Raw genomic sequence first — 57,671 nt, forward strand, 5'->3', positions numbered from 1 at the left:
ATCCACTGAAACTCCTCTAATAATTAAATGTGGCATACAAATCTCTCCTGTAAGGGTTTGATAAATTTTTACTATATAAATTATGACACTAATTTATCTAATGGCCAAATCAAACCTGCTGATGGAATAGCGATCAATTGGGATTGAAGTTTCCCCATCCAGAATTAACTCAGTCATAAGAGTCCCTATTAGCGGCGATAGAGTTACGCCGCTATGCGTAGCTGCTACATAAAGGTTTTCAATACCCGGGATATTCCCCAGAATGGGAAAACCATCTTCCGGCATCGCTCGAATTCCTGAAAAAGCGCGAACAACCTTTGCTTTTTTTAATTGCGGAACATAGTGAACAGCCATATTAGCCGTTTCTTGAATGACATCCAATGTGGTTGCTCTGTTAAATCCTTCTTCTTCCATTGAATAACCGATTAATACCTCACCATTAAAGGCCTGTCTTAACCCGCTGATTGTATAATGTAAAAATGGTTTTAGGGGTTCAGTAACAAGAATCTGCCCTCTTAACTGGTTGACCGGAATGTTGATATCTACTAATTTTCCTAATTCTCTTGACCAGGTGCCGCCAGCAAGAATAATATTATTACAAACAAACGTTCCCTTTCGTGAGACAACAATGAACTTCCCTTGAAGCTTTTGAATTTCCGTTACTTTATTATAAGTAGAGTATTGAACTCCATTTTTCTTGGCTGCCCTCATATACATATCGACTAACCGAAAAGGATTTACGTTGCCATCAATGGAACTATACGTAGCGCCTGCAACCTCAGGATTGAGCGATGGTTCCTTTTCTAAGGCCTCCTCACGGGATAAAACCTTAATTTTGATACCAACTTTTTTGTAGGCCTCCGCAAGCAGTAACGCTTTTTCGCGATCGGCGTCATCAAAAAATGGGGAAAGTCCGCCAGTCCGTTTATATTCTACATCCCCAATTTTTTTTGATAAATAAGGATAAAGTTCGGCACTGTACATATTAAACTCTGCATACCAAGAAGGTGTTTTATTATGAACCCATACCCACGCTTGTGTGGAACCTGAAGTTCCCGACAGAGGGAATTTTTGATCCAGTACCAGAATTCCTTCCTTTTTTCGTTCCGAAAGGTGATAAGCGATGCTGCTTCCGACGACCCCTCCACCGATAATGATTGTTTCATAACTAGTTTCCATTTATCTCACCTTCCCATCCTCTAGCTCCACCTCATCTAAAACAGATTTCACCGAGGAAAATGAGGTACTATTCGTTGCTAGTGTTTCAAGCTTAATTGGACTTATCGGCATCCTCATACGCGGCAGTGAAATCTCATGAAAAGGTATGCCCGTTTTCTCATGAATTATAGTGGCCACCAGGCTATTGCATATTTTTGACTGGCATGGTCCCATGCCGCAGCGTGTCATTCTTTTAATATCATCAAATCTCTTGGCGCCATTCGAAATGACTTCCTCGATTTCTTCGTAACTGATTTCTTCACATCGACAAATAATCGTGGTTTTATCCAATTTATTCACCTACTAGTCTCTTAATCTTTTCGAACTAAGAGATAAATTGGTCCTTAAGGACGGGATGTTCAAAGTTTTCAACATGCTGGATTCTTGCTTTCCATGCATCTGGATAAAGCTTCGTTTCTAGAATTTCGAGTTCTCTCCATAGAGACATGGTCTCGATATCGGCCTCTTGCTTACTGATAGCTCCCAAGGATTCAGAAACATTAACCCCGGCTATCATACCTGTTGTTAGTAGAACTCCCTGAGAACTGACCCCGGCCAGCGTTCCCTGCTAAAAAAACATCTTCCCGGTCTGTTTGTAAAGATTTGTTGTATTGCGGGATCCAGCCTCCTAGTTCTTTTTGAAAACTGAATGAACAGCCAAGCTGGTAAAAAACATCTAGAATAGGCGACCGGCCTCCATCTACACATACGACATCAACACTTATGGTAAGAATCTGTTCTCCATGCTCGATATCAATTTCCTCTACCTTACCAATTCCCCTGGTTTCCTTGATGGAGGAATTAACATAAATTGGAATACCTTTATTTCGAACCTCTACCCCTTTTTCTACATCTCGTGCCGTTATATTTGGAGTTTTTTCTATTATCCCCTTTATCTGTACACCTAACTCAGAAAGCTGGAGCGCAACATCCATTGCAAAGTCACTGGATCCTAAAACAACGGCATGTTTACCAGGGAGGACAAAATCCCGATTTATTAAGGTTTGGACTGCACCTATGGTCATGACTCCCGGTAGCGTCCATTTCGGAAAGGCAAGGGCATTTTCAGCCGCACCCGTAGCCACGATTATTTTTTTCGCTTTAAGAGGAAATACATTGACCTCATCGGAAATACCAACACTACCATCCTTGTAAAAGCCAATCACACGATGACCTAGCAAACAACGAATTGAGTAGTCCTCTACTTGTTTCGTTAAAAGACCAGCCAGCTCAAACCCGCGCATAGGCTGATAGGACGAAGGAAGTGATTGAATGAGCTGAGTCTGTTGAATTAATTGTCCGCCCATAGAAAAAGATTCTTCTACTATGGTTACATCTAACCCTCTTGATGCTGTTTCCAATGCAGCTGTAAAACCTGAGGGACCAGCACCAATAATAAGAACATCAGTCTCCACGGCATTCACTCCTTACTTCTGGATCTTCATCATTCGGATAAATCTTCATGCCTTCTTCGACCTTCGTCATGCACGTTCGTACATGATCCTCCCCATTTACCGTCATATAGCAGCTGCAGCATCTGCCCCGCGAGCAAAACAAGCCTCTTGGCTGAATTAAATTCCTGCTCAAACCTAATTTTTTTATATCATTGGCCATCAAGGCTGCAGCCACGGATTGGTGTTCATAGGCCGCAAGCGGTTCATCTTTAAAGAAGATTTTTACTTGTTTTTGAAGCTGTTCCCCTAATACGGGATGATGTTTAATGTGCATAAAAACACCCTCTTATGAATTTTTCGACTCAAATACTTTTCCTACGCCTAATACTCTTTCGATAACGACCATTAATACGACTGTTAAAAGAATCATGATACTAGAAACAGAGGTGATGATCGGATCATACTGATATTGCATATAGGTATAAATCCGCACTGGCAGCGTCACCACATCGGTACTGACAATAAATAGGGCAACGGTTAAGTCGTCGAAAGAGGTAATGAAGGAAAAAATAGCTCCTGCAATCACACCCGATTTAATGATTGGAAGTGTAATTTGAAAAAATACCCTGAGGCTTCCCGCCCCTAGATTCATAGCCGCTTGCTCGATCGTACGGTCGAAGCCTACTAAACTGGCAACAACCAGGCGCATGACAAAGGGGATGGTTAAGATTATATGTCCAATAATTAAAGCTGACGGGCTCGCGGCCAAACCAATCCAGGAATAAAACTGCAAAAGAGCCACCCCAAATACAACGGAGGGGATTAAGAGAGGTGAACCAACTAACTGCATGATGGCTGTTTTCCCTCTAAATTGATATCTGACAACAGCAATAGAAGCCATCGTTCCGATAATCGTTGAAATGATTGCCGTACCAAATGCAACGCTAATACTGAGCATAAAGGACTGCATAAATTCAGGATGATTGATTAATTCGACATACCACCTGAACGTGATCCCTTTGGGAGGAAACACGATAAACTCAGTGGTTGTCAGGGAAGACAATAAAACAACGACAATCGGGGCAGCCAAAAAGATGTAGACAATCAGACAAAAGAAATTTAAGCCGAATTTTGGTAATGCCTTCCTCATTGAATGGCCACCCCTTTTTTGGAACTAGTTAGCAATTTGCTATAAATAATGATGGTAATAGTGGCAATAAAGATTAATAGGAACCCAATAGCAGACCCATAAGGCCAATTCAGCATGATACCAACCTGTTCATATGTAAGGAATGACATCACTTTTACCTGAGGCCCCCCTAGAATCGCAGGTGTGACAAAGGAACTCACGCCTAAACTAAAAACCATAACAGAACCGGCAAATATTCCAGGCAGCGTTAAGGGCAAGATGACGGAAAAGAAGGTTCGAATCGAGCTGGCACCTAAATTTTGTGAAGCTCGGATCACAGAAGGGTCGATTCTTTCAAGCGAACCCATAATACTTAACACCATATAAGGAAATAACACGTGCACCATTCCTATGACGACGCTAAACTCCGTATAGAGCAAGGTTAATGGTTTATCAATCAACCCAAAATTCATTAACGTATTATTGACCACTCCATTATTGGATAACAAAATGACCCAGCCATAACAACGGATTACCATGCTGATTAACAGGGGTGACAGAACTAAAAGGGTTAAATAATTCTTAATCCTTCCCTTTGCTTTTGTAATTTGATTGGCTACTGGGAACGAAATAACAATCGCAGCCAGAGTAGTAATCAGCGCAATTTTGACCGTCCGCCACACAACCCCAAGATAGAATTTATCTGTAATAAATTTAATATAATTCTGTAGTGTCCAATCATTGCCAATCCCGCTTGCTGCGTCAAAAGTCTTAAAGCTTGTGATAAAAAGGAAGAACAACGGAAGCAAAAAGAAGAAAATAAAAATACCGAGCGTCGGAAGTAATAAAAGCATATAATCAAGCTTTTTTTTCGTTAAATTCTTTTTTTTCTCCCTGAATAGCAGTTCCTGTTCCTGATACGCTGTTTCAGCCTGCATCGGATAGAGTCACCTCACTTTTTGGTAGCTAATAAATCCTCTGGATTCCATTTAATACATACATGTTTCCCCTCTTTAACCAGATCAGGATTTAACGCAACATTGGAAATATCAGCAATGAAATGTTTTTCCTTGTTTACTAAAATGTAACGGGTTTTCGCACCCAAAAACATTTTCCTTTCCACCCTAACCTGAAGACCACCACTATTTTCTATCGAAATTTGTATTTTTTCAGGCCTAATATAAAAGTCAATCACAGAATCCTTCGGCTGATGGACCGATAGAACCTGCTCATAGCCGTCCAATGACACTAAACATTGATTATCATTTAGTGCCTCGACCACCTGACCTTGAATCTGGTTTACTTCGCCAATAAACCTAGAGACGAAATCAGTCTGAGGGTGGTTGTAAATGGCCACTGGTGTATCGACCTGTTCAATTCTGCCTTCATACATAACCGCTATTCTGTCTGAAATCGCAAGTGCCTCTTCCTGATCGTGGGTTACAAAAATGGTGGTAATCCCAACCTTTTTTTGAATTTCCACGATTTCTTCACGCATTTCTTGACGGAGCTTGGCATCCAGATTGCTTAATGGTTCATCAAGAAGCAAAACTTTCGGCTTGATCACGAGTGCTCTTGCTAGCGAAACACGCTGCTGCTGACCACCGGACAGCTCCTTTGGATAGCGTTTTTCATAGCCTGCCAGCCGGACCATCTCAAGCGCTTCTGTAACACGGGTATGAATCTCGCTTTTACTAACCTTGCGAAGCTTTAAACCATAGGCAACATTATCAAATACGGTCATGTGGGGAAAGAGAGCATAGTTTTGAAAAACCATGCCCATTTCTCTTTTATTAGGAGGAAGCAGGTGAACAGGCTTCCCATCCACCACGATTCTTCCGCCGTCTACATCTAGAAACCCTGCAATCATATTTAAGGTAGTTGTTTTTCCGCAGCCTGATGGCCCAAGGAAGGAAACAAGCTCTCCCTGCTTGATTTCAAGGTTCATCTTTTTCACAACTTCTGTTTTATTAAAGGTTTTTACTACGTTTTCAAGGCATAAATAGCTCATCATTTCACCCCTTCATTAGTGGGTCACTTCAATTTCTTTATTTGCTCTCTCTGTCCATTCAGCTCTCTTTGTATTGATATACTCCCAATCTACTTTAACAAGCTTTGCAATTTCATCTTCACCGTAAACGATCTTCTTGGTAATATCCCCATCTAGTTTCACGTTTTTATTGACAGGACCATCAAATAAGGCGTTTGCAAATTCCACTTGGGTATCTTCACTTAATATAAAATTAACAAACTTTTGGGCCAGCTCTTCATTTGGAGCGCCTTTTACCACACTAACCGTTGCCATAAGTGCAGGGGCACCTTCCTCTGGTATAACATACTCAATTGGGAATCCTGTATCTTGCAGGGTGTATACGCGGCTGCTTCCCCACGCACTTGCAACTGTTTGACCTTGTAAGAAGTAGTTAGAAACATCAGCGGTTTTATCAAATGTCACTGCGTTTTTAGCAATTTCCTTCATTTTTTCAAATCCAGGTTCAATATCCTGCGCGCTTCCGCCGTTTGCTATAGCTGACATGAGAAGCATATGCACTCCGTACGTATTGGCAATTGATGGCAGAACTAATTTATCCTTAAACTTAGGATCTGCTAAGTCATTCCAGGATTTAACCGGCTCCCAGCCATTTTGTTTAAAGGTATCTTTGTTATAAGCTAATCCCGTCGTAATAATCCCAAAACCAACTCCAATATTGTCCTTATCTTTGGCAATATCATAGACATCTTTCAGGTTTGTCACAATACTCTCATCTAATGGTGCAAGTAAACTAAAAGCTTTTGCCTGAGCCTGCGGTCCATCATCCATGAAAGCGACATCGATTTGCGGCTTATCCTTTTGTGCCTGAAGTTTTGACAGTGTATCAACAGAACTTCCGGTAATATACTTCACTTTCACACCGTATTCCTTTTCAAACTTTGGAATAAGTGTCTCTTTCATCTTTTTTTCATAGCTTCCACCGTAGGCAGCAAATACTAATGTTTTTCCGCCTTCACCAGCTGATTTTTCAGACGAATTGCCCGTTTGGCTGCTGCATGCAGAAAAAATACCCAGAATAAGAATAATTAATAGAGCTAACGACACTTTTCTTTTTTTCATCATTACTCCTCCTCAAATTTAGATATCTCTTATATGTGGCAATACTTTAGCTACTTGACTTTCCTCCCTTTCCTTTTAAATTATTTTAGTAAACAATGTTGTAATTTTTAAAATTTTCAGATAAGTGCTTTCAAAAAAATATAATATTATAATCTAATAAGTTATAATATTATATTTTATGCTTATCTAAAAATGAATCTCAGTATAATAGGTAACTTGATCATGGCGTATATAAAATTTCGAGTATTCAATTACCTCTCCCTGCTTGGTATACGTAATCCTCTCCCATTCAAACACAGGCGTACCTGGTTCAACCTGAAGCCATTCTGCCATTTCACCTAAAGCAATATACGGCTTAATTAATAGCCTAGCCCTTCCTAACAAAATATGAAACTTATTTCTCAGAATATTGTAGATAAGTTCATTATTTATATCATTTGGCGTCAGGCCAGGACATTGATCATAGGGAAGATACGAGTACTCAAGTGCAACTGGAACATCATTCTCAATTTTTAAACGCTTGATCTTAATGATTTTTGCTTCAGGCTGCAATTCTAGTTTTTCTGCCACCCCATTTTCCGCATTTTCAATCGAAAAACCGAGTAATTCATGCGGATGTTCCTCTTCTTCTGTTGTTAAGGAGAAGATCGCATTAATATCTTGTTCATTAGTGGAACCCGCTACAAAAGTACCTTTCCCTCTTTGCCGGTAAAGATACCCTTTGTTTACCAATTCAATGACCGCCCGTTTGACCGTAATGGTACTCACATCAAACAGATCAGCTAATTCCTGTTCAGTTGGCAGCTGATAACCTATATCCCACTGCTTGGATTTAATTTTTTCTTCTAATACCAGTTCCACTTGACGATAGAGAGGAACATGATTATGTTTATCTATTTTCATAAAATCACACCTAATTTATAATATTATAACTTTATAACCTTATACTATATTTACTATTAATACATAATTTACCGTGATTTACCTGCGTTGTCAATATTTTTTGAATTTTTTGTACATTAATTATAAATGGTTTCCCCGTTATTATTTTACGAACTTCTAACATCGCGGTGTTTACTATTTCATTACACTTATCCCTTTAAACCCCCGCATACTATTTGTGATTATTTTGTAGTGCGGTGAAAACACAAAAAAAGCTTTACACATTAGCATGCAAAGCTTGATTTGATAGCGTTTATTGATACCGGTGGTCGGGGTCGAAATAGGATTAGCTAGAGGAATCGGACATCAAATCAAAAGAGGATTAGGTAGGGACTATGTTGAACAAACAGAGTTCCTCAGGTCCCCAATTGGTAAAATCAATATATCACTCTCTGTAAAACAACAAACTCTGCTTAAAAAGCAATTGGTGTGTACTTTTGATGAATATACGGAAAACTCCTAATAGAGGATGGCTTCTTAATAAGTGAAACACCTCAATCCCATGATATGTAAGGGTTGGCGGGACTGCGTGGGAATCGAACCCACCAGACCTGGCACGCAGGTCTCAAGCAGTTTTGAAGTTTGCTTGCACCTGTTTTTCTAGTATCTTGATGTACTCTGATGTATTGATAAATCTAGGTTTCTAGCTTCCTTATGTTTTCTTGTGATTTCTAATTTTTAAAATTTGGGCACCAAGCATGGCACCAACACCTGTCCGAAAACTATTTTAAACAGCAAAATTAATTAAACAAAAGTAAACCAATTTATACCGTTTTGCACCAACCTTTTATCACTCTAACCTCATTACTCTCGACATGCGCAGAGTGTATGTGGCAGCACATGGGGGCTGGTGAAAAAACTCTTTTATGATTTAAACACAATAAAAAGAATGGCAACCATTCTCCGGTTAACATTGTTGGTTTTGATAATCGACAGATGGGGGACTATTTGACGTTTACATTGTTACTATTTTTTATTTTCTTTCGGAAGCTGGTACTCCTGCAATTCCCCAATGAGACTTTGGCATTTCATTAACCAAAACTCTGACGCTTTGTTTAGGAGCATCTAATGTTTCAACAACTGTATCAGTAATATTTTCAATTAACGCTTTTATTTTTTCAGGCGGTCTGCCTTCCAAAATATTTACTTGAATAATCGGCATAATCTCTCCCTCTCAATCATTAATAAATTTCACTCTTAATATATTTAACTATTATTATCTTATTCACCAACAGTAAAAGTAACTTCTCCAAGTCCTTCGAACTTCCCTGAAACAAAATCCCCTACTTTTAAAAGGACCGCACTTGTTAAGGCGCCAGACAGGATGATTTCACCTTTTTTAATTTTGTCGCCTTTTCTGGCAAGCATATTGGCTAACACAGCAATTGCATTGGCTGGATGCCCTAAAACGGCTGCACCGGCTCCAAGTTCTTTTATTTGGCCATTAATAGAAAGTGTAGAACCTACTAATTCCAAGTCAAAATCACTTGGTTTTCTAAGTGTATTTCCGAAAACAACCCTTGAAGTAGACGCATTATCAGCAATTACATCCGTATGGGTAAAGTTAAAGTTTTCATAACGGCTGTCTATGATCTCTAGAGCCGGCAAAACATATTCTGTTTTTGCTAATACTTGTGCACCAGTAATTCCAGGTCCTTCAATATCTTCACCAATAAGGAAAGCGATTTCAGCCTCTACTTTTGGATGAATTTGAAAAGGAACGACTCCGCCATTATCAACAAGCATATAATCAAATATATAGCCATAAATAGGCTCAGAAACACCCATTTGATCCCATTTTGCCTTACTTGTTAAGCCCATTTTAGGACCAATGATTTTGTGTCCTTGATCTAATTTCTTTTGAACAAGCAATTCTTGTGCTTGGTATGCTTCCGCCACAGTTAAATCAGGTTTAATAGTCTTTGTGATTTTTACAACTTCACGTTTTTCTAATTCTGCTGCTTCAAGATAATCTGCAATTTGTTTAAAGATTTCACCAGCCATTTCTTTTCCTCCTCAGATACAAGTCCATGATCTATTCAAGCCAAATTATTTAAAGTTAACGCTTACTTGTCCAAGATGTGCAAATCTTGCAGTAAAGTTGTCACCAGGTTTTGCAACCACCATGCTGGAAAGTGCACCAGAAAGAATTACTTCCCCCGCTTTTAGGGTGATATCATAATCAGCCAATCGGTTTGCCAACCATGCAACGCAAGAAGCCGGATTTCCAAGAGCAGCAGCCCCCACCCCGGTATTGGCAACCTCACCATTTTGCATTAATACCATGCCAATTAATTCAAGGTCAATATCTTCAATTTTTGTCGGCTTGCCGCCTAATACGACTAATCCTGATGAAGCATTATCTGCAACTGTGTCTTGTAATTTGATTTTCCAATCTTGAACCCGGCTGTCAACAATTTCTAAAGCGGGGACAACATAATCTGTTGCTTGTAAAACATCAAGGACAGTCACATTAGGGCCTTTTAAATCTTTTTTCAAAATAAAAGCAATTTCGCCTTCAATTTTTGGTTGAAGCATTGTTTTAATGTCAATAGTTCCGCCATTTTCTACTACCATGCTGTCTAAAAGATGTCCGTAATCCGGTTCATCCACACCTAACATTTTTTGTACTACTACAGAAGTTAAGCCGATTTTTTTACCGACTATTTTTTGTCCTTCGATTAGCTTCTTTTTAATATTTTGCAGTTGAATATAATATGCGTCATCAATCGTAATTTCTGGATCTAACGTAGTTAACGGATCAATTCCAACGCGGGTTTGTTCAGCTTCAATTAATTGAGCTGCAAACTTTTCAATTTTACTTGTCAATTAAATACATCCTTTCAATTAGATATGTATTTTCGTCATTGTTAGTATTAACAGAAAACATTTAAAAACCTGTTGCACGGCCTAACCTATCTAAACCGTACAACATAGTCGTTTTTAGAAAAGAGAATTATAGTTTAACACAAATATTCGTTAATTCTGTGTAGAATTCCCAGCTATGTGCCCCGCCAACACGACCTATTCCACTATCTTTCGTACCCCCAAATGGAGTTCTTAAATCACGTACGAACCAGCAATTGATGTAAGATAAACCTGATACAATTTTATGAGCTACACGATGTGCACGACGGATATCGTTAGTCCAGATTGTGTTACTTAAGCCCACGCGAGTATCGTTTGCTGCCGCAATTACTTCTTCTTCTGTGTCGAATGGAATAACAGTAACAACTGGCCCAAAGATCTCTTCACGAACACAACGAGAGCTGTCATCTAAACCAGTAATAATAGTAGGTTCTATGAAATATCCTTTATCCAATCCTTCAGGACGTTTACCTCCTGTAACGAAGGTTCCGCCTTCTTCTTCAGCAATTTTTAGATAGCTCATTACTTTATCGTAGTGCACTTTAGCAACTAATGCGCCTTGGTCGTTGGCCATATCAAATGGGTCGCCAACTTTTAATTCTCTTGTTTTTGCTGCAAACTTTTCAAGGAATTCTTCATAAATTGGACGCTCAACGTAAATTCTTGAACCGCATACACAAACTTCCCCTTGGTTTGTAAAACTTGATCGAATAGTTGTTGCAACTACTTCATCAATATCTACATCCGCAAAGATAATGTTAGGGTTTTTACCGCCTAACTCGAAAGAAAGCTTTTTCAATGTAGGAGCAGCTTCTTCCATGATCTTAGTACCTGTTGATACTTGACCGATAAAGCCGATGCCTGAAATGTCAGGATGTTTGTTGATAGCACTTCCAGCGCCAGGTCCAAACCCGTGAACCAAGTTTACAACTCCATCTGGAACACCGGCTTCTTTAAGAATTTCCATTAATTTTGTTGCTGTCATTGGAGTTAATTCAGATGGCTTAATAACTACTGTACACCCTGCAGCTAAAGCTGGAGCTAATTTCCAAGTTAATAAGAATAATGGAAGGTTCCATGGTTGGATTAATCCCACTACTCCGATTGGGCGGCGATATCCATAGTTAAGCGCATTATGAACTTCATCCTGGTATGCTTCTGTTCCTACAGAAAGCATGTAGTCAGCAAAGAATTGGAAGTTTGCTGCTGCACGAGGAGCATCAACATGACGTGAGAATTTAAGATGCTTACCGGTATCCAAGGATTCTAATTGTGCGATTTCTTCTTGTCTTGCTTCAAGAATCTCACCAACTTTGCGGAGAATTTTTGAACGTTCTTGTACACTCTTTTTTCCCCATGGTCCTTCTTCGAAAGCACGTTTAGCAGCTTTAACAGCTATATCAATATCTGCCACGCTTCCTTCTGCCACAGTACCATAAACTTCTTCCGTTACAGGGTTCACGTTATTAAATGTTTTTCCGTCTACAGATTCAACAAATTTACCATTAATATAATGTAAACAATCAAACGCTTTTACGATAGGTTCAACTACTGTTTTAGTTTGGACTTGCATTGTTAAACTCCTCCTTGAACATTGCAAATATAGTGCTAATGCTTATATACTTTATGTTAATACTTATCGGTTTCATATAACACAAGCATGTTGCTATATATGCAACTAATTGATATTTTTAAAAAATTTATTTAATAACAGCCCATAATAAATTTTTTACAGTATATCTACTATTCTATTAACGTTCCCGATTATCTATTTAAGAGTAAATAGTCTTAAAATTTTTTGTATATTATACATATTAATTAGGGCAACTAACTTTCTCATTAAGCTGAACCATACTGTTCAAATACCTTAGCGCCTGCCTCGGCACATTGTACATCTTCTATCGCACTACCGCCGGAAACACCAATGCCTCCAACAATAATTCTATTGTATATTAACGGAATACCTCCACCAAAAACAACAAGCTTATTTGTATGAACAATCCCTGTTAACAATGCAGGTTCATCTTTTATCATTGGATACCATTCATGTGTCGGTTTTCCAAATGCAGCAGCCGTATAAGCTTTATTTTGAGCAATCTCTGAGCTTAGTAATGCGGCTTCATCCATGCGAATAAAGGCTTTTAAATTGGCTCCTTCATCTACAATGGCAGCATTTATTTTAATTCCAAACTCTTTTGCTTTATTTGTAACTGCCTCAAGAATTTTCAATGCTAGCGATTGGGTTAAAGCGTATTTTTGATATAGCATCTTATTTCTCTTCCAAACTAGCTTTTTTTAGTTGGCTTTCGTAATCTTCAGCCGTAATAATACCAAGATCACTTTTAACGGTCATACAACAAGCTAGAGCAAAGCCATTAGCTAGTTCCTCATCAGACAGTGCTTCATGTGAGCGAACTAATTCTTGCTCATATTCCCCTTCTAAAACTTTCATCTTGCACATCCCGCAGCCGCCACGCTGGCATCCTGTCGGAATTGGTATAAACTCGTTTCGAGCTGCTCTTAAAGGTGTTTGGTCTGGAGTACAATTATACTCAAATTGTTGATTTCTTACCTTTAAAGTTACTTTATACATATAGTTTCTCCTTAATATTAGATAGACTCTCAGCATTCGCCGAGTCAGACGGGATAAGGAATCCCTTGCCCCACCCATTTGTTTTCCCTCCTACTTTGTAGGGAACTTCGGATAGGGGTGTTTCTAATGAAACCCCTTTTTGTTTCACTTCAGACCTATCAGATTTTTGTTCTTGATATGCTCTAAAGACACTATTCTGACGGCATCTTAAAACTGGTTAATTAAGATTGGCCTGTCATCTCCAAACTTTGGATCACGAACCTTTCAGAAATAATCAACATGTTATACGATTCTTACGGTTAGAAATGTCCTTAACCTCGTGACCCGGCTGCCATAACACCCACCTACTCTCCTAATCACGCGTTATTCCCAGTAATTTTTCAGGTAATTCAGCGATTTTTTATTTTCAGAAATACCGAGAGTGTATTTAGGTCAATTTCATTTACTTGAAAATTAAACCAAGTCAAGTCAACGCTTTCATAAAGGATTCAGATAATTCTCTGCGGTGATAAAAAATGCCTGTTCCAATTTTTGATGCATCCCATGTAATCGTTGGCATATCACGAAATGCCATATATCCACCTGCAAATGCTTCGTTACGGTTTCCTGATGGGTCAAAGAAATAAATGGTTTGTCCCCTTGAAATTCCGTGTCGAGTAGGAGTCACATCGAATGGTACTTCATACATCGATAATAAATCCGCTGCTTTAAATACATCATGAAGGGAATCTACACCGAATGCTGCATGGTGAAGTTTTGCATCAGGCCCTTTTACAAAAGCAATATCATGAGCCGTATTTGTTGTAAATAAGAAACTGCCGACTAATTCTTCTTCCCCTTCTGTAACAACTCTTTCACTTTGTCCGAAATTAAGCACTTCAACAAAGAATCTTGTAACTGTTTTTAAATCGTCACCAGTAAGTAATAGGTGATCAAGGCGATGTGGAGCAATCCCTTTTATACCTAATGGCCATGGATGAGGATTTTTCGTTCCTACGGCTGTTCCTAAGAAACCGATTTCATGATAAAGTTCACAGTGATGACCAGTTGGCAAAATAAAATGGACGGCTTCCCCTTCAGCTAATCTAGTATTGCTGGAAATACGAGTAGTCGTACAGCCAAATTCCTCTATTTTTCTTTCATAATAGGCAAGATCATCAAGTGTCTCTACTTTAAAGGCTAAATGGACTAAACCCGCCTTGTTCGATTTTGTTAAAATTAAACTATGATGATCAAATTCATCCCATGCTTTTAAGTAAACACTATTTCCCATACGTCCCGTTTCTTCTAACCCAATAACCTTTGTATAGTATTCTACTGATCTATCTAAGTTTAATACATTTAATTCCACGCGGCCTAAACGCATAACTCTTGCCATTTTTTATCCTCCTAATATAGGTAGTTTTTTGAGAGATGACATCTTAATGCCGCCTTAGCACTATTAAAAATGCTGACCCGGCTCATTTTACTTTTTCTACTAACTGCAGCAGCTCCCGGCTTGGCCCGTGAAAGAGGATCATGCGCCCGCCTTCAAGCGTTGGCTTCACCACATCCGAAGTAAAGATGATCTCTTTTTCTTTTAAAAACTGAATCGTTTCATCAATATTTTCGACTGTAAAAGCAAGATGGTTCACAATACCCATTTCACTGTACTCAGCAGCTGCTGTTTTCTCTTGAATAAGCTCAATCTCCATATCCGGCTGTGATTCAAAATACAAAAAAGCCATTTCGCGATCGGATTTACTTCCCCGGAGACGGACGTTAAATCCAAAAATCTCCGAATAAAACCGAATCGATTGATCCATATCACGAACCATTATGGATACGTGTTCCATTTTCCGTATCATATAGTTCTCCTCTTATTCTTCATTTTGTTTGAGGAATCAGGAGAACCGTCCCTCTGCTTCCTTAGTTCGAGGAAGCAGGAGAACCGTCCCCTTGCATCTTTTTAGTGCTTTGACCCATGGCATTGAGTTTTCGTAGCAGTCGCCAATTTGAAGCACTCGACGATCTGTGAATGGTTTTCCGATTAGCTGCAATCCGACTGGCAGATTTTCTGTTGTAAAGCCGCAGGCTACGGATAGAGCTGGGAAGCCTAGGATATTTGCTAATGGTGTTTTTCCAAGTGTAAACATATTGCTAATCGCCATTTCCGGAACCATCGTACCGATTTCAAACGGTGGCTGGACATTTGTTGGGCCGACTAAGGCATCAATCCCATTCATTTGTTTGATTGTTTCTCTGACAAATTGCTCTCTCCTGCGCTGGGCACGAAGGTAGATTGTTGCGGAAATATCACTGCCAAATTCAAAGCGGTATTTCAAATCATCTCCATATAAATGACCGTATTTTTTCAATAATGGTTCGTGCACGGAGACTACCTCTGATTGAGCGATTGCCTTTAAAGCGTTAAGGGCTTCGTCTATCCCTGGTAAATCAATGGGGACGATTTCCGCTCCTAGTGATTCGAGTTGACGGAAGGCTTCGTCAATGACCTTTTTCACATCCGCATCAATTCCGGCAAACATATAAGGTTCATAGAAGCCAAGCTTGACTCCTTTTAAATCATTTAAAGAGTCCGATAAAACAGGCATAGTTCTTTTGACAGATGCCCGATCCTTTTGATCATAGCCTTTCATGACCTCAAGCATAATGGCCGCATCCTGAACCGTTCTTGCCATCGGACCTACATGATCCAATGACCAGCTGAACGGTAGACACCCGCGTCTGCTAACGACTCCATAGGTTGGCTTGAACCCGACTGTGCCACACATCGCAGTCGGTAGTCGAATGGACCCAGCTGTATCTGTGCCTACCGCACCAAAGGCCATTCCTGTTGCGGTTGCCACTGCTGAGCCGCCGCTTGAGCCGCCTGGAATTCTAGTGACATTCCAAGGGTTCTTGGTGCTTCCATAATGAGGATTTTCCGTCGTTGCCCCCATGGCAAACTCATGCAGATTAGCCTTGCCGATGATAACGGCTCCAGCCTCTCTTAGCTTTTGAACAGCTGCCGCATCCTCAGAAGGAATCCAGTCTTCAAAAATTTTCGAGCCGCCAGTCGTTTTTACACCCTTCGTTTGTAAAATGTCTTTGACAGCAATTGGGATTCCGTGCAACGGCCCCCGCACTACATTATTCAGTAATTCCTCTTCCAATTGCCTCGCCTGAGCCAGGGCTTCTTCTTCCATGACAGTAATAAACGCATTAACTCTTGGCTCATACTCGTGAATTTGGTTTAATGTCATTTGCGTCAACTCAACCGGTGAAATCCGTTTATTTCTAATCGCGGCCCCTGCAGTTTCAATTGTTTCGAAAAGGAATTGATTCATGGCTTGTCTCCTCATAAACTTCTAAATTAAAAGTAAAGGACGGCTCTAATGTTGCTAATTCTAGTTCCTCATCACATAAAATGGTGCGTAGATACTCTTCTAAAGTCATCAAATCCCTGCTCTCACTTTGATATTCCTACTACTCTATTAAAGGGCTGCGTTTAATAGTATAGATGCCACAATGACCTTTGGAGTACTTGTCCATCAACTGATTCATGCTGAATCACACGCACGGACACTATACTATAGAAAAGTGTATGCGCCTTGCCCACCCCGACAAGCCCAAGACCAGCCTTGCGGAAAGGTGTTCTTTACCTTTCTAGGATGATTGGCTTGTGACCTCTAGGGGGTAGGCGCTGAAACTAGATCACACCACTGGTCATTTAACAATAACTACCCATAACACAGCCTATTAAGTTGCTTTATTCAATATTTAAGACTTTACTTTCTGTCCATCCTTTTTATACTGTTCCTCCAAAGGAAAAGCCTCCTGCCAGGACTTTTCGTTCCTGTCGTAGAGTCCCGCACTGTATAGGTTCCTCAGTGATTCATTGTCTAACTTAAAGTTCTCTGCTCCTTCTTGAAACGCTTTCACTTGTTGAAGCAATAAGCGGCGCATATGAATAATCGGTAAATCACTTGTTCCTAGATGCTCTTTAGAGCGGTCGACAATCGGCCCCATTGTTTCGGTTGCTGCGTGATCCTGATTAGCGATTCCTCGGATTCCGGTGAAATTTCCTGTCTTTTGTAGCTCACGGTCCTGTGCATAATCATTCTCAAGACTGATTTGTTTTTTGAAGTGCTCATCTAACTTTAAGCCACGGCGTTCATGATTGGCCTGAGCATCAATTGTACGGTTATGTGAAAATTGGACATCCCAGGACCAAGTGCTGTAGTCATCTCTTGGAATGAACGCATGCCACATTCCATCCTCACCCTCAAATCTTGGTGGATAAGTATAAAACGGGAAGATATAATGAATTTCCATAAAGGCATTTTCTGTTTCGTTGCCAATTCCTACGGCTACACAGCGTTTTCCGTAATTGGTATCCTCTACATCTTGTTTGACCGGTGGATTCTTCACAAGCGGATGGTTCGGATCAATTCCTAAATCTGTACTTAAAATTCCTTCTCCTGTCTCCTGTTTCCCATGTGCTTTGTGAAGAAACGCCGCATGTACATAATCAAGATCATTTTCCATTACCTGTGCATAGTTGCATTCCTGCCAAACCCGTTCCGACATCATATATTCATCAGGAAGCCCCATCCAGTAGAATTCAGGAAATTCAGGCTGGCTCTCTTCCGGTCCCATGTACGTCCAAACGATACCTTTTACCTCCTTCACTGGATAATTTTTGATCTTGATTTTATGTCTAAACTTCGGATCGCCTTCCTCTGACGGAATTTCCGTACAATCACCATTCGTATCAAATTTCCAGCCATGATACATACAGCGTAAGCCGCATCCATCATTGATGCCGTAATATAGAGATGTTCCACGGTGCGGGCAGGCTTCCTCCATTAAGCCGACTTTCCCTTCCGTATCACGAAACGCAATTAATTCCTCCCCGAGCAATTTCACGCGCTGCGGCTTGCCGTCGCTTAGTAATTCATCTGACTTTAATGCCGGTATCCAATAGCGGCGAAACAACTCACCCATCGGAGTACCAGGCCCTACTCTTGTTAATAAATGATTATCTTGTTTTGACAACATGTCGATTCCTCCCATTTGTACTTTATTTGTTTTTAGAAAATTTCGATTTTATGTTTATATCTTATTAAATTAGCACCCATTCAAACAATATATTTTTAGGTCGGAAAATTTTCATTTTACAACCGAAACATACAGTTAGAGATAAGTAGTCTGACTCTTTCAAAAATATTGTAAATTATGATAAAGTAGTAATAAATGATTATGATTTTCTGGAGGAGGCAATATGGCCATTAAAGCAAACACCATCACCTTGGGAGATTTATTTGGAATGAACCCTGAGAATGACAACTTCCTGCAGGCTCATCGAATGTTTATTTCAAGCGCGGATGCCTGGGGAGCTTTAATTAAAGATTTAGTTTTAGCTCTAGGAATTGAAAGAGCCAAACGCTTTCTATTACGTTATGGATATCAATGCGGAAGGCATGAAGCCTTGATGCTGAAGGAAATGTTTAATTGGGAAAATAAAAGGGAATGGATCATGGGAGGGGTTACCATGCATGGCCTTTCCGGACGAACAACATCCGTTCCAATTAAAGTTCATATTGATGCTGAAAATCAGGAATTCGACGTGGAAGGATATTGGAATAATTCTTATGAGGCCCTACAATATTTGCAGCACTTCCCCACACACTCTGAGCCTGTATGCTACTTTCTTGAAGGGTATGCAAGCGGTTACTGCAGTACCTCTTTAGGCCAAAAAGTGGTTTTTAAAGAAGTCGAGTGTATCGGGAAGGGTGATCCATATTGTCACTTTATTGGAAAAACACTAGATCTATGGGAAGATGAAATTTCACCTGAGTTGGTTGATTATGCACGAGAAGATATTGGGGACGAACTAGATCAAGCACATAAACGAATTGAAAGACAAAGTGAAATTTTAAAACGAGGGAATTTGTTAAGTAACCAATTGACACAAATTGTCTTACAGGGAAAAGGACTTGATTCAATTGCCCAGACACTTGGAAGCAGCTTAAAATGTGGAATCGTTATCTCCAACAAAGATTTTGAAACCCAATCACAATATGGGGATGTATTTGAATATTCCTTAAAAAGCATCATCGAAAAAAAGGAAAATCTTGACTCATCAGACCAGAAAAAAATAATTGAAATGATCCATCATCGAACCACCATTCAACTCAATACTTTAGATAAACAAGGATTTTCTCATTATCCTTTAATCACTCCAATCATAGTACAAAGCCATGTATTTGGTTATATTTCGATTATAAAAAACTCGAAAGAAATGGACGAACTCGAGTCATCTTTTATCGAGCGGGCAGCAAATATTTGTGCACTTCATATCCTAAATGAAAAAACAGCCATTGATACGGAACATAGAATGAAAGGAGAATTACTAGACGAAGTTCTGCTACAGCCAAAGTTAGATTCTAACATAACAAAAAAAATATCTTTTCTAGGCTATAATCTTAACAAACCTCATTATGTGTTTATTTTTCGCTTACAAAATCAATCCTTTGATTTTCAAAGGGATGAATTAGTACATGATGAAAAGGAAGTGATTATGAACATCCTTAGAAAATATTCAGCATCTGCAGGAGAAAATATATTAATCTCGAACTCTTTTGGACAGGTTCAAGCACTTATTTCAGAAGATTTATTGAAGGCTAATAATTGGAGCGAAAAGAAGTTAGGGACATCTATAGTGAAAGAAGTGAAAAATAAATTTCCTTCATCTCGACTAATAATTGGAATCAGCAACAAATGTTTGAATATAAATGAAGTTCACGATGGTTATAAACAAGCGAAAAAGGCTTTAGAAATTGCTCAAATCAACAATGAGAACCAACACGTGTTCCATTTCTCGGCTATTGGACCTATCTCCATTTTATTAGATGCAAGAAATCCACAGGAATTGGAGGACTATGCCAATCATATTTTAGGTACGATCTATCAATATGATATTCAGAAATCCGCAGAACTATTAAAAACTCTTTATTTCTATTTATATAATGAATGCAATTTGCATAAAACAGCCCGCTTCCTGAACTTATCAATTGGAGGGATGCGTTACCGCCTTGCGAATTTAAAAGAACGATTTAACATCGATATGATGAATGCAACAACGCGTCGTGAAGTTCAAATGGCCTTAGACATATATGTAGCATTTGGCAAACTGTCTGCCCTCCTTTTGAACCAAGTGGAAGAAGGTTTAGGAGATTGAGATTTACGAATTAATTAAAGGGACTGACCTAATTGGACAGTCCCTTGCATTTTTTACCATAACTTAGATACATCCTGATATCATTACAACGATTATGCTTTTACTTCATTTGTAGTATCTAACATCAAACCACCATCGTTGTCTGTGCTTACAGCACCATTTTCATTTGAAAGATTCTTAAGCTTGCTTGTACCGATTAAGCTGGCAATAGCAACAAATGCAATATAAAATCCGATCGAATAAATCGTTCCTGTTGCCTGTATTAAATACGTACAAATCATTGGGGCAATGCCTCCTGCAAAGATAGCAGGGATTTGTGTCCCTAGTGAAGTACCACTATACCGTAACCGGGCTGGAAATGCCTGCGAAGCCAAGGCAGGAAGTGCACCGGTTTGCATACAATGTGGAATCATCGAAATTAACATAGCTGCTGTGATCATAGCTGGGACACCTGTATTGACGAATCCGACAAAAACAAATCCCCAGATAAGTGTTGTAGCGGCACCCATCATAAATAGACGTTTAATTCCTATTTTATCAGATAAGTATCCAAATAATGGAATAAGAATACATAATAAGAAACTTGCAGCCGTATTAACATTAACCATATAAGAGGAACTAATATTTACATTATTGATACTGTAATTAATCAAAAAGGTCGTATAAATAGAAAATGGCGCATTTTCAGATAATTTAGCTAAGCCTGTGTAAAAAATCTGTTTTGGATGTTGTTTAATAACATCTAAAACTGGCATTTTAGAAACGGTTTCACCTTCTTGAACTTTGCGGAATGACGGTGTTTCAATAATTTTTGCTCGAATAATAAGTCCAACAACTAATAACAATAAACTAGCGATAAAAGGAATTCTCCATCCCCATACGTAGAAACTATCGCCTGCAAGAGTGATGCACAACCCTATGATAGCGGAAGATAGCAACATCCCTACTCCCACTCCTGCATTTGGGATACTTGCCATGAATCCTTGCTGTTTCTTCTTTCCCCATTCCATTGATAATAGGATAGAGCCTGCCCATTCCCCTCCAACACCAACACCCTGTATTAATCTCATTAAAACAAGCAGGATAGGAGCCCATATTCCAATCGAGTCATAGGTTGGAATGAATCCCATAAAAGCACTGCTCAAACCCATCATCCATAATGTAACAATCAAGGCGTTCTTCCGGCCAATTCGATCACCAAAATGTCCAAAAATAATCGCCCCTATTGGTCTCGCTAAGAAACCGGTTGCAAAAGTTGCGAATGACAGGATTATTGCGATAAACGGGTCTGTATTCGGAAAAAACAGTTTTGGAAAGATTAAGGCAGAAGCAGTTGCATAAAGTGAAAAGTCATACCACTCAATAATCGCACCAGAGGTTGAACCAACTAAAGCCCTTCTCGCCATTTTTTTGTCTGAAATTTCATTTGCATTCATGCTAGACATCATATACACCTCCGATAGATTCATACATTTGCAGGCAAGACTGCCCATTGCTTACTTTCAAGGACTGTTCTATTTCTATTACAATAACTTGTACTTCCACCTCCTTCTACTATGGGGATATTGCAGTCTAATTATACAGAAAATTCATTCTGCTTGTATCCTGCAGATTCTGCAGGAAAATTTACATTATTCTGTATTATTGTGTTAGAATCTAATGCTGGCACATCTGTTCAAATAGGGGGAATGAATCCTTGCTTTTTCATTCATATGTTTTTCATAAAATGATTTGACCAGATGTACGAATCGTATAGAAAAATGGTAAATATTAGACCCATACATACATTGTTTACTAAAATGACCTAACGTATAATTCATAAGGCGAACCAAAATTTCAGAAAATTTAGAATGAACGGTTCGAGAAGGCTAAGAGATGATCTTAGCCCATTTTTTAATCCATTTTGAAAGGAGAAAAGATGAAAATGCACAAAAAAGGCCTAACGTTATTTTTAACCTTTGTTCTGTTGTTAGCCTCCATTACTCCGGTACTGGCGGATTCACAGAAAAAAGGAACAGCCAAAATTGTCCGCGACAATTATGGTGTCCCGCATATTTATGCCAATAATAACGAGGACTTGTATTTTACCTATGGGTATGTAATGGCTGTGGATCGGTTGTTTCAGCTGGAAACGTTTCGTCGGGGGAATAACGGGACGGTAGCTGAAGTCTTTGGGGAGAAGTTTTTAGCCAGGGATCAACAAATGAGAAGAGATGGCTACACAGATCAAGAGGTCCAAAAGATGATTACAAAAATGGATGGATTCTCAAAAAAGGTCATCCGTAACTTCGCAGCAGGTATCTCTTTGTATGTAGAAGAAGCATTTAAAGATCCAGACGAGAAGCTGTCAAAAGAATTCCATGATTACAAGGTAACACCTAAAGCTTGGACAGAAGTGGATGTATTAAGGTTGTTCATGTCCTCTATGGGGGTATTTATGGATTCAGAGCAGGAAATCCAAAATGCTAAGATTTTAGCTCAATTGGAAAAACAATATGGCCCTGAAGCAGCGAAAAAAATGTTTGACGATATTTTTTGGGAAAATGACCCTGCCTCTCCTAGTACTCTGACGGATGAAGGAGCTGTCAATCATGTTAAAAAGGATACAAAAAAAGCTGCCAATCAGCAGTTTCCGGGGATTGAAAGAGCATCTGAAACAGTAACAGAGAAGCGCAATGATTTCGTTGCAGCCTCAGAAGAGTTAGGACTTCCGCTGAAAATTGGCAGCAACGCGGTTGTGATTGGTCCTGAAAAATCAGCTACAGGCAATGCTTTGCTGATGGGTGGACCACAGTACAATTTCTCGGCCCCAGGTTCAGTGTATGAAGTAGGCTTACATGCTCCAGGAATTGATATTGAAGGTTCCGGGCTGATCGGACTACCGATTATCATGTTTGGTACGAAAGAATACTATGCTTTTACCTCCACCTATGGAGTTGGGAACTTAGTTGATATTTTCGTAGAAACATTAAACCCAGAAAATCCATATCAATACTTATATAAGGGTAAATGGTTGGATATGGAAAAGAGAGTCGAAACCTTTACGTATAAGGACAACAATGGCGAACTTAAAGAAGTGACTAAAGAATTTTACAGCACGGTTCATGGTCCTGTAACGTTATTGGATAGAGAAAATAACACTGCCTATAGTAAGTCATGGTCCTTCCGTGGAACAGAAGCACAAAGCTGGTCCGCTTATTTAGAGTCGAACTGGGCTGATACTATTAAAGAGTTTCATAAAGAAGCACAAGAAATGACGATGAGCATCAACTGGTACTATGCAGACAAGGAAGGAAATATCGGTCATTTTTATACAGGAAAATATCCGATTCGTGATGAACGAGTAGATGTAAGACTTCCAACTCCAGGTACAGGCGAATATGAGTGGAAAGGATTCATCAATCCAAAAGATCACCCCTATGCCATTAATCCGAAAACCGGCTATATTGTTAACTGGAATAACAGGCCTGCTTCAAATTGGACGAATGGTGAGTTAAGCTTTATGTGGGGTGAAGATCACCGCGTACAGCAGTTTATCGATTTAGTCAACGCTAAGGACAAGTTAACAGTAGACGATATTGATGATATTAACTATCATGCAAGCTATGTTAACTTAAGAACAAAATGGTTTAAACCGATGCTGATGGAAGCTTTGGAAAAAACAAATGACCCAAGATATCAGGAAGTGTATGAAGCCCTTCAGGATTGGAACAATCTAAACGAAGATAACAATAAAGATGGTATGTATGACAGCCCAGGATTAACGATTTTTGAAGCATGGTGGCCGATTGTCGTGGATAATCTTTACAAAGCTCAGCTTGGGGATGCTTATCCTTCGTTAAAAGGGATCATCGATCATCGTTATGGGTCAAGTCTTACGTTAAGAGCTTTGGGAGGAAGTAACGGCCCGCTCAAAACAAATTATCAATGGCTGAATGAAGACACTGACCGATTATTGCTTACAGCATTAGATCAAGCGCTTGAAAAGCTCGAGGAAGAGCACGGAACAGATGTAAGCACCTGGTTGAAAACGGCACGGATGATGGTATTTACTAATACTTCATTAGTCGGCCTTCCGCAATACGGATCCGAAACAAAATTTTTAGAAGCAAACCGCGGCAGTGAGAACCATTATATCGAACTAACCAAAAATGGCCCTAATGGAGTCAATGTAAATCCTCCAGGTCAAATTGGTTTTATCAAAAAGGACGGTACATTGCATACACATTATGAAGATCAAATCGAGCTGTTTGCAAATTGGGAATATAAACCTGTCTTGTTTACAGAGCAGGATGTGGAAAAATACGCCGTGAGTACTAAAGTACTTGAAATTAAAAAATAGAGCGATATGAAAAACACAGGTTCCTATCCTGTGTTTTTTCGCGATACCCATCTTATTCATCCTTCTTTATGAAACGTTTGAATCAATTGATTGTCATATTTTAACTTGATAAATAGTTTTTCTACTTTAGGATAGAAAAAGGCAACAATAGGTCCCAGAGAAACAACCATAATGAACGTTCCAATGCCGACGGGCCCGCTGAAAAGGAAGCCGAGCGTGACGACTGCTAGTGAAAATAATGTCCTTGAGGTAGAACGGTTCATCTTCCAAATTTCCTCAAGAAGAAGTATCATTCCGTCCGGCGGTGCAGGCGAAAATTTTGCTTGTAAATAAAGCGATACGCCTAAGCCAATGAATAGTAACCCAAAACAAAGGAACAAAATTTTACCGGGTAATTGTTCGGGAATATAGACTTGTTCCGTGACATAAAGCCACATATCAATACTTAAGCCGGTCAAAAAGGATGTTAAAAAGGCCAGGATATCGGGTCTGCTTCGGCGTACAATGGCCATAATCGTGACCAATATGGCACCAATAATAAACTCCCAGCTGCCTACCGTTAGACCAATTGTTTGCTGAAGACCGACCTGTAATGAAGGCATTGGAGCAGCTCCAAGCTGGGAATTTACCGAGCAGCTGATCCCAAAGGAAAGCAGCAGAATGCCAATCATATAGAAGGAAAAGCGAATTCGAATGTTTCTGTTAACAACCAATGACATCACTCCTTATAACAAGTTCATTTTAAAAAAAGAGACGTAACAAAAAAACTTCTATTTTTTCAAGATAAAATAGAAGTTATGGATAGAGAGTAATGAAAAATAATCATAGGTCACAATATTCCGAGATTTTATTGACAATCAATTTGAGGTGAGATAAAAATCCAATTGTACGATTGTTGATGCGAAACTCCGGGCCGGCAATACTGATCGCTGTAACGGTGTTTCCCATAAAGTCTTTAATTGGCACCGCTAAACAAAACTGGCCTACCTCAAATTCCTGATTATCGATCGCCATATCCCCGCTTTGACGTTTTTTCTAACTTTCTAATGAGATCATCATGATTTGTGATCGTATTTTCTGTATATTTTTGCAAAGGAATATCGTAGATTTTACTATTGTCACGGTCAGGTTGGTTAGCTAATAGAATTTTTCCTAAGCCGGTACAGTAAACCGGTTTATGCGTACCAATGGATGTTTTGATTTTAACCGGTTTTCGTTGGTTCTACTTTAGCATGATAGCTGACTTTATCATTTTCCTGAACGGCTAGATGGACCGTCTCATTTGTTTTTCTCATCAGTTCATCTAAATAAGGTGATGCATTATAAAACTTATTGTACTGCCTAGAGACAAGGTTCTCGCAGCCCAACAGCCTGGGCCTAAGCGATATTTTCTATTTGGCGTCCTGACGAGAATTCCTTAACTGTGCAAAGTCTTGATGATGTGATGATCGTACTCTTATTCATTTGTAATAAGGACGAAATTTCAGATACGCCATCTCAGAATTCTCTACGGAGAAGCACTCGATAATGTTCACGGCATTGTTAATCGAATTGATCATCATCTTACTTACACCTCAATTTAATTTTTTACAAAAGGTTAAAGGCCATATATGTTTGTAAAGAAATCTGAATCTCAAATTTTGATGACGCCTTCGACAAATCCACTTGAATTAATTCTTCGATGCGATTGATGCGATAGCGCATTCCGCTAATCGAAACATTCATTTCTCTTGCTGTTTTATGAAGATTACATTCATTTTCAATATAATAGTATAGCGTCCTGACGAGTTCTGTGGAATTTTTCCCATCATATGTTTTTAGATCAAATAGAAACTCATTAGCGTACTCCAATAACTCCTCCGGTTTCCTAGCATCCAGCAAAATCATGATATGTCCCAATTCATCCGCATGAACGACACTACTGTTGGATACATTCATTAACCGGTTTTTCGCCTTTGCTACCTCAATGGATTTATTGGCTTCTTTAAATCGCTTACTATATTGCCCCACGTCTGAACAGAGCTTACTTACCCCTATATAGATTGGGGGTGTGCCATCATTCCTTTGCAGCAATTCATAACAATGCTGCGCAAATTGCTTTATACCGATTTTTTTCTTCTGAAGGTACTCATTTGGAATTAAAACGGTTACTTTTCTATACTTTTCAAGCTTAATAAAGGTTGTCTGATAATAAGTTTCTTCTCGATTAAAAAAGTTCATTAACTCCTTCGAGACATTGTTAGCCTTGCTTTGGGTATTTTCCTCAAGGTATGGGAATAGTGATTGATTTGGGAATTCAATTGTTAACACATATTGAGACTTGTTTATGTTATAGCCAAAATAAGAGAATCGCTTAATGATATTGGCCGGGTCTGTTTCACCCTTAAAGAGTTCCTCCAGCAAGTCCCCCTTCATTCTCTCCTCGGTTTGAATGGCAGTCCGTTCATTTAACATTTTTACTGCACAGATGCTTGCGGCCCTTTCTAGAAAGTCTGTCTCAGCATCCCCGAATGGCGCCCCTTCCCGATAAATAGAAATATAACCGTACACATCATTTTGAATAATAATAGGAGAGATTAGTAGATTTTGATCAGGCCCGATTTCAAATGGCTCGGTTTGAGTCAAGACATGTTTCGAAAACTGTTTTTCAATAAAGTCTTGGATTTTCTCCCGATTATACTGCTGTACATGTGGACGGGTTTCATCAAAGTAATGAGCTATGTAATCGAAATATTGGTTTTGGATAAGAACCGGCATGCTTAAGTCTTCTGCTAGCATTTTTGCGAAATCGTCCATCCCCTTACCTTGAAGTAGAGCAGACGTTAGATTCTTGGTTATAGACGTCCCAACATGTAGGACTTCACTTTGTCTTTCGACACGGCGATACACGATATCTAGTTCATCAGCAATGTCTTGTTCCTCGTAATTAATGATTTCATCTTCAATTTCTGAACCCCATTCTTCCACCGTTTTTGCGACATAGCTACATTGTTTATCTCCTTTTCCTACACAGTGCATCTCCTTGAAAATAACCTTTTTTCCAAGGCATTCACTAGTATAGCCGCCTCCATAACCGATAAGAAAATAACAGATAGGTTCATGGTACAAAGAATAATGCTGCAAATGCTGCTTGGCTTCATACGAATCAATCCAGTGCCCAGAAACATCAAACGTTCCTTTCTCCATATCAACCTCAAAGTGCTCAGGATAAGAAAGGACACGTCCGCCAATTTGATGCATTTGCGTACCTGCCACAAGCCACTCTAAGTCACTTTCCCAGTTCACCAAATCTTTTAGCATCCTTGCTTCATTTTTTCCGCAATTCCATCCGTAGCGAAGAAGAAACCTTTTTGCGCGTTGGATTCCTAACGTGTCAATTAGGTCCTTCCTTAACACCCCCCATGCATCAGTACTTGAAATGACCATTCTCTTTTCTTTAAAATAATGATCTCCCCCATGATTGAAAAAGGAAAAGATGTTTGTTAACTTGTCTTTATTAGTAGTTGTCAAATCAACCTACCTCTTTCTCCTTTTGATTTGTTGTAAATAATTCAAGGTTATGTTTTACTCCTCCTTTGCCAAACTTATAAATCTTGTGTTTTCGCAGATAATCTAAAAAGCTGAGGATTGTATCACGTCTTGATTCAATATCTTGATAACCATGATGATAAAACCAATGATCTATTACATTGTATACCCCTCTATTAATTCCAAAGAGTTCATGACATAGGTCAAAGAAGGCTTTGTCAGGAAGTTTTAAAAGTAAGGATTCTTTCACAATACTGTTGGTTGGACTCATGTTATTTTTTCCAACTCTCTATACTTTGAAAAGACGCCGTTTTATTTAATGAAGTCCTATGGAACAGCGTTTTTGTGATTTAGAAACAGCAACTGGTTCTCCTAATATGATTTCTAAATAAATAATAGAATATTCCCAAAATTAAAACCACTACATATTAGGTCTGAATATTATGACTCTTTTAACACTATTAATATAGTGTTTATTTTCATTTTATACTACACATTAGAATTTTTTCTATTTATAACAAGATATATGGGAAAATTTTTTGTATGATTACGATATACAAAAAGTACCCTGTTAAAAGGAAAACCTGCAGCATTTGAAAGGCCTACAGGCTTGGATTTGTTAGGAATTAATTTTTAGTGAGTAGATTTTTTCTATATTATTTTAGATAAGGAGTCTGTTTTTCGTTGTTTAGAGGATCTTTAGAATAGAAGAATCCGAAAAATGGGTACTATTTGTTTTATCCGATTCTAGCACTTCTTCATGAATATCATTATAGATTCCTGACATTGCTTCAAATGGGGTATAAATATAGGCCTTTTTCCTTTTACTAAGATTCATATTGTAATAAATGTCTAGCACTACTAAGAATATAACAACTATATACCCTATGGTTAGGTACATTTCGATAACTTCCTTTCTTTTCTATATGGCGATGGGGCTTCATTTTATTCAGCAGGGGTTAGAACCTCCACGCAAGTTAGAGTATTTTCTTTGCATTCATCCCCCACCAATAAAAGTGGGGGATGAATGCTGAATGAAGTTAACAGAGTCTTATTTAGAAATGTAGGAACCCAGGTAATGATCGACAGAATTAAATGTAGCCGCGAAACGGCTGTACGCCCAGGAATACTGATCCAGCGCCGTCATACATACTTTCGTTAAGGAATGCGTGCTGGGTTACGACCATTGCATCGCGTAGATAGCGCTGCAGTGGGTGTCCGTCGTAGATTGCTAAGGTGCCAGCGAGCATGTAGGCTGTCTGCACGGCACTTGCACCTTCACGAGCAGCTTGTGCCGCTGCTAAACGCACCATGCTTGTTTGCTCAGCGGAGACACCGTCACCCTTTAGGATTGATTCCCAAGCAGCATCAGTGGCCTCGTAGAAGAAAGCACGCGCCGACCTTAGAGATGCTTCTGCCTTTGCAACGCCAACTCGCAAGTAAGCACGATCGGCCATCTTTGGTGCACCGGTGATGCTAGAACGGCCTGCCATCTGAGAAATTTCATCAAGCGCAGCACGGGCTATGCCAAGATTGACCACCGCCAGCACCTGTGCTGCATAAGCGATAGATGGATACTGGTAGATCGGCTCATCAATAGAAGGCACTCCGCCACGGACAAAGGTCCATTCGTCAGAGACGAAGGCGTCTTTCACCCGAAGGTCATGGCTACCCGTTCCGCGCATCCCAATCACTTCCCAGTTCTCGACGATTTCCACATCCTCAGGTCTCAGCACCGCAGTAAGCGGCTTACCGCCTTCCCCAGTGCCAATACCAACACCGAGAATGTCGGCACCCTTGCAGCCGCTCGCAAACTTCCAGAGACCGTTCACGCTCCAGCCTCCCTCGACCTTCTCTGCAGGCTGGACCGGAAATAAGCCGCCTGCGAAGGCCACGTCCGGTCCATTTGCGTAAACGCATGCGAGCGTTTCACGTGGAAGGGCCGCTAGGTAGATTGCAGCAGAACCGAAGCTCGCCACCCATCCGGCAGATCCGTCAGCCTCGGAGATGGTCTCGATCAGCTTGAGGAACTCCGTAGGAGAGGAGCCATCACCGCCAAAGCAACGCGGTGCGTGAGCACGATAGACGCCCAATTGTTTAAATTGCTCGATCATGTCCCGAGGCACATGTCGCTTCGCTTCAAATTCGTCTCGTCTGGCGCGGATTTCGGATAACACACGGTCAATCTGGTTTTGATTTTGCATTTTAACAGTCATGATTCATTCCTCCCCATTATTATCTATCGTTTCACCTAATGATTAATTGGTTTAATTCTATAGAACACCCTTATCTCATAAGCCTTCCGCCATTAATGTCAAAAGTTGCTCCGGTTGTAAATCCACCAGTATCAGAGGCTAAATAGGAAACTAAATCTGAAACTTCTCGCGGTTCTCCCACACGTCTAAGTGGAATGGTCTCTACCATTTGGGCTAATTTAGCTGGATCCATTTTATCCATCTCTGGTGTACGAATGGCAGCTGGAGCAACCGTATTAACAGTAATTCCATAAGGCGCTAACGATCTAGCAAAGACTTTACTTAACGCAATTTGTCCTGCCTTGGAAGCAGAATAATGGGCACCCGAAGTTAGTGGACCTGCCTGCCCTCCAATGGAAGACATATTGATTATTCGTCCCCATCCTCTCTCTTTCATTGCAGGAATAACAGCTTGTGAAAAAAAGAATGTGCTTTTTAAATTGACAGATAAGACTTGATCCCATTCTTCCTCATCGATCTCTTCTATTGGAGTTTCAAAACGGATTCCTGCATTATTTACTAAAATATCGATTCTACCCCACTCGTTTAAAACCTCGTTGACAGCACTTTTAATTCCGTTAATGTCAGATACATCCAATTGGATGAACATGACTTGCTTCTGTAATTCTTCCTGTTGAAACCGCTGTCTTGTTTGTTCAAGATTCGCCTTATTTCTGATCACAAAAACGACCTTTTTTCCTTCTTTTACGAAATTTTCGGCGACAGCTAAACCTAGACCTTTATTTGCTCCGGTAACTATTGCGACTCTTTGTTCATTCATTTGCATTAAATTTCTCCCCTTTTCAAAAAATTGAAAATTTTCTAGACCGCAAGAATCCTATACTTAGCAGCTATCTTTTACGCGATTCCGTATTCCTTCAAAAAGACGGAATAAAATTTACAATACAATTACGATATCCCCGTGTATTATAATCCGAATTTTGGCACGATATCAGATCAGCTGCTAAAGCGTTTTCATAGAGTAATTCTATTTATCTCTATAATAATAGTAGAATATTTGGAAAATTCTAACCACTGCATGTTAGGTTTGAATATCCTAAAAAATTTAGTATGATTAGTATCATTTTGAAAAAATCCCTTTAAAGAAAAAAGAAGCTGATTACCATATCATATGTGATAATCAACTTCTTTTTGTGTTTATGCGTTCTGGACTGTATCGGTATTCTTCCATTTCTATTTTTTCTACTTGTTTCGGGCGAATTGCAGCCCACCCAAGTCCTCCAGCGATTAGCAATATAAAGGCGCAAATCTGGAAGGAATAATGAAATCCTGCTGCTGCACTTGAAGAGTTTTCTACAAGGTAACCTGTAACATATGGACCAACGATGCCGCCTAATGAGGTAAACGCCATAAACCATCCTTGAATTTTTCCTTGATGTTTCTTAGGAGACAGTTCTATTAATATAGCTGGTCCAAGTACGATTGTAATAACTCCAAAGGTTAAACCGAGGGATAATAAAACAATGGCCAACCAGTTGGAACTTGCCATAGATCCCAAAAAGTAGCAGACCGCCCCAGCTAACAATACAGGACCAAGTACAAATACACGACCTTTTACGACACTTTTCGTTTTACGAAAAAGGCGGTCAGAAATGGTTGAGAATGTTAGTAGTGATATCGTGATGAGAATCCATGGCAAAGCTACAACGATTTGTAATGTCTCTGCACTTAGTTGAAGAACATTCTCCATATAGTTAGGAAGCCAGTTCAACCCCAACGTAAACGCCCAGTACGTAGCAAAGCCACATAAAGCAATTAGAATGAAATTTTTCGAAAGCAAGAAAGATGAGAATTTTGATGATTCTTGTTCGGGTGTCAATGGGTCAGAGTTGTCTTTTACCACTGAAGACTCTTCCTTTGAATCCGCCTTCCCTTTTACGACCCATAACCATACAGACATCCAGATAACTCCAACAACTCCGGTAGCTATAAAAGCTGAACGCCATCCATAATTTCCAATGAGATTCATTAAAATAGGAGCTGATATCGCTACTCCAAGAGGACTACCAATGGAAACGATTGAAAGACCAATTCCGCGTTTTTCCTTAGGCAGCCATTGGGATGCTGCCGTCACAGCTAAAGAATAGGATGGCCCTTCTCCCATCCCTAAAATGATTCGTGTAATTAGTAAAAAGGCGAAACTTGATACAAATATAGTGGAAAACTGAACAAGAGACCAAATCACGACCATACAGGCTATAACAATTCTTGTTCCAAATTTATCAGCGAGTGCTCCACCTAAGACTGCTGAAAGCGAGTATAATAGAAAAAATACACTGCCTACTATACCCCATTGCTCCGGCGTTAATTCTAATTCTTCCATGATCGGAACCGATGCAAATCCAATAATGGCCTTATCAACATTACTGATAGCTGTTAGTAAAAACAATAGTGCAATGACAATCCATGCCTTTTTTGACATTTTTGATTCTTTCATGTTCATTTGAGCCATAAATCGACCTCCAATAATATATAACATCAACATATTTAATTTTACTAAAATTTCCACTAATTTTAAAAATACTGATAATATTCAGAAAATATAGCCTGTGATTTTTTCATAAACGTAACCTTCCTATTATCATTATTCTTATTTTAAAACATGATCTAAGTTCTATGTTTCATTTATCGTAGGTTTCAAACTTTAGACTAAAAAGGAACGATCTGCGGAAATACGATAAGGTTGGGAAAAATTCTAGTATATGTAACGATAAAATACCCAGTCCCTTTAAAACAGTTGTAATTGAAATTTCCTTGGATATACCTTTCACGATAGAAGAGTTGATAAAAGCGTTAACTCCAACTGGCGGCGTATTTCCTACCCAGGCTCGTTATACGATTCGTAGAATGATAGAAAACCAGACTCTGATCTTACAAGCCTCACAATGGTAGGGAAAAAGATTGGTATAGACAGGATTGAGAAGCCCCATGTATCCATGTGGGGCTCCGCCAATTAGTCTTCTTATTTTTCAAGTAAGAAAAACGGTCTGCCAATTACAGCTTCTAAACGGAAATACTTATCCAATCCAGTTGCACGGAATGAATTGGTCATATCTGCAACGGTTTGTAAATCTGGAACATTATAAAGGAAACTTGCATGCCAACCAGCACTTCCAGCATGTCCAGCTGTTAAAATATCTCGGTCAATGGTGCCAAGTAACTCTGACCCATTCTCTCTCCATGAAGCAATAATTTCATTTAATACAGGTAGAATCTCATTTGTTTTCTCCTCACCCGTTGTGTTAAACCACCCTGTTGATTCAAAATAGAACATTACTCTAAGTGGTGATGGTACTTGTGGTGCATCGTGTTTAATTCCAGCCATTTTTATATTCCTCCCTTTTATCTCAGGTAATAATTCACTATTAATATCAATTGTTGATCCAGCGTAACTAAGTTGACTCAGAAGCTAAAGTTAAGACAAGTTTAAGACTACTCCTCTTCCATAGCCAACTAAACTTTTTATCACTTTTACCACTCTTAACAAGAATTTTTTACAAAATAGATTGTAAAACTCTTAGAGCATTTCCACCCACAATTTTCTCAATATCTTGTACCTTATAATTTTTCTTGATCAGCCATTTAATCATATTACTCATGGCTTCAGTTGGGTTCTCTAATCCTTTGACAAAAGGAGAACTGTCATAGTCTTGATTCCCATGTGACTCATGAAGCGATAACATCGAATCGAAAGCGTCTTGCAGGGCTACATGATCTCCAAAAAATGTATCCGGTCCTAAACCAACATGTTCAATCCCGACTAAATCTATTAGATACTCTAAATGCTCCATAACCGATTCAATGGTATGTTCATTGGGATTCTTAGAAGAAAGAGTGGTGTTTGGTGCAGCACAAACCCCGATAACCCCACCTTTTTCAGCACATGCGAGAAGAACTTCATCCCGTTTCATTCTTGGTGAATCCCATACTTTCCTCGCTCCAGCATGGGTAATCATGACAGGTGATTCACTTGCTTCAATAACATCTAGGCTTGTTTGATCACCGCAATGCGAGATATCGATAACCATTCCAAGAGTATTCATTCTTTCTACTACTTTTCTGCCAAACTTCGTTAATCCGCCGTCGAATTTTTCAGTTAAACCGGACCCTAAAGTATTGGCTTCATTATAGGTGATCCCCATGCAGCGAATCCCAAGGCCATATAGAACATCTACCCGATCGACTTCATTTTCTAAAATACTTGCAGCTTCCAATGATGGTAGAATGGCCACCCGTTTTGATACCTTCGCTTCCTGTAAGTCCTTAAATGTTTTAGCAAGAAAGACGGTATCTTGTTTGGCTATGTCACAATAACGTATCCCCAAGGTTAAGATGACATCGTTCCACTTTAGCCCATTTTGCGATGTGATAATGGAGATTCCATCCATAAAATTCTCAAATACAACATCAATGCCGGAGCGGGCTAAGCCCTCATAATCAAATTCTGTATGAAGCTGACGGCAATAAGGAATGATATCATCCGGAATTTTGGGAACTATAAATCCGTGGTCCCTTAGAGAAACGATCGGATAATATTTTTGAATCGTATTGAAAATACGTTCCTCCGATTCTGAAAGCTTCATCTCATAGGTATTTCGGTATCTTTCCGATTGAGGGAGAGGATACGGTTTATAGTGTTTGCCAGGTGTTAGATATTGAAATGAGCGGTATCCATCATAATGTTTTACTGTCATAATCATCCCCACACTTTGTGAATAGTTATTTCCTGCAGTTTGTTCATGTAACCGTTGCCTCCACTAGGTTCGGAGTGTCCACATTTGATTAGGTTTTAATAACTTTCCTTTTAAAAAGAAGAAATATAGATTTTTCACCTTATTAAACTAGTATTTCTTTTAATTTGATCATTTATTAAATTATTGATTGTTCGCCGCAGGAATAGAAATGCTACAAATTTTCCCTTTATAGAAAAGAAGCGGTTGTTTCTCTTCTTTTCTAGAGATTGCTTTCACTAAACCCGTTACGATCCAATGGTCGCCGCCTTCTAGTACTTCATGAACATCACAAACAAGTGTTGATAGATTTTCTTTTAATATCGGAACTCCATCTTCAGAAAGTTCGTATTGTGCATTGGCAAATTTATCGGTGCCTTTTTTCGCAAATGTCCAACAATCACTTTCCTGCTCCTCAGATAAAATATTTACGACAAACGGACGGCCGGTTTGGAACGCCGGTACACTATAGCTATTCTTATCAATGCAAACTAAAATTAAAGGCGGGTCCAGCGACAATGATGAAAAGGCATTTGCTGTTAGCCCAATATTTTCTCCATTTTCGCCTTTAACTGTGATGATCGTAACTCCTGTCGCAAATGTTCCCAATGTATTTCGAAATTCTCTTTGATCCATAAACCCATCCCCTTTTTTCTTATTCATACTCCTATAATGACGACAATCCAATCATTCACGCGAAAAATGAACTTTTTTGTATCCTGCCGATAATACATATTCTAGAATATTCCGAACATTCAAACTACAGCATAATCAGTCTAAATTTCTCGTTCTATTTAACACTATTAGTATAGTGTTTTTTATTGTAAGGTAACTTATCCTCTTAATCGTTCGTTAACTAGATAAAGTTTTTGTTTCAATTTGTTGACATATTTACCGTATTTTTATCTAGCAAAACAGGTTGCCCATTCCCTCTTTCCAACATTTTTATTAAATGATAAAGAAGACGATTATAAGGCATAGGAATTTGATTAAGCTCTCCTTTCTTCAACAAAGCACCATTCAAATATTCAATTTCGGTCGGTTGACCTCGTTGTATATCTTGATACATCGATGAAAGATGACTTCCAGACATAGAAGGATTGAGTGCAGCAATAATAGTTTCGGTAATATATTTTTTGTTCAGTTCTATCCCTTCTACTTCCGCAACCTTTATGATTTCATCTAAAATAGGATCTATGATTTCATAAAAATGGCAATAAGTCCCTATCACTCCAGCCGAACTTTTCGTTAACGTACAAAGCGGATTCATCACAGAATTAAAAGCCACCTTATTCCAAATACTTTTGATGATATTTTCAGAAATGATTGCATGAATGGCTGAATGATTGAATATCTGAATAATTCGTTCAGCCTCTTCTTTCTGTTGGCCAGTCACATCCATGATTTCGGTTTTTCCTGAACCAAACGCTTCAACCATTCCAGGTCCGCTCAATTTTGCTGAGTACGTCGTAACACCTACAAATAATTGTTCTTTGGATACATATTTTGTTAATACCTCTATATTTCCAAGTCCATTTTGTAGAGTGAGGACTTGGGTTCGTTCTGATATCAGATGCAAACAACTTTTCATCATGGATTCTGTCTTTGTTGATTTCGTAAGGATGATCAATAAGTCTACTTCCCCCGCACAATCTTTCGGAAGATGTGCTGGTATGTAGACTTGTTCCTTACCCTTTTCATTTATTACCATTAGTCCATTTTGTTGGATGGCCTCAACATGCTCCTCCCAATCATCGATTAGCTGTACATGATAATCATTTTTATAAAGTGCTGAACCCACACGACTTCCCATTGCTCCAGCACCTACAATCACAATGTTCATTTGGCCGTTCCTCCTTTTTACCAAACGATTTTTATGTATACAATCTTCCGTTTACTTTTTACTAGAAAAAAACAAAAAGAAGTAGTGGTTATCGACTGACATCCACTACCATATATTTTTCGAACGAAGCACTAGATCATGTTTCATGCGGCTACAAAGCTAATATTTTCGTCCAACGTATCAGGGTCGAGATAGGCTATTACACTGGAATCTATGTCTCTAGTTGTATTGTTTTTTAACATCTGTCAGATACCCTAGATGCTTCAGCAAATCCACAAATTTTCGAAGGGTTTCGACTTGATATTCATCGATATTTTTCCCTTCAAATGAATAAAAGCCTTTCCCTGTTTTCATCCCGATTTCGCCTGTATTCATTTTATTTTCAATAATCTCTGGAGGAGCAAATCGTTCTTCACCCATCGAATCTTTTAAATAGTGACTGGCATGGTAGAGCGTCTCGGCACCGCCCCAATCGATAAATTCTAAGAGTCCTAGAATAGCAAAACGGAGACCGAACCCTACCGTAGATGCCTTATCAATATCTTCAACGGTTGCGACTCCCTCTTCCACAAGACGAGATGCTTCATTCATGGCTAGCGCTTGAATTCTTGGTACAATAAAGCCTGGTGAAGGGGCACAAATTACAGGAACTTTCCCTATGCCTTCAAGTAAGCTGGTCATTTTTTGCAAGTATTCAGAACTAGTTGATTCCGATGGACTTACTTCTACTAACGGCATTAAATAAGCAGGATTCAACCAATGGGTATTCATAAATCGTTCTTTCCCTTGAATATATTCAACTAAATCATTGGCTGAAAAAGATGAAGTGGTAGAGGCAATGATTGTATTCTCTGACAGAATCTCACAGATCGAGGCAAATACGGTTTTTTTCACCTCTAAAATTTCTGGTACTGCTTCAAATAGTACATCTGAGTTTTGCCAGGAAAGATTGTGGTCTTTCATCGAACAGACTTCAACTTGACTTAAAATGGTCTCAACGGACTCTCTTGCAATTACATTTGTCGCGACTAGAATCTCTGATTGATTCCTTAATTCGTTATAAACCTGTTCTTTTAACTGGAGAAACTCTTCCCTTGTTCGTTCTTTAATATCAATCAACGTGACAGGATACCCTTGATTGGCGAAAGAAAGGGAGATTCCTCTCCCCATCCTTCCTGCCCCCGCTACCGCAATGGACCCATTAGTTAATTTCATATTGGATCACGCCTTTTTCCAAAATCTCTTTCACTTGCTCTACCGTTTTATGAGAAAGTCCTAAGTTCTCCATCGTTCTGCCTTTCTTGCGCAATTCTTCCCCTATCACACTGGATGCAATAGCCAATAGACCGGACGCAACTGGTACAGGAACCTTTAACCATTCACCTAAGGAAACAAGGAAAGCAAGTCCGCATGCCACATCTTCTCTCATATAGCGGTGATGATAGAGATTAAGAGGTTCATGCCAATCATGTCCATCTACGAGCTTCTCGTGTGCACCGTTTCCATACATCCACTCGTCTCCGTCATGATTATAGTGATCCTCGAGCGGAAAGTGAGGGGCCGTATATCCTAAGGCTTCACGAATGCTGATCCGTTCTGCATCAAGTGCTCGATGAACATTTCGAATTGCAGGCTGGGTGCCTTCATCATGAATATCCCATTTATCAAAATGTTCAATGGGTCCTGCATTCATTAAGATAAGTGGCGGGTGAATAATCGGTCCAGCATTCATCAAAGCTCCATCAAGAGCATCTTGATTCTCTTCAATCGCAGGAAAGGCTTCTTTTAAAATCCGAAAGGCATAGTCTGCTTGGTTACTAGGGAAGACCCCTGTTGGAAGCCTTGTCCCGCGTCCTGAAATTGAAACCGTTTCTTCATCGTGTTTTCTTGCTAAATAAGGCAGGGTTCCTGTTTCTGCAAACATCACATTTGCTTTACAGCCTTCCTCTACAAGAACCTTGGACATTAGGTAGCTGCCAAATGTTCCAGGTGGTAAGAAAATAACTTGGCCATCTTCTAAAATCGGTGCCAACTGTTTGGCAAGTGAGCTTTGCGTGACCGCGGGTAGAGGAATGACAATGAGCTGTACCCCTTGAATCGCCTCTTTCAGATTAGTCGTAGCATTCGCTAACGTAACCGTCCTATTTCCCTTAAAGTCTTTTACATTAATCGTTTTTGTTTCCAATACGATTTGAAAGGCTTCTTCATTTCGTCTCCATAGATTGACCTCATGACCTTGTTCCGTTAAATCTACTGCTGCCGCATAAGCCCCATTTCCTCCACCAAGAACCGCAATCTTCATTTAACTTCCTCCATTCATATTTTGATTATGAGTATTTTCTTTCTTACTTCGAGTATTGTTGGACTAATTCTTTGATTCGGTCTCGGTATTCTTCACCAGGTAACCCTTGTTTCTCAGCTTTCTTCACTGCTGCCTCTTGAACCGGCTCAATCTTATCATCCCAGCGTTTTGCTTCTTCCTCTGTTAAAGGTACGATTTTTAACCCTTCGGTATCAGAACTCCATTTAATGGACTCTGCTGTGTGTTCATCTAAGTATTGTCCTGTGAAGACGGTCATTTCTTTATTCAATTCATCTATCACTTGCTTAACATCATCAGGAAGACTTTCCCATTTATCTTTATTCATGACAGCTACAAAGGTATTAATCGTTAAAGGATAATCGGTTACATATTTAACGTATTCAGCTAGTTTTAAATCCTTTAATACTTCACGAGAGGAAACATTTCCATCTACTACCCCTGTTTGCAACGCTTCTGGTACTTCTGATTGCGCCATCCCCACTGGTGCAGCTCCTAGTGCTTCCATCACTGGCGTTAACGCACCTGAAATACGCAATTGAGTTCCAGAAAGTTCATCTAATTTTGAAATACTCTTCGTGCTTTGGATATAAGCAGGTTCTGTTGCAAAAGTGGTAATAATTTTAAAATCTTTCAAAGCTTCTGGTGGATACTCATTAATTAAATCTCCCATCACTTGGCTAGCTACTTCAGAATTCGGATAACCATTTGGTAAATCTGAAATTTCTAACAATGGAAAACGTCCAGGTTCATATGTGGTAGAGGTTAAACCGATATCCGCGGTTCCATTAGCCACTCCATCAAACATATTATCTGCTTCAAGTAACGTTCCACCAAAAAACATATCCACCTCTACTTTCCCATCGGTTCTCTTCTCCAATTCCTCTGCCCATTTTTTCATTTGAACAGCCGGAAATGTATTATCTGGTGCAAAAAAGGCATAAGATAGAGTAATCTTTTCGCCATCCCCGCCACCTGAAGAACTGCTTGAACTACATGCCCCTAAAAAGGCAACCATGGCTACACTTAGTGATATCAAGGCTAGTTTCATTCCAAACTTTCTTTTATACGTCATACCTTCATCTCCTCTTATTTATCTATGAAACTAAAACTCTTTTCCCCTTATCAATCATGCAGGTCAGACGATTCATCCTAAAGAATAAACGTCACGATTTGCGGGAATAGAATGAGCAAACCAATAAACACAAAATATGGAATAAGAAAATAGGATGTACCTCTAAAAATAGTCGTGATTGGTGTAGTAGGTGTTAACCCTTGGACGACAAATACATTTACTCCTACTGGTGGAGTGATCGCGCCGAGACTCGTTACGACACAAAGGACGATGGCAAACCAAATCGGATCGTATCCTAAAGCTAGCACTGTAGGATAGAATATCGGTAAGGCAATGGTTAAGAAGCCCATTGCATCCATAAGCGCTCCACCAATGATAAAGATGAAAAGAATGGCAAGGAGTATAACGACAGGAGGCACGGCCAATTCACTCACCCATTCCGCCACATCAAAAGGCATTCTCGTAATCGCTAAGAACCGTCCAAACACCATCGCCCCAACAATGAGCATCCATACCATAATCGATGAACGTAACGTACTTGCGATTGATTCCTTAAAGTTCTTCCACGTTAATTTACGCATAATAAGAGCAAGAACAATGGAACCAAAGGCACCAAAGGCAGCTGATTCTGTTGGTGTAAACCAACCTAAGAACAGACCGCCAATAACAAATACAAATAAAATGCCAATTGGAATGACTCCTTTTAATGAACGAATCCGTTCTTTCATATTCGTCTTTTCCCCAGCAGGGCCAAGATTCGGATCTTTCCAACAAATAAACACAATCGTCAAAATCAATAAAATGGTTAATAGAATTCCCGGAACAATACTCGTTAAAAATAAATCACGTACCGATTGCTCCATCTGTAACGCTAATACGATTAACACCGTACTAGGTGGGATAATAACGCCTAACGTTCCTCCTGTAGCGATACTACCAGTACTTAGGGCTTTATTATAGTTATATTTGTTCAATTCTGGTAACGCCATCGTTCCAATCGTAGCGGCTGTTGCAGAGTTAGAACCACTAATAGAACCAAAGACAGCACTCGCTAACATCGTAGTACTTGCCATCCCGCCTCTGTGATGACCTACCCATGTATAGGCCGAATAAAAGAGCTTTTCTGCAATTCCTGTTCGGTATACCACTTCACCCATTAAGATGAACAAAGGAATAACGCTTAAGGAATAACTCGTAAACTGACTCCATAAATCAGCACTTAGTACATTGTTGGCTGCCTTAGGAGAAGCTGCCAAGATTAACCCAACATACCCGACAATAAACATCGCAAAACTAATCGGCATGCGAAGAAACATCAACACAAACATAATGATAATTCCGATGATGGATAATAATATTGGATCCATTCTGTCACTCCTTCCAAATGAAGATCGTTTCTTTAATGATGGCAAGAACTATCCCAATGAATCCTAATGAACATAGTTGGACAATAGGATAAAATGGAATTCGCAAGGTTTCAGATACCACTCCGCTCCCCATCATATTCAACCCATGCTGGAATATAAGCCATCCAGCTACGAGAAAAAATAGGGCACTCACGATATTCACAAGGGTGTGAATGATCTTACTGACCATTTCGGGGAATTTGTTAATCAGCAGATCAATAAATACATGACTTTTATGCAATTGTGCATACCCAAGTGCAAAAATACCTGAAATCGCTCCAAGCCAAGTGGCTATCTCCACGGTTCCAGCAAAAGGATCTGAAAACATCCGTTTGATGGCATTAAAAACAATTAATAGCATTAATAAGACAACTGCTGCACCTGCAATCCATGCCAAAGCCTCATTCATCTTATCGATCATGGTAAAAAATAGATTGATAGATTTTGCTTTTGTCTTTTTAATGGTTTGATCATATACAGTCACTTTTGCCTGATCATTTATGACTGGAATTGATTGATCCCTATCCATTCTCACACCTCCATGTATATTGTTTTATGCTTTTTTATCTATAAGAGAAGGAAAGACGCTTATCACAATCCTTCCTTCTCAATTCAATATCTTCGATTTTCACCACTACTTGTGATCTCCTTATTTTTCCAACAAGGAAAATGGATGGCCAATGGACGCTTCTAATCGGAAATAGCGATCCTTCCTTTGACTTTTTATCAAAAAATTCAATCTAGTTTAGCAAGCTCTCCATTTCAGGTGTAGCAATGTTAGCTATTGCTACTGTATCCCCGGTGATGCCCTGATCTGCCTTGCGAAATGTTTCGTTAAGGCCAATGGCCCTAATTTCGATGCACAATAGTAGGCACCCGAAGTTAATGGCCCTGCTTGTCCTCTGAAGAGGAAATATTTATAATTCGGCCACTGTTTTGTTCTTTCATCATCTTCAACACATTTTGAGATTAGTAAAACGTTCCGCCAAGATTGACGGATAATAGATGATTCTAATCTTCTGTTGTAATGTCTTCGATCAATGTTTCTTTACGAACACCTATGTTAGTGACTAAAACATCAATTCTTCCCCATTTTTCTAAAATGATATGGATACAGTTTTTAATCGAATCCACATCAAAGACCTCTACGGTTAAAAATGAGTGGAGGATCAAGTGAGAGGGATGAAAAAGCATTTGCTGTTAGGCCTATTAGCTGTCCCTTACTTTGTGTGGTTATGACTGTCACACCTGTTGCAAATTGACTAAGCGTATTTCTAAAAAAAAGAGCATTGGATTGGCTAGGTGGTTTCTTGTATTATTCTGGGTTTTGCATTTCGGCATAGATTCCTAATTTCATATTCTTTCATCCTCCTAAAATTGAATTGATCTTTCTTTTTGTTCTAATTAATAGAATCTTTACAATCTTCTTTATTTTCAGTCCATGTTTGAATTATAGTTTAACCATTCTTCTTAATCAATTACCGATTCGGTTGGAATTTTTTGTTTTTACTACCTTATTCAGACTGTAAAATATGGGAACGGTTCTCAAATTCCCCTAATTATTACCAACTCACAAAACTTTGAGTATAGTTTTCTAATTTTTATTTTGTTAGAAGTAATTGAAAGAATTAGAACTTGGAAACGGATAAGTTAGGGCTGTTTATTCTTAGATCAAAATATGAGGAGGATTCAAATGTTTTTTACACAAAAAAGACGATTAAACTGCTTATTAATAAAAAAACGTAAGCCCGAACTATAAAAAATAAGCGCACCTTTCCGGTACGCATCACAAATAGCCGTATATCATGATTTTTTTAATCAAATATACGGCCTATATCATTTATTTGCTACATTCTGCCTGAATCATTTTTGACCATGGCATGTATTGATCTAAAATTTCAGGTTTTTGATGGATACCAAGATTCGGTAACCGCTGAACAACAGGCTCAGCTGAAACAAACTATCATCGACAATCTTCCTAATGAGGTTGGGTTTCCTGCAAAATTTAATCCAAGTGTGACCCCAATCAACATCGCTAACACAACGGATACGAACCCTAGTGTATTGCAACGCCTGATGATCGCGTTATCCTTTAATCACTCCAATCATAGTACAAAGCCATGTATTTGGTTATATTTCGATTATAAAAAACTCGAAAGAAATGGACGAACTCGAGTCATCTTTTATCGAGCGGTCAGTTGGAGATAACGATTCCACATTTTAAGCTGCTTCCAAGGATGCAGCCGTTTTTTATGTATGTGACCAGATTTAATACTATTATTTATCCAATAAGTTATTATTATTGTCTTTAATAGAATATCCATTTACCAAAAGTGCATTTCACCTTCGTGAAGAATGAGTCTCCCCATAAAACATCAATATCAGATGAAAATACAAATACATTCGCTTGCCGAGATGATTTTTTCCGGTAGTAAATACTTATTATCAGCTCGGTCTAAAAGGGAGACAACATAATAGCCACCAGAAAAACACTTCATTTACAACACCCCTTTTAGACTCGTTCTCAATAGCAATAACAACACCTAAGCGATCCTTCCTTATTAAAGAATCGCACCCTATAGTTTAAGTGCATTTTTTCACAAACTTCTTTATTAAGGTAAATCTGTTGTTAACTGTGCTTTCCACAATGAAGACATTTAAATAAATGTCCAAATATATTAGAAGTTAAGGCATTTTTAAAATCACCTGGCTCAAGATTACAGTTTGATGCTTCTAGCGTTAAATCACTTTGGAGTTCTTGCTCTAGGTGGCTAACTTCTTTCCAATTTACTATTCCTAGGTAGGCACAAAAAATCATTATAATGTTCAACCAGGCTATTTCTTGCCACGATAGAATTGTTGGAGTTCTTTAATTGTTCAATCTGACTTTTATCCGGTTGTCTCCAGCATTCGTTTGATTAGGGTTTCGGCTCTGTGTTGATCATTAGAAACAGAAAAATCAGTAATTGAATCACCGTCCTCTTCATAAAGTAGACATGATGAAAACGAAAACTTACCTCTACACCACAAGCATTTGTAACAAAGCTTTCACCGCTCTTACTACTAAGATACGAGGAGGAATTAAGGTGAATGAATCAGAATTATTGCTGCCTTTTACTTTTTATTTGCCCAACTCAAAACAATCTCATCCGTTTTATGGGATGCACAATAATCCGTATCACCAACCGCCACTACACTTATCAGAACTAGCATTTTTAACACCAGGAATACCCTTAGCACCATTTTACTCACCACGAACTGTTTCTGGTAATCTAACGGGTAATATGGGTGTTAGCGCTAATTCGGCTGACATCTTAGTTTTCGCTCCACATCCCGATGATGAGACTCTTGGCTGTGGGGGTGTAATAATGCATGCATTGACGGCAGGAAAGCGAGTTCATGTAGTATTCTTTACGAATGGGGATGGATACACGAAAGCTACTTCAATGCTTGTAAACAAGAACATTGATAATCTCTGTTCTTGGGACTACCTTGAATTGTCACGGGTACGCCAGTTAGAAGTGTTTGCTGCTACTAAGATACTGGGACTAAATCCTTCAAATATCACTTTTCTAGGGTACCCTGATGGTGCAGTAAACAAGGTATACCAGAGTAAAGACTCTAATTATGTCCAGTCGCCAACTACTCTTAAAAAAGAAACCTATGGACTTGTACAAATTGATTATCACAAGCTCGCATATGGCAAACCTGCTCCCTATCTAAAGAAATTCGCACTCTCTGATACGATGGATCTCATTCAGATCTTTCAGCCGAAAGACATCTATGTCCCTGAAGCAGCCGATCAGCACCTTGACCACATGGCAGTCAACTGGTTTGTTCGAGACGCAATTAAAGTGTTAGGGTATCAAGGTCGTGTTCATACCTATTTAATTCACAGTGGACCTGATTCCGAATGGCCATGGCCCCAAGGAATTACTCCACTAAATCCTTTTGCTTTTCATGAAGCACTAGATTTTAAAGGAGTTCCTATTCCTCGCTTTGTGCCTTGGCCTCCACCAGAAAGAGTGCCTCTGAATGAAGCTGTTGCACTTCAAAAGCTGAAGGCTATTCGTGCTTACCGTTCACAACTTGTAGATAGAGAATATCTTCAATCTTTTACAAAGAGCGAAGAAATTTTCTGGGACATAGAATCTCGTTAATTTGAGATCAATAAAACTGTTTGACCCGTTTTTTCCCCTCCTGCATAGTAATAGGTTACATCTATAGTTTAAGTACATTCCTTCACAATCTCCAACCATTTAACCTTAAATCTCAGTTATCTTTAGAAAAGATCCTCCACAAAAGAGACCGCTTAAGCGATCTCCATCTTTACCTCTTGCACCCAATAGCCACCCATACAGCAGAGCTACACCACAAAGAATGAAAATGGTTAAGAACTGTTAATACTTGAAACTTCTTTAATCCAGTCACGGCCTTCTCTTTTTTGACGAGGATTTTTTTGATGATAAGGATAATGATAGAACAATAGATGGTATTGATTCCGAAGACAAGGATGAAGGAGGGTATGATGGTGGATAATAAATCCCCTTTACACTTAATCGGCGACCCTCATCCTCACCCCCCATGCCTCGTTAGCAGAACAAGCAAAAAAACGGCCTAAGCAGCCTAACTGTTTCCGTGTTGGGAAAGATTTAGTTCTAAATTGAAACCTAGATGGCATACGATTTATGTACATTGCTATAGCAGTAAAAAGAGCAACGGTTTCACAAACCAATGCTCTTTTTATTATCAATTATTTTGTTACTGAATTGGCAATTTCCATTAATATTTTAGAAGTTACTTTGTCTGATATTCTTTTATCTACACTCAAAACATACTGGAATCCATTTTTTTCGAATACTAAGAGGTTAAATCCTCTTACAATTTTCGTAGCATAAACCGCTTTACTTCGGTCTTTTAGTTTTAAAGCTTGGTCAATATGTTCCTTTCTAATTGGTAAGCCATACTTAACTGGGTGAACCCGAATCATATAATGATTTTTCGGTTGACCCATGTGAAGATACTCAATTTCGAAACTATGGTTTACTTCGCCACCTAATTTATTACATCTGCCGAAACTGTGAGAAAAGGGAACTGGAGGTAATTGTATGGGTAGTCCAATATTCTCCATAAAATGTTTATTGCATTCCTTAAGTGCCTCGTGGATCTCTTTATAGCCGATTTCAAAATACGTTTTTTGGAATTCTTCGCTTGTGTAGTTAGCTTTAGCAACAAACGAAAAGGATAAGGTCAAAACAATACTCATTAAGGATATTATTAAATTCTTGATAATTTCCACGCCCTTGATTTTTTTAGAAATCAACCTAGACGTATTATCCGCAATTATTACCCAAAATATAACAATTCCTAAATACCTAATCTAAAAGGTTTTAACTATTAAAATAGGTGCCATTCTAAAGCCCAATATGTATTCCTTGTTAAACTAAACTCCCTTGCCTTTTTTTCATTCTAGGAAAATTTATTTTCATAGTAGTTTAAGTGAGACCCTTCACAAGCTTTTTGAAATAAAGAGTTAAAAGGGACGATTTATGTCTTTACGGTACCACTCAGCAAAAATTTGAGCAATAATAACCACATATACAATTTCCTGTACCGTCTTCATTAGTATTCCTCCGAGCTTTTGATCCTGGAGGGAACCTAATGGATTAAATATTTTCAACAGCTCTGGCCCGACGGAACCAAGCCTCGACAATGATGACGGTGTTGCGCATAAAGCCAATGCATTGATCCATGTCTCAGGGTTAGAATAAGTCTGATATAATGGTATGTCTGCAAAAATAATTAACGCACAAGCTGGTAACATTAGTACGCCATTTGCAAACATATACCCTGTCTTAAGAATCCCTGACATTGTTTTGGATCCATTTATATTATTTAGAACTGGCCAAAACATGAAAATGGCAAGAAAAAATAATAGTGAATGCATGAGAGCATGATAGAAGTTATTCGTTTTTGAAAAATCTAGTATTATCGGGATATGGTAGAATGAAAATAAAACATTGAACAAAAGCATAGCAATCAAAGGTTTAGTGATGAAAAGAAACAAAGGCTTTATCAACTTAATATCTAACACAGTTCTCCATATCCAATCTGGTATCCCTTTAATAAAAAGAATTGGCATAATTAACAAGAGAAAAGCCATTTGAACCATGTGAATCGTCAGCATCATGTGGCTCATTAAATCAATTGGCGACCCTTTAATCAGATACAATAGGAGAATAAATCCTGTGAAATTGGCTGCCTGTTTTTTTGTAAGAGGCTCACTCTGTTTAAAACAATTCCTATATTTCACTGATATTAAGTAATAAAGTAACAATATCAAGAATAAATTCAAGGCAAAAAATGGGCTCCATAGTGAGCGAAAGTCAAATAAATAAAATATTGCCATACTTCAGTCCCTCCTATTCCTATGATAATAGAAAGTCCAAAGATTAAATCATCCATTTCCATGCTATTTCAGCCATCCAATTTTCCTATCAATATTTTTTGTTTGGTTAAGTATTTATGCTTTCTAAATGATCTAGAAAGAACCAAACACTTTTAGACAGACGTTCTGCTGGACGTGTCATGACATTGGTTGTTACTGAGTATGAATCGTATCCATCCCAATACTTTAACTTGCCACAAGAAACTTCCAACTCTACGGTTGACTTTAATATGACTCCATATCCCATACCCTCCATAACAAAATGCTTTACAGCTTCTGTTGAAAAGATGCTCTTTGTTTGATTTCCTATTTGCTCATTTATTTCAATGGGGATGTCTGAAGGAACAAATATAGTATTTGAATCAATAGTAAATGGAGGTTGTATCCCTATTAATTGATCATCGGTTATTTTCCTTACACGTAAAGAAAAATGATCCTCAGGCGGTGTTAATGTTATACCAATGTCAACATTCCCCAATCGAACTAAACTCTCTATATCATGATCTGCCCTAATTTCTAAGTCAACAGTGATATTTGAATGTTTTTCATTGAAGGAAAGTATGATTTTTGGTAATAAATATGTACCAATAACCTGCGAAACTCCTACCACTATTTTCCCGCGACTTCCTTGACGAAACTCTTCCATTGACCGATATATTTGCTCTTCTAGAGAGAGTATTGATTCGGCAAATTCCATTAAGGTGAGGCCCGCGTCTGTTGCAGATATATTTCTTCCAACGATTGTATACAAGGGTACACCTACATCTTGTTCCAACCGTTTAAGCATCATTGAAATCGCTGGTTGACTAACATGAATTTCTTTTGCAACCTGACTTATACTTCCTGTCATTATTACTCTCTTGAATAGGGACAAATGGTTTGTATTCATGGTTCCACATCCATAACATTTTTATTATGATTATATAAGGATAATTATATTTGTATTATATATTAAATACTGTAAAAATAAAGAATATAAAACCACTGATATATCGTAAAGGAGAATCAACCATGAACATAAAAGAAATAAAAGAACAATTTCCTATTTTAAATCAACATGTTAATGGTCACCCCTTAGTCTATTTAGATAGTTCTGCCACCTCCCAAAAACCAAAAGCGGTAATAGATGCATTAGACTCCTATTATAAAAACTACAATTCTAATGTACATAGAGGAGTTCATACTTTAGGAACAAAAGCTACAGATGCTTACGAAGGTGCAAGAGAGAAGGTTAAAAATTTTATAAATGCAAAGGAAACGGCAGAAATCATTTTTACAAAAGGAACAACGGCCTCTTTAAACTTGGTTGCTCAGTGTTATGTAAGGGAGTTTTTAAAAGAGGGGGATGAAATCTTAATTACTCCAATGGAGCACCACAGTAATCTTATTCCTTGGCAGCAAGCAGCTAAAAAAACAGGAGCAATTCTCAAGTACATCCCATTTTCCTTTAACATTCAATTACAGTAAAAATTTCTTTACGAAAACTTTAACTTATATCATCATCTTCCAAATATACTTCTAAGTGGAGAAAAGGAATTATGTTGTCTTTTAACGTCTGAATCTGTCATTTGAATGTATTTTCGAACCATTGACATATCACTATGCCCCAATATCTTTTGCAAAGAAAATGGATCACCACCATTCATAATATAGAATAATGCACCTGTATGCCTAAAAGTATGGGGGGACACTCTCTTATTAGATATTCCGGCCATTTCACCTAATTCTGTTAGCCTTCTTCTCCATGTATTACTAAGAATTTCTCTACCATCATACGAAACAAATAGGTATTCACTACCGAAGTCGTCCGACTCGCTCATATATTCTTCAAGAAGCTTTATTGTCTTTGTTGAGATTGGTACGCTTCTGCTACGCTTTGTCTTCGTTTCATGAGGTTCCAGTTTGATATACCCACTCTTTAAGTCCACGTTACTTCTCCTCATATTAAGAAGTTCTGATATTCTAACCATTGTATCTAATAATACATAGATCATCACTTTATCACGAAATCCTACGAACCTTGAATCATCAATCTGATTCAGTAACTCTTTTATTTCAGCTGGTGTAAAAGATTGGATTTCATCTTCTGGGGTTTTAATAGGCTTGAATTTTTCGTGAATAGGTATTTCAATCCATCCTTCTTGAAAACAGTGTCGTAAGAAAGCTCGATTTGTTCTAATACGTACATTAACAGTAGTTGGCTTTAAACCCTGATCATTAAGCATATATCCAATATAATTTCGAAACAATTCCACAGTAACTTCTTCATTAGGAACATCTCCTCCTAAGTAATCATTGAGATAATAAAAATGTTCATAATAGCCTTGGATTGTAGGCTTTGCCAAACCCTCAGTTTGTTTGAAGACCATAAATCTCTCAAACATTTCAAATAGAGTCATCTTTTGTTCACTTTGTTTAAACCGTTTAATATTCTGAGCACTTCTTGAACCTTTCCGCTGAGATTTTCTAACAGATTGCATAAAAAAATCCACCTCTCATTTCAGAATTTGGTGGATTTGACACACTAGTACACACAAAATCAGTCGCACTAGTACTATGTAAATTTTAGAAAAAATACTGGTGACTTTTCACTCTTGAATCATAGGTTCAACTGTTGAAAAAATACTTACAAAAACAGCTTAAACCCTTGATATGATTGAGTTTGATTGGCGGGACTGCGTGGGAATCGAACCCACCAGACCTGGCACGCAGGTCTCAAGCAGTTTTGAAGACTGTGGAGGACACCAGTACCCCATTCAGCCCCAGATAATGTTGATACAATAGCGTTTGAAAGGTCTACCCATGCAGTTTCGACTGTAAAACCCACACAGTCTTGTCCGTGACCTTCGAGTACAATATTAATATAATTTGTTGCATTGGTCAATGTCCGTTCTGTGAATATAAAAAACCTCCGTGAAGTGACTTGGTAATCACTCCAACGGAGTCTGGTTTTAGCTGTGACCTTTACTTCTTTGCTCTGAATAATGTCCTTAATGTTTCGTCTTTCGTTGAAGCTGTTCGATTGAATATGTCTGGATTCACAACGAATTTGACAGTACGTCCAATCTTAATTTGACCAACACATAATTGACCGTCCACCTTCAACCGACTCAATGTCTTACTTAGCTGGTCAGTGGAGACTTCAAGAATTGAAGCGAGTTCTTCCTTGTTCAAATATTCTAGGCTGTCTATGTTCTTCTCATTAGGATTCTTAACCAGTACGTTACGAGTGATATGGACGTGTGCTTGGATTTTATACAAATGACCTATGTCCGTGATTTTATGCTCTTTGTGAAGTTTTCTGACCGTTGTTGACATGACCTTGACCAACTCCTTATTTTTAGAATTACCTTTGAAATGAAACCTTGAATTGACTTTGAAAAGTCCATTGTCTTCAATCAGTATTCCTTCTTCTACAGATACCGTCATGAAGCGGTAAACAGCTTTTCTGTTAGCTTTGAGAGTCACCTCAATGTCTTTTCGAGTCATTGGGGTTTTATCCTTGTTTGCGTTCCTCAATGTCCCTTCATAGTCAATGTAAGTGATTAAAACTAACAAGTAACCACATTGAGTTGTATTCAAGCTAGAAATGACTTCGTGAACATTACCCATTTGACTGAAGGTAAAGCCCTTTGACCTTGTTAATTTACCGAAAGCTTCAATTTGATTAATGGATTGAATCTTTAAGATTTGTTTAGTCGAGTCAACTTCACCGTAGATTTGACCAGACTCTTTTCCGACAATCAATTTATCTTCATTCATTGTTGTGTCCTCCAAATTAAATAAGACCCAACTCGTGTGAGCTAGGTCTGTTGATTAGATTATTTTGAAATTGCTTTTTTCAGATTCTCGATACTACCAACAGTCTCATGACGTTTCTTAACGTAAGTCTCTTGGTCAAAGGTGAACGGACGAACAACGTAAGCATACTTTTTAGCTTCAATTTCGTCGGTAAATGTTTTGTTGTACTTACAACCAGCATAGTAGAACACTTGATAAGTCCCATTCGTATTATCATAGACGTTTGGAAAGCCAGACTTAGCTGAAGTTTTGTGTCTTGAAGCAACGTTTTCAGCTTTAGTTATTGGACGTAGTTCTTTAATCCTGTTGTCGTGTCTAATCCCTTTTATGTGGTCTGGTACCTTCCCTTCAAGAGCTTCTTTGCCCCAACTTAGTTCTGCAACGTATCTATGAAGTCGAAGTATCTTTCCGTCAACAGTAGTGACAACGTAACCACCGTCATTCATAGAAAACTTGCAATCTAGTAAGTCCAGAGCGTCTTTCATATCAGCGTCAAACAATGCCCTATGGACGATTCCCTTTGACTTGATTTCCACAACCAGAGTATCGTCAATGATATAATGCTGGTTGCGTATACCGTAAGAAGTTAAGTTTGACCTCCTAAGATTCTTTGGGTCTCCGTCATAGTACGTTACCTTAGTATTTGGAAGTCCTAAGAGCCAATCTTTGACGTAAACACGGTTACCTTTTTGAGTAAAAGCAAGGTCTCCGTTCTTGTTATGAATATAAAGTGACTTCCCTTCAAGTAAGTGAAAATCGTCCTTATCGAACGTGTACTCGTGATTCTCACCGTTTCGTCTTTGTACCAAAATAATTAAGTCATTGCCTTGGATTTTCATAAAATTTTTCATAACAGAACACTCCCATTTTAGATTTTTGTATTTTTGTATTTGCGGTCTCGTTGAAAATGATTAATGCGATAAATCATATGACCTAAGATAAATCCAGTTGCCAATATCACCATTTTTGGTTGTTGCCCCTCCTTTCCCTTATATCGCAAGGGAGACTCTTAATCTCCTAACAGTTCCCTCTCCATTTCAATTACTTCACGTTCAAGGTCTTCAAGAGTAACCTTACGAGTCTGGTCAACATTGACGACAACACCGTTTCCACCTTTACCATGAGCTTGTAAAACCATTCCATACAGCTTCACTTTCAGAGCTTTAGGAGTTGTTGAGTCTTGTAACATTTGGTGCATACCGACCACGGTTTCAGTAAAAAGATTACCGTATAGCTTCATGATTAATTCTTGCTGGAACTCTTTGTACCCATGAGCTTGCGTTTCTTTCCACACCATTACACTACTGATACCGTAGTGGTCAGCAATTTTTTGTTGAGTTAAGCCAGTTATTGACCTTGTAGCCATTAACAGAGCTATTTCTCTTTGTCGTGGAGTAAGTGTATAACCGTCAATGTTTAAGTCAACACCAGCGTAATGCTCTGGAATTAAATCAGTTAATTCAGTTTGTTGCATTCGATCGTTGTTCATTAGTTAGACTCTCCTTTCATTGGTCTTGAATGGATTACTTCAAGAAGCTTCTCAATGTCTTGGTTCATTGCTTCCAGCTTTGCTTTAACTCGACGGTCTAATGGTTCAGTTACCTCGTAACCACTTGCTCCATTTGACTCGGTCTTTTGTACAGTGGTAAGCGACACACCTAACACCTCTGCCCATTGAACCATTGTGAACCCAAGACATTCTCTAATTCCTTTAAATTCGTATTTGGATAATTTTTTCACTGAAATTACCTCCTAGTATTTTTGTGTGATATGACCCCATTAAAAAACCAGAGTCCTAGTTGGACTCCAGTGGATTTTAAGAAGGGGACGGAAGTTCAGCTGTTTACTTCCGAACCAAAAATGGTATATGTCCTGTTACACCTATAAGTAGAGCTGTAAGGTATTTTTACAACCATATTTGTGTGATTAATTTTAGATACTTATTACAACGGATTATGACCTCTCCTGTGACCATAAAAAATATACCGATTCAGAGTCCCATTTTACCCCTAATATACCGACTGTGTGTCCCATTAAAAAACAGCCTTCAACCCTACAGCCCCAACGGTTACAGCTGTTTTGAGTGTGAAATTTATTCTCTTTATCTCTCAATGAACAATGAAAAGCAGCGAGGTATTTTTCTGATTGTAACGAATGGTCATTCATTTCGTTGAAAAGAGCAAAAACTGTTTTTAACAGTGTTGAAGACATTGGTTAAACACCGTGTTCCAAATGTCCTTGAAGCTAGAAAAACACTAGCTCCAAGAACATTTAGCAAGCTACTTATTCAAAGTTAGGAAGTTTAAGTTCCTAAAATGCTCTAAAAGGCCAGTAATACCAACGGTTTCAGCGTCTAACCTCTAAAGAACGAATAGATAGATATATTGAAAGAGGAACACTGGAAGAAGGGGAGGAACCGCTTTTTGGTTCCGACCGTAGCGAAGCGTTGAACGTGTCGAGGACGTTTGTGTGGTATCTGAAAACTTCATGTGATTGTGTATTTGTTGATTCCAGATTCTAGGAAAGGTTGGTTAGTGAATAGTTAGCAATGTCAGAAATATGACTCTAAATCAGCTGATAATGAATTTAGTGGAGCCAACTTTCAAAAACATGGGTACATTTCAAAGGAACATACCTTGAGGTCTAATGTCAGCTAAATATGACAACGAACCAGAGTGACCTTCAAAAACGAATGTAACAGAATGGGAATTGTGTTACATAACAAAGTCCTTTAAACCAACAAAATTGTTATACAAAATCTCATTCATTTGACCAACTTTGGAGTAAGACAGCTTCAAAATTCCTCTTTTGCATAAAACCAATCATAAAGAACGTTGATTTAAAGCTATTCTTGCTGTATAGAGTTGCATATTCATACTATAGATAATTACGTAAAATGATTATTTTACGCAGTTTTGTGTTTTTGGAACTACTAGAGTACCAGTCAAAGGAGACTAACAATCTTAGTCCACTCGTCCCCTTATAATGTAAAGGTCTGCAATTAAGATTTTTAATCCCAGAGTACCATGTGAAACTCCCAGTCTGGTCAATGTGGAAGTCCGAGGGTGTGAACATTATTCATTACCTTTGTGACCACTATATGTATTGTATCGAGTGGAAGCATAATCCTAGAGTAATGTCAAACGACACTGGAAGAGCTTCTAAGTGTGCTTCTGGTTAGTGTCTGGAGCTAATGACTACCGACGTTATAAGAGGACGGGGACTATTGACTGTAGAGCTTCTGGTGAGCTTCAGTGAGCTGGTATACGTAATATGTAAGTCAGCTAAACAGTAACGTTCAAGAGTAATGGACTATGAGAGATTGATAATTGCTTACGTTGAGCAATAACATTGTAAAAAGAGTTACATTGAAAACATTGTGGTATCAAGCTCTCTCCTGTGACTCCAGCTGGTTCAGATATTGGACTAGGAAGGACGAACTAGAAGCACATTTTAAAAGCTTTGTCAAGTCTCTGGAAAAGACCCAGAAGCCCAGCTAGACCCCTACCACTCCAGTCCACTTGTCCTCCTCCTATGTCATCAATGGCTATGCAAAATTTTTGAGTCTCTGTGTAGTTTACATTCCAGTGACAAATATGATACCAATCAAATGTCATATTTTAAGAGTCTATGTTGCAAAAAGTGAACATGTTAGCCTATCTATGTTGCAAAAAGTGAACATAAGAAAAGTCCCTCTAACCCTTGGGAGAGTAAGAGGTAAGGGACTTTGTGTAGGCAAAATCCTTCTTATTCTTCTGTACCTTCTTCAATGTCGAAAATAAGTCGAATAGTTTCAGATAGTTCAGTGTCGGAAGTCATTTTAAAATACAAGTTCGGATTCACGATAAAATGAGACATGTTCCCTTGATATAGCCCCTATCAAGGTTTTCTCAATCCGTCCAAGAGCAAAATCTGAATAAATATTTTTATAAATTTTTTGAAAACTGGGGTACATTCTAAACAAATTCAAGAAACCCAGCAGTCATATAGTCTCAAGCTTGGATTAACCTATTTCGATTACTATATTCGCTGATATAGAAGCTGATACAACACCAGCTATATTTCTAAAAATATAGTAGTCCAAGATAGACAACTTGATATGACTCCATTGAATAAATTTGTAAGAAAGGGAACCCAGTAAGGAACCTTTGGATATTCCTTCTAGGAACCTTACCCAAGGAACCAAGTACAACCAGAAACCAGCAATATGACCGCATTTCTGAAACATGTAAATATAGAGAGGTTTGGAGCAGAGTGAGTGAGTGAAGTTTCGGAGTAAATCTTGAATGTAACCAATTTCGATCGTTGTGTTACATTGGGGAATAAACAGAAAAGCTCCCTTGCGGAAGCTCTGTTCAAAAACGTTATTATTCCTCGTCAAAGTAACTAAAATCAATCTTCTTAACGACGAACTTTTCTTTGACAGAAACTCCAATGTCAAAGTCTATCATTAACTTTGCAAGAGTTTCACCGTCAATGAGAACTATCTTCTTGCTTTGTAATCTTTCAGCATAATCAATAGCATTTTTCGTGAAGTGTGAAGTTGTAATAAAGACACCCTTTTTTGCTCCCATGTCGTCCAAAGCACCAGAGAAACTTTGAACCAGTTCCCTACCGATAGAATTATCCCAGCGTTTAGCTTGAAGGTAAATGTTGTCTAAACCCAGTTTGTCTTCTTTAATTATTCCGTCGATACCACCGTCATTAGTTTTTCCTGTGATTTTACCGTCTCCGTAACCCATTGCCATTAATAGCTCAACGATTATGTATTCAAGCTTCTTCCAGTGTGCCTTTTTAACTTGTTGAATAATGGACTTCGCTAAGTCTTTCCTAATCTCGTCAAATTTGTCTTCCATTATTTCAAAAGGGTCAATTACTTCCTCCATATCCTCAAGCTCTTCTTGAATTTCATGTTGGTTGTCGTTAAGTAAAGCTAAACCACTTTGGGTTATTTGATAAGTGGATTGGCTTACTTCTTCGAGGTAACTTGACTTTTTTAAACCATACCTCGCCTGTCTTATCCGTGTTATAAAAATCGAGTCTTTGCTGTTCTCATAAGAACGTGTTCTCTGTTCTTCAGTAAGGTTAAAAACCTTTGTAAGTTGGTCTGTTATGTAACTAGAAGTGTAAGTCTTTCCGTCACTTATTACGTTTAGAAATGGTATCACTATTTCTCTTGATAGAGGTATGTCACTCGGATTAGAATTTACGTTTTTAATGATTTCACTAACTTCGGTAGTATCTTTTGGAAGTCCTTTTTCTTTAATGATTTCAAGAATTTCCTTTTGAGTAAGACCATTCTCACTAAGTTGTTTGATAGTCTTTAAAACATTGACTGAACTATCATTATATAAAATGGTATTACCTGACTTTGTATGCGGAATGTAGTCTTTGAAAAAGTTAATCCAACGTCTGCCACCG

The 57,671-nt window shown here is 38.6% G+C and carries 57 protein-coding genes, 1 tRNA gene and 3 pseudogenes (2 of these 61 running past the window's edge); 7 read left to right on the top strand and 54 right to left on the bottom strand.

The annotated features are described in order from the left end of the window. From QFZ28_RS19540 to QFZ28_RS19590, 11 genes are all read right to left on the bottom strand, one after another. Positions 1-36 carry the 5' portion of a DUF1904 family protein gene (locus tag QFZ28_RS19540; RefSeq protein ID WP_307196192.1) on the bottom strand. The gene continues 300 nt to the left of window position 1, outside the view, so only the first 36 of its 336 coding nucleotides appear in the window; the start codon lies at positions 34-36; its stop codon lies off the left edge, out of view. Between the two features lie 57 nt (positions 37-93). Continuing rightward, positions 94-1,179 (bottom strand): NAD(P)/FAD-dependent oxidoreductase, encoded by a 1,086-nt coding sequence (locus QFZ28_RS19545; RefSeq protein WP_307196193.1) that lies wholly within the window; start codon positions 1,177-1,179, stop codon positions 94-96. Then, positions 1,180-1,518 carry a (2Fe-2S)-binding protein gene (locus QFZ28_RS19550; RefSeq protein WP_307196194.1) on the bottom strand — a complete coding sequence of 113 codons (339 nt, stop codon included), beginning with the start codon at positions 1,516-1,518 and terminating at the stop codon, positions 1,180-1,182. Between the two features lie 25 nt (positions 1,519-1,543). After that, positions 1,544-1,705, bottom strand: a complete 162-nt coding sequence (locus tag QFZ28_RS19555; RefSeq protein WP_307196195.1) for a hypothetical protein — start codon at positions 1,703-1,705, stop codon at positions 1,544-1,546. Positions 1,706-1,718: 13 nt separating this feature from the next. Beyond that, the gene (locus QFZ28_RS19560; protein ID WP_307196196.1) at positions 1,719-2,633 is read right to left on the bottom strand and encodes an NAD(P)/FAD-dependent oxidoreductase; all 915 of its coding nucleotides are present in this window, start codon (positions 2,631-2,633) and stop codon (positions 1,719-1,721) included. Continuing rightward, entirely contained in the window at positions 2,623-2,946 is a 324-nt protein-coding gene (locus QFZ28_RS19565) for a (2Fe-2S)-binding protein (protein ID WP_307196197.1), read from the bottom strand. The genes QFZ28_RS19560 and QFZ28_RS19565 overlap by 11 nt, the downstream gene beginning before the upstream one ends. A gap of 12 nt (positions 2,947-2,958) precedes the next feature. Then, positions 2,959-3,762 carry an ABC transporter permease gene (locus QFZ28_RS19570; protein ID WP_307196198.1) on the bottom strand — a complete coding sequence of 268 codons (804 nt, stop codon included), beginning with the start codon at positions 3,760-3,762 and terminating at the stop codon, positions 2,959-2,961. Then, complete coding sequence (locus QFZ28_RS19575; protein WP_307196199.1) at positions 3,759-4,679, bottom strand: ABC transporter permease; 921 nt, start codon at positions 4,677-4,679, stop codon at positions 3,759-3,761. The genes QFZ28_RS19570 and QFZ28_RS19575 overlap by 4 nt, the downstream gene beginning before the upstream one ends. Positions 4,680-4,693: 14 nt before the next feature. Continuing rightward, on the bottom strand, positions 4,694-5,752 hold the full coding sequence (locus QFZ28_RS19580) for an ABC transporter ATP-binding protein (RefSeq protein ID WP_307196200.1): 1,059 nt from the start codon (positions 5,750-5,752) through the stop codon (positions 4,694-4,696). 15 nt (positions 5,753-5,767) lie between these two features. Beyond that, positions 5,768-6,853, bottom strand: a complete 1,086-nt coding sequence (locus tag QFZ28_RS19585) for an ABC transporter substrate-binding protein (RefSeq protein ID WP_307196201.1) — start codon at positions 6,851-6,853, stop codon at positions 5,768-5,770. 186 nt (positions 6,854-7,039) lie between these two features. Next, a complete protein-coding gene (locus QFZ28_RS19590; RefSeq protein WP_263326265.1) occupies positions 7,040-7,756 on the bottom strand; it encodes a GntR family transcriptional regulator in 717 nt (238 codons plus the stop codon). Positions 7,757-8,060: 304 nt separating this feature from the next. Between QFZ28_RS19590 and QFZ28_RS29855 the strand changes: the two genes are divergently transcribed. Next, entirely contained in the window at positions 8,061-8,258 is a 198-nt protein-coding gene (locus QFZ28_RS29855; RefSeq protein ID WP_373428092.1) for a 5-methylcytosine restriction system specificity protein McrC, read from the top strand. Between the two features lie 510 nt (positions 8,259-8,768). Here QFZ28_RS29855 and QFZ28_RS19595 read toward each other — a convergent pair. From QFZ28_RS19595 to QFZ28_RS19645, 11 genes are all read right to left on the bottom strand, one after another. Next, positions 8,769-8,957: a 4-oxalocrotonate tautomerase gene (locus tag QFZ28_RS19595; RefSeq protein ID WP_307196202.1), complete on the bottom strand. Its 189-nt coding sequence runs from the start codon at positions 8,955-8,957 to the stop codon at positions 8,769-8,771. Between the two features lie 59 nt (positions 8,958-9,016). Then, positions 9,017-9,799, bottom strand: coding sequence for a 2-keto-4-pentenoate hydratase (locus QFZ28_RS19600; RefSeq protein WP_307196203.1), 783 nt, complete (start codon positions 9,797-9,799; stop codon positions 9,017-9,019). Positions 9,800-9,844: 45 nt separating this feature from the next. Continuing rightward, on the bottom strand, positions 9,845-10,624 hold the full coding sequence (locus QFZ28_RS19605; RefSeq protein ID WP_307196204.1) for a 2-keto-4-pentenoate hydratase: 780 nt from the start codon (positions 10,622-10,624) through the stop codon (positions 9,845-9,847). A 127-nt stretch (positions 10,625-10,751) separates the two neighbouring features. Continuing rightward, positions 10,752-12,236 (bottom strand): aldehyde dehydrogenase, encoded by a 1,485-nt coding sequence (locus QFZ28_RS19610; RefSeq protein ID WP_307196205.1) that lies wholly within the window; start codon positions 12,234-12,236, stop codon positions 10,752-10,754. Positions 12,237-12,502: 266 nt separating this feature from the next. Further along, the gene (locus tag QFZ28_RS19615) at positions 12,503-12,931 is read right to left on the bottom strand and encodes a GlcG/HbpS family heme-binding protein (protein ID WP_307196206.1); all 429 of its coding nucleotides are present in this window, start codon (positions 12,929-12,931) and stop codon (positions 12,503-12,505) included. Position 12,932: 1 nt separating this feature from the next. Continuing rightward, a complete protein-coding gene (locus tag QFZ28_RS19620) occupies positions 12,933-13,256 on the bottom strand; it encodes a 2Fe-2S iron-sulfur cluster-binding protein (protein WP_307196207.1) in 324 nt (107 codons plus the stop codon). 463 nt (positions 13,257-13,719) lie between these two features. Next, the gene (locus QFZ28_RS19625) at positions 13,720-14,634 is read right to left on the bottom strand and encodes a catechol 2,3-dioxygenase (protein WP_307196208.1); all 915 of its coding nucleotides are present in this window, start codon (positions 14,632-14,634) and stop codon (positions 13,720-13,722) included. Positions 14,635-14,716: 82 nt separating this feature from the next. After that, a complete protein-coding gene (locus QFZ28_RS19630; protein ID WP_307196209.1) occupies positions 14,717-15,103 on the bottom strand; it encodes a VOC family protein in 387 nt (128 codons plus the stop codon). A 36-nt stretch (positions 15,104-15,139) separates the two neighbouring features. Beyond that, positions 15,140-16,585, bottom strand: a complete 1,446-nt coding sequence (locus tag QFZ28_RS19635) for an amidase (protein ID WP_307196210.1) — start codon at positions 16,583-16,585, stop codon at positions 15,140-15,142. Further along, a complete protein-coding gene (locus QFZ28_RS19640; protein ID WP_179595909.1) occupies positions 16,557-16,694 on the bottom strand; it encodes a hypothetical protein in 138 nt (45 codons plus the stop codon). The genes QFZ28_RS19635 and QFZ28_RS19640 overlap by 29 nt, the downstream gene beginning before the upstream one ends. Before the next feature lie 324 nt (positions 16,695-17,018). Beyond that, entirely contained in the window at positions 17,019-18,299 is a 1,281-nt protein-coding gene (locus tag QFZ28_RS19645) for a Rieske 2Fe-2S domain-containing protein (RefSeq protein ID WP_307196211.1), read from the bottom strand. A gap of 223 nt (positions 18,300-18,522) precedes the next feature. On the opposite strand from QFZ28_RS19645, the gene QFZ28_RS19650 reads away from it, so the two are divergent. Further along, a complete protein-coding gene (locus QFZ28_RS19650) occupies positions 18,523-20,481 on the top strand; it encodes a XylR N-terminal domain-containing protein (RefSeq protein WP_307196212.1) in 1,959 nt (652 codons plus the stop codon). A gap of 92 nt (positions 20,482-20,573) precedes the next feature. On the opposite strand, the gene QFZ28_RS19655 is transcribed toward QFZ28_RS19650, so the two are convergent. Next, on the bottom strand, positions 20,574-21,926 hold the full coding sequence (locus tag QFZ28_RS19655) for an MFS transporter (RefSeq protein ID WP_307196213.1): 1,353 nt from the start codon (positions 21,924-21,926) through the stop codon (positions 20,574-20,576). Between the two features lie 479 nt (positions 21,927-22,405). On the opposite strand from QFZ28_RS19655, the gene QFZ28_RS19660 reads away from it, so the two are divergent. Next, positions 22,406-24,823: a penicillin acylase family protein gene (locus QFZ28_RS19660; RefSeq protein WP_307196214.1), complete on the top strand. Its 2,418-nt coding sequence runs from the start codon at positions 22,406-22,408 to the stop codon at positions 24,821-24,823. 56 nt (positions 24,824-24,879) lie between these two features. Here QFZ28_RS19660 and QFZ28_RS19665 read toward each other — a convergent pair whose 3' ends face one another. The 9 genes and pseudogenes from QFZ28_RS19665 to QFZ28_RS19700 all read right to left on the bottom strand — a co-directional run bounded on the left by QFZ28_RS19665 (position 24,880) and on the right by QFZ28_RS19700 (position 33,079). Beyond that, entirely contained in the window at positions 24,880-25,536 is a 657-nt protein-coding gene (locus tag QFZ28_RS19665) for a YczE/YyaS/YitT family protein (RefSeq protein ID WP_307196215.1), read from the bottom strand. Between the two features lie 109 nt (positions 25,537-25,645). Next, a pseudogene (locus QFZ28_RS29970) lies at positions 25,646-26,024 on the bottom strand (IclR family transcriptional regulator). 1 nt (position 26,025) lies between these two features. Then, positions 26,026-26,190 carry an IclR family transcriptional regulator domain-containing protein gene (locus QFZ28_RS29975; RefSeq protein ID WP_444875319.1) on the bottom strand — a complete coding sequence of 55 codons (165 nt, stop codon included), beginning with the start codon at positions 26,188-26,190 and terminating at the stop codon, positions 26,026-26,028. 220 nt (positions 26,191-26,410) lie between these two features. Next, entirely contained in the window at positions 26,411-28,333 is a 1,923-nt protein-coding gene (locus QFZ28_RS19675; RefSeq protein ID WP_307196217.1) for a XylR N-terminal domain-containing protein, read from the bottom strand. Between the two features lies 1 nt (position 28,334). Continuing rightward, positions 28,335-28,622, bottom strand: a complete 288-nt coding sequence (locus QFZ28_RS19680) for a hypothetical protein (protein WP_307196218.1) — start codon at positions 28,620-28,622, stop codon at positions 28,335-28,337. Between the two features lie 417 nt (positions 28,623-29,039). Next, a complete protein-coding gene (locus tag QFZ28_RS19685; RefSeq protein ID WP_307196219.1) occupies positions 29,040-29,252 on the bottom strand; it encodes a hypothetical protein in 213 nt (70 codons plus the stop codon). Between the two features lie 190 nt (positions 29,253-29,442). Further along, positions 29,443-30,567 (bottom strand): acyl-CoA dehydrogenase family protein, encoded by a 1,125-nt coding sequence (locus QFZ28_RS19690; protein WP_179600562.1) that lies wholly within the window; start codon positions 30,565-30,567, stop codon positions 29,443-29,445. A gap of 70 nt (positions 30,568-30,637) precedes the next feature. Beyond that, on the bottom strand, positions 30,638-31,393 hold the full coding sequence (locus tag QFZ28_RS19695) for an SDR family NAD(P)-dependent oxidoreductase (RefSeq protein WP_307196220.1): 756 nt from the start codon (positions 31,391-31,393) through the stop codon (positions 30,638-30,640). 354 nt (positions 31,394-31,747) lie between these two features. Then, positions 31,748-33,079, bottom strand: a complete 1,332-nt coding sequence (locus QFZ28_RS19700; protein WP_307196221.1) for an MFS transporter — start codon at positions 33,077-33,079, stop codon at positions 31,748-31,750. Positions 33,080-33,381: 302 nt separating this feature from the next. Between QFZ28_RS19700 and QFZ28_RS19705 the strand changes: the two genes are divergently transcribed. Further along, the gene (locus QFZ28_RS19705; RefSeq protein WP_307196222.1) at positions 33,382-33,519 is read left to right on the top strand and encodes a hypothetical protein; all 138 of its coding nucleotides are present in this window, start codon (positions 33,382-33,384) and stop codon (positions 33,517-33,519) included. A 70-nt stretch (positions 33,520-33,589) separates the two neighbouring features. Here QFZ28_RS19705 and QFZ28_RS19710 read toward each other — a convergent pair whose 3' ends face one another. The 11 genes and pseudogenes from QFZ28_RS19710 to QFZ28_RS29865 form a co-directional block, all read right to left on the bottom strand. After that, positions 33,590-33,952: a hypothetical protein gene (locus tag QFZ28_RS19710; protein WP_307196223.1), complete on the bottom strand. Its 363-nt coding sequence runs from the start codon at positions 33,950-33,952 to the stop codon at positions 33,590-33,592. A 169-nt stretch (positions 33,953-34,121) separates the two neighbouring features. Then, on the bottom strand, positions 34,122-35,327 hold the full coding sequence (locus QFZ28_RS19715) for a dipeptidase (RefSeq protein WP_307196224.1): 1,206 nt from the start codon (positions 35,325-35,327) through the stop codon (positions 34,122-34,124). 174 nt (positions 35,328-35,501) lie between these two features. Then, entirely contained in the window at positions 35,502-35,993 is a 492-nt protein-coding gene (locus QFZ28_RS19720) for a flavin reductase family protein (protein WP_307196225.1), read from the bottom strand. A 238-nt stretch (positions 35,994-36,231) separates the two neighbouring features. After that, the gene (locus tag QFZ28_RS19725) at positions 36,232-37,200 is read right to left on the bottom strand and encodes a ketopantoate reductase family protein (RefSeq protein ID WP_307196226.1); all 969 of its coding nucleotides are present in this window, start codon (positions 37,198-37,200) and stop codon (positions 36,232-36,234) included. A gap of 219 nt (positions 37,201-37,419) precedes the next feature. Then, complete coding sequence (locus QFZ28_RS19730) at positions 37,420-38,415, bottom strand: 3-hydroxybutyryl-CoA dehydrogenase (RefSeq protein WP_307196227.1); 996 nt, start codon at positions 38,413-38,415, stop codon at positions 37,420-37,422. Continuing rightward, positions 38,402-39,502 (bottom strand): NAD/NADP octopine/nopaline dehydrogenase family protein, encoded by a 1,101-nt coding sequence (locus QFZ28_RS19735; protein ID WP_307196228.1) that lies wholly within the window; start codon positions 39,500-39,502, stop codon positions 38,402-38,404. Before QFZ28_RS19735 ends, QFZ28_RS19730 begins: the two co-directional genes overlap by 14 nt. A gap of 43 nt (positions 39,503-39,545) precedes the next feature. After that, positions 39,546-40,595: a TRAP transporter substrate-binding protein gene (locus QFZ28_RS19740; RefSeq protein ID WP_257029299.1), complete on the bottom strand. Its 1,050-nt coding sequence runs from the start codon at positions 40,593-40,595 to the stop codon at positions 39,546-39,548. 77 nt (positions 40,596-40,672) lie between these two features. Continuing rightward, positions 40,673-41,962, bottom strand: a complete 1,290-nt coding sequence (locus tag QFZ28_RS19745) for a TRAP transporter large permease (RefSeq protein ID WP_179600581.1) — start codon at positions 41,960-41,962, stop codon at positions 40,673-40,675. Positions 41,963-41,966: 4 nt separating this feature from the next. Beyond that, positions 41,967-42,530, bottom strand: coding sequence for a TRAP transporter small permease (locus QFZ28_RS19750; protein WP_307196229.1), 564 nt, complete (start codon positions 42,528-42,530; stop codon positions 41,967-41,969). Between the two features lie 482 nt (positions 42,531-43,012). Then, positions 43,013-43,195, bottom strand: coding sequence for a hypothetical protein (locus QFZ28_RS19755; RefSeq protein WP_307197110.1), 183 nt, complete (start codon positions 43,193-43,195; stop codon positions 43,013-43,015). Continuing rightward, a pseudogene (locus QFZ28_RS29865) lies at positions 43,158-43,247 on the bottom strand (flavin reductase family protein); the annotation flags it as partial. The gene QFZ28_RS19755 and the pseudogene QFZ28_RS29865, both read right to left, overlap by 38 nt. Positions 43,248-43,876: 629 nt before the next feature. On the opposite strand from QFZ28_RS29865, the gene QFZ28_RS19760 reads away from it, so the two are divergent. After that, positions 43,877-44,209: a hypothetical protein gene (locus QFZ28_RS19760; RefSeq protein ID WP_307196230.1), complete on the top strand. Its 333-nt coding sequence runs from the start codon at positions 43,877-43,879 to the stop codon at positions 44,207-44,209. 421 nt (positions 44,210-44,630) lie between these two features. On the opposite strand, the gene QFZ28_RS29870 is transcribed toward QFZ28_RS19760, so the two are convergent. Then, positions 44,631-44,858 carry a CbrC family protein gene (locus tag QFZ28_RS29870; RefSeq protein WP_373428152.1) on the bottom strand — a complete coding sequence of 76 codons (228 nt, stop codon included), beginning with the start codon at positions 44,856-44,858 and terminating at the stop codon, positions 44,631-44,633. Between the two features lie 229 nt (positions 44,859-45,087). On the opposite strand from QFZ28_RS29870, the gene QFZ28_RS19765 reads away from it, so the two are divergent. Then, positions 45,088-46,161: a PIG-L deacetylase family protein gene (locus tag QFZ28_RS19765; RefSeq protein WP_307196231.1), complete on the top strand. Its 1,074-nt coding sequence runs from the start codon at positions 45,088-45,090 to the stop codon at positions 46,159-46,161. A 593-nt stretch (positions 46,162-46,754) separates the two neighbouring features. Here QFZ28_RS19765 and QFZ28_RS19770 read toward each other — a convergent pair. The 3 genes from QFZ28_RS19770 to QFZ28_RS19780 all read right to left on the bottom strand — a co-directional run bounded on the left by QFZ28_RS19770 (position 46,755) and on the right by QFZ28_RS19780 (position 49,338). Beyond that, a complete protein-coding gene (locus tag QFZ28_RS19770) occupies positions 46,755-47,324 on the bottom strand; it encodes a hypothetical protein (protein WP_307196232.1) in 570 nt (189 codons plus the stop codon). A 210-nt stretch (positions 47,325-47,534) separates the two neighbouring features. Next, positions 47,535-48,410: a cytochrome c oxidase assembly factor CtaG gene (ctaG, locus tag QFZ28_RS19775; RefSeq protein ID WP_307196233.1), complete on the bottom strand. Its 876-nt coding sequence runs from the start codon at positions 48,408-48,410 to the stop codon at positions 47,535-47,537. A gap of 106 nt (positions 48,411-48,516) precedes the next feature. Continuing rightward, on the bottom strand, positions 48,517-49,338 hold the full coding sequence (locus tag QFZ28_RS19780; RefSeq protein ID WP_307196234.1) for a LysR family transcriptional regulator: 822 nt from the start codon (positions 49,336-49,338) through the stop codon (positions 48,517-48,519). Between the two features lie 122 nt (positions 49,339-49,460). Here QFZ28_RS19780 and QFZ28_RS19785 point away from each other — a divergent pair. After that, positions 49,461-49,889, top strand: a pseudogene (locus QFZ28_RS19785) (aminotransferase class V-fold PLP-dependent enzyme); the annotation flags it as partial. Positions 49,890-49,948: 59 nt separating this feature from the next. On the opposite strand, the gene QFZ28_RS19790 reads toward QFZ28_RS19785, so the two are convergent. The 7 genes from QFZ28_RS19790 to QFZ28_RS19820 form a co-directional block, all read right to left on the bottom strand. Continuing rightward, the gene (locus tag QFZ28_RS19790; RefSeq protein WP_307196235.1) at positions 49,949-50,929 is read right to left on the bottom strand and encodes a tyrosine-type recombinase/integrase; all 981 of its coding nucleotides are present in this window, start codon (positions 50,927-50,929) and stop codon (positions 49,949-49,951) included. A 187-nt stretch (positions 50,930-51,116) separates the two neighbouring features. Next, a tRNA-Sec gene (locus tag QFZ28_RS19795) sits at positions 51,117-51,213 on the bottom strand. A 200-nt stretch (positions 51,214-51,413) separates the two neighbouring features. Then, complete coding sequence (locus QFZ28_RS19800; protein ID WP_307196236.1) at positions 51,414-52,211, bottom strand: hypothetical protein; 798 nt, start codon at positions 52,209-52,211, stop codon at positions 51,414-51,416. Between the two features lie 59 nt (positions 52,212-52,270). Then, entirely contained in the window at positions 52,271-53,101 is an 831-nt protein-coding gene (locus QFZ28_RS19805) for an HNH endonuclease (protein ID WP_307196237.1), read from the bottom strand. Positions 53,102-53,259: 158 nt separating this feature from the next. Then, a complete protein-coding gene (locus tag QFZ28_RS19810; RefSeq protein ID WP_307196238.1) occupies positions 53,260-53,739 on the bottom strand; it encodes a helix-turn-helix transcriptional regulator in 480 nt (159 codons plus the stop codon). Continuing rightward, a complete protein-coding gene (locus QFZ28_RS19815) occupies positions 53,739-53,990 on the bottom strand; it encodes a hypothetical protein (protein WP_307196239.1) in 252 nt (83 codons plus the stop codon). Before QFZ28_RS19815 ends, QFZ28_RS19810 begins: the two co-directional genes overlap by 1 nt. A gap of 2,627 nt (positions 53,991-56,617) precedes the next feature. Further along, positions 56,618-57,671, bottom strand: the 3' portion of a protein-coding gene (locus tag QFZ28_RS19820) for a restriction endonuclease (RefSeq protein ID WP_307196240.1). It continues 53 nt past the right edge of the window; only the last 1,054 of its 1,107 coding nucleotides appear in the window; the start codon falls outside the window, past its right edge — the gene reads right to left on this strand; it ends in the stop codon at positions 56,618-56,620.

Origin of the sequence: Neobacillus niacini, from assembly GCF_030817695.1 — a bacterium.
Taxonomy (GTDB): Bacteria; Bacillota; Bacilli; order Bacillales; family Cytobacillaceae; genus Neobacillus; species Neobacillus niacini_F.

What these genes read in the sequence shown, in the direction of transcription:
- QFZ28_RS19545 (WP_307196193.1), bottom strand. Translation starts at nt 1,179, where the DNA reads ATGGAAACTAGTTATGAAACAATCATTATCGGTGGAGGGGTCGTCGGA.
- QFZ28_RS19565 (WP_307196197.1), bottom strand. Translation starts at nt 2,946, where the DNA reads ATGCACATTAAACATCATCCCGTATTAGGGGAACAGCTTCAAAAACAA.
- QFZ28_RS19570 (WP_307196198.1), bottom strand. Translation starts at nt 3,762, where the DNA reads ATGAGGAAGGCATTACCAAAATTCGGCTTAAATTTCTTTTGTCTGATT.
- QFZ28_RS19575 (WP_307196199.1), bottom strand. Translation starts at nt 4,679, where the DNA reads ATGCAGGCTGAAACAGCGTATCAGGAACAGGAACTGCTATTCAGGGAG.
- QFZ28_RS19580 (WP_307196200.1), bottom strand. Translation starts at nt 5,752, where the DNA reads ATGAGCTATTTATGCCTTGAAAACGTAGTAAAAACCTTTAATAAAACA.
- QFZ28_RS19585 (WP_307196201.1), bottom strand. Translation starts at nt 6,853, where the DNA reads ATGAAAAAAAGAAAAGTGTCGTTAGCTCTATTAATTATTCTTATTCTG.
- QFZ28_RS19590 (WP_263326265.1), bottom strand. Translation starts at nt 7,756, where the DNA reads ATGAAAATAGATAAACATAATCATGTTCCTCTCTATCGTCAAGTGGAA.
- QFZ28_RS19595 (WP_307196202.1), bottom strand. Translation starts at nt 8,957, where the DNA reads ATGCCGATTATTCAAGTAAATATTTTGGAAGGCAGACCGCCTGAAAAA.
- QFZ28_RS19600 (WP_307196203.1), bottom strand. Translation starts at nt 9,799, where the DNA reads ATGGCTGGTGAAATCTTTAAACAAATTGCAGATTATCTTGAAGCAGCA.
- QFZ28_RS19610 (WP_307196205.1), bottom strand. Translation starts at nt 12,236, where the DNA reads ATGCAAGTCCAAACTAAAACAGTAGTTGAACCTATCGTAAAAGCGTTT.
- QFZ28_RS19615 (WP_307196206.1), bottom strand. Translation starts at nt 12,931, where the DNA reads ATGCTATATCAAAAATACGCTTTAACCCAATCGCTAGCATTGAAAATT.
- QFZ28_RS19620 (WP_307196207.1), bottom strand. Translation starts at nt 13,256, where the DNA reads ATGTATAAAGTAACTTTAAAGGTAAGAAATCAACAATTTGAGTATAAT.
- QFZ28_RS19625 (WP_307196208.1), bottom strand. Translation starts at nt 14,634, where the DNA reads ATGGCAAGAGTTATGCGTTTAGGCCGCGTGGAATTAAATGTATTAAAC.
- QFZ28_RS19630 (WP_307196209.1), bottom strand. Translation starts at nt 15,103, where the DNA reads ATGATACGGAAAATGGAACACGTATCCATAATGGTTCGTGATATGGAT.
- QFZ28_RS19635 (WP_307196210.1), bottom strand. Translation starts at nt 16,585, where the DNA reads ATGAATCAATTCCTTTTCGAAACAATTGAAACTGCAGGGGCCGCGATT.
- QFZ28_RS19640 (WP_179595909.1), bottom strand. Translation starts at nt 16,694, where the DNA reads ATGACTTTAGAAGAGTATCTACGCACCATTTTATGTGATGAGGAACTA.
- QFZ28_RS19645 (WP_307196211.1), bottom strand. Translation starts at nt 18,299, where the DNA reads ATGTTGTCAAAACAAGATAATCATTTATTAACAAGAGTAGGGCCTGGT.
- QFZ28_RS19650 (WP_307196212.1), top strand. Translation starts at nt 18,523, where the DNA reads ATGGCCATTAAAGCAAACACCATCACCTTGGGAGATTTATTTGGAATG.
- QFZ28_RS19655 (WP_307196213.1), bottom strand. Translation starts at nt 21,926, where the DNA reads ATGTCTAGCATGAATGCAAATGAAATTTCAGACAAAAAAATGGCGAGA.
- QFZ28_RS19660 (WP_307196214.1), top strand. Translation starts at nt 22,406, where the DNA reads ATGCACAAAAAAGGCCTAACGTTATTTTTAACCTTTGTTCTGTTGTTA.
- QFZ28_RS19680 (WP_307196218.1), bottom strand. Translation starts at nt 28,622, where the DNA reads ATGAGTCCAACCAACAGTATTGTGAAAGAATCCTTACTTTTAAAACTT.
- QFZ28_RS19685 (WP_307196219.1), bottom strand. Translation starts at nt 29,252, where the DNA reads ATGTACCTAACCATAGGGTATATAGTTGTTATATTCTTAGTAGTGCTA.
- QFZ28_RS19690 (WP_179600562.1), bottom strand. Translation starts at nt 30,567, where the DNA reads ATGACTGTTAAAATGCAAAATCAAAACCAGATTGACCGTGTGTTATCC.
- QFZ28_RS19695 (WP_307196220.1), bottom strand. Translation starts at nt 31,393, where the DNA reads ATGCAAATGAATGAACAAAGAGTCGCAATAGTTACCGGAGCAAATAAA.
- QFZ28_RS19700 (WP_307196221.1), bottom strand. Translation starts at nt 33,079, where the DNA reads ATGGCTCAAATGAACATGAAAGAATCAAAAATGTCAAAAAAGGCATGG.
- QFZ28_RS19710 (WP_307196223.1), bottom strand. Translation starts at nt 33,952, where the DNA reads ATGGCTGGAATTAAACACGATGCACCACAAGTACCATCACCACTTAGA.
- QFZ28_RS19715 (WP_307196224.1), bottom strand. Translation starts at nt 35,327, where the DNA reads ATGATTATGACAGTAAAACATTATGATGGATACCGCTCATTTCAATAT.
- QFZ28_RS19720 (WP_307196225.1), bottom strand. Translation starts at nt 35,993, where the DNA reads ATGGATCAAAGAGAATTTCGAAATACATTGGGAACATTTGCGACAGGA.
- QFZ28_RS19725 (WP_307196226.1), bottom strand. Translation starts at nt 37,200, where the DNA reads ATGAACATTGTGATTGTAGGTGCTGGAGCAATGGGAAGTCGTGTGGGT.
- QFZ28_RS19730 (WP_307196227.1), bottom strand. Translation starts at nt 38,415, where the DNA reads ATGAAATTAACTAATGGGTCCATTGCGGTAGCGGGGGCAGGAAGGATG.
- QFZ28_RS19735 (WP_307196228.1), bottom strand. Translation starts at nt 39,502, where the DNA reads ATGAAGATTGCGGTTCTTGGTGGAGGAAATGGGGCTTATGCGGCAGCA.
- QFZ28_RS19740 (WP_257029299.1), bottom strand. Translation starts at nt 40,595, where the DNA reads ATGACGTATAAAAGAAAGTTTGGAATGAAACTAGCCTTGATATCACTA.
- QFZ28_RS19745 (WP_179600581.1), bottom strand. Translation starts at nt 41,962, where the DNA reads ATGGATCCAATATTATTATCCATCATCGGAATTATCATTATGTTTGTG.
- QFZ28_RS19750 (WP_307196229.1), bottom strand. Translation starts at nt 42,530, where the DNA reads ATGGATAGGGATCAATCAATTCCAGTCATAAATGATCAGGCAAAAGTG.
- QFZ28_RS19755 (WP_307197110.1), bottom strand. Translation starts at nt 43,195, where the DNA reads ATGCTTTTTCATCCCTCTCACTTGATCCTCCACTCATTTTTAACCGTA.
- QFZ28_RS19760 (WP_307196230.1), top strand. Translation starts at nt 43,877, where the DNA reads ATGGCATGTATTGATCTAAAATTTCAGGTTTTTGATGGATACCAAGAT.
- ctaG (WP_307196233.1), bottom strand. Translation starts at nt 48,410, where the DNA reads ATGGCAATATTTTATTTATTTGACTTTCGCTCACTATGGAGCCCATTT.
- QFZ28_RS19780 (WP_307196234.1), bottom strand. Translation starts at nt 49,338, where the DNA reads ATGAATACAAACCATTTGTCCCTATTCAAGAGAGTAATAATGACAGGA.
- QFZ28_RS19790 (WP_307196235.1), bottom strand. Translation starts at nt 50,929, where the DNA reads ATGCAATCTGTTAGAAAATCTCAGCGGAAAGGTTCAAGAAGTGCTCAG.
- QFZ28_RS19800 (WP_307196236.1), bottom strand. Translation starts at nt 52,211, where the DNA reads ATGAATGAAGATAAATTGATTGTCGGAAAAGAGTCTGGTCAAATCTAC.
- QFZ28_RS19805 (WP_307196237.1), bottom strand. Translation starts at nt 53,101, where the DNA reads ATGAAAAATTTTATGAAAATCCAAGGCAATGACTTAATTATTTTGGTA.
- QFZ28_RS19810 (WP_307196238.1), bottom strand. Translation starts at nt 53,739, where the DNA reads ATGAACAACGATCGAATGCAACAAACTGAATTAACTGATTTAATTCCA.